The sequence below is a fragment of the Xanthobacter autotrophicus ATCC 700552 genome (genome assembly GCF_043194565.1).
Classification (GTDB): Bacteria; Pseudomonadota; Alphaproteobacteria; order Rhizobiales; family Xanthobacteraceae; genus Xanthobacter; species Xanthobacter autotrophicus_F.
Map to the genome: position 1 here is coordinate 107,789 of NZ_JBAFVS010000004.1, position 56,096 is coordinate 163,884.

The window sequence follows — 56,096 nt, forward strand, 5'->3', positions numbered from 1 at the left end:
CGGTGCAGGACAAGGAGGTGGCGGAGAAGACCATCGAGAAGGGCCTGCTCATCGTCCATACCGGACCGGGCAAGGGCAAGAGCACGGCCGCCTTCGGCCTTGCCCTGCGCATGCTCGGGCGCGGCGGGCGGGTGGGCGTGGTGCAGTTCATCAAGGGGGCGTGGCAGACCGGGGAACAGGACGCCTTCGCCGCGTTCGGCGACCGTGTGGTCTGGCACACCATGGGCGAGGGCTTCACCTGGGAGACGCAGGACCTCGCCCGCGACCGCGCCGCCGCCGCCCGCGCCTTCGCCAAGGTGCGCGAGCTGATGGCGGACGAGACCATCAACCTCCTCGTCCTCGACGAGCTGAACATCGCCCTGCGCTACGATTATCTCGACCTTGGCGAGGTGGTCGCCACCCTCGCCGCCCGCCGTCCCGGCCTGCACGTGGTGGTAACCGGCCGCAACGCCAAGCCGGAGCTGGTCGCGGCGGCGGATCTCGTCACCGAGATGGGGCTGGTGAAGCACCATTTCGCGGCCGGGGTGAAGGCCCAGGCCGGGATCGAGTTCTGAGCCCATGGCACGCACGCTGATGTTCCAGGGCACCGGGTCGGACGTGGGCAAGTCGCTGCTCGTCGCCGGTCTTGCCCGCGCCTTCACCCTGCGCGGGCTCAAGGTGCGCCCCTTCAAGCCGCAGAACATGTCCAACAATGCCGCCGTCACCGCCGATGGCGGCGAGATCGGCCGGGCGCAGGCGCTGCAGGCGCGGGCGGCGCGGGTGCCCCTCAGCGTCCACATGAACCCGGTGCTGCTGAAGCCCCAGGGCGAGACCGGCGCCCAGGTGGTGGTGCAGGGCCACGTCCACGGCACCGCCAAGGCGGCGGCCTACCAGGGCATGAAGCCGTCGCTGCTGCCGTTCGTGCTGGAGAGCTTCGGCCGCCTCAAGGCGGAGGCCGACCTGGTGCTGGTGGAGGGCGCGGGCAGCGCCTCCGAGGTCAATTTGCGCGCCGGCGACATCGCCAACATGGGCTTTGCCCGCGCGGCGGATGTGCCGGTGGTGGTCATCGGCGACATCGACCGGGGCGGCGTCATCGCCTCCCTCGTGGGGACCAAGACGGTGATCGATGCCGCCGATGCCGTCCTCATCTGCGGCTTCATCGTCAACCGCTTCCGGGGTGACCCGAGCCTGTTTTCCGCCGGCATGGACCTGATCGCGCGCCAGACAGGATGGGCGGCGCTGGGGCTGGTGCCCCATTTCTCCGACGCCATCCGCCTCCCGGCGGAGGATGCGCTGGCGCTTGCCGCCCCGCCCGTGCCCAAGCCGGGCGCGCGGATCAAGATCTGCGTGCCCATCCTGCCCCACGTTTCCAATTTCGACGATCTCGACCCGCTGGACGCCGAGCCTGCCGTGGAGGTGCGCCGCATCCGCCCGCACGAAACCCTGCCGGTGGATACGGACCTGGTGCTGCTCATCGGCTCGAAGGCCACCATCGCGGACCTCGCGGCGCTCAGGGCGCAGGGGCTCAACCACGACATCCTCGCCTTCGCCCGGCGCGGCGGCCATGTGATGGGCCTGTGCGGCGGCTATCAGATGCTGGGCGAGACCATCGCCGATCCCGACGGCATCGAGGGCGAGGCGAGGATCGCCCGCGGCCTCGGCCTGCTCAAGGTCCACACCGTGCTGTCGCCGGACAAGCGCCTGGTGGAGGTGGCGGGCATGGCGCAGGAGCCTGCCGTCGCCGCCCCCTTCTCCGGCTACGAGATGCATATGGGCGTCACCGCCGGCGCCGATGCGGAGCGGCCCTTCGCCGTGCTCGCCGATGGCCGGCCCGATGGCGCCCGATCCGTGTCAGGCCGGGTGGCCGGCACCTATGTGCACGGGCTGTTCGCGTCCGACGCCTTCCGCGCGGGCCTGCTCGGCGCGCTCGGTGGGGTGCCGTCGCAGGCGGCCTATGAGCAGGGGGTGGAGGAGACGCTGGACCGCCTCGCCGCCCACCTCGCCGCCCATCTGGACCTCGACCTTTTGCTTAGCCTCGCCAGATGAAGGGGGCCGCCGCGCCCGCGAGCACCAGCAGCACCATTAGGGCATCGGCCCGACGATAGAGCCGCAGCGCCGCGCGCACGTCTTCGGCGGTGGCCTCCCGCCGGCCGTCGCCCATGTGGGCGTCCTCGGTGAAGACGCCGGCATAGACCTTGGGTCCGTTCAGCTTCAGCCCCAGCGCGCCGGCCATGGCGGCCTCCGACCAGCCGGCGTTGGGGGAGCGGTGGCGCGGCGCGTCCCGCAGCATGGCCCGGTGGGCGGCGCGGGCATCCGCGCCCGGCGTGATGACGGCAGCCGCGATCAGCAGCATGCCGGCGAGGCGGGAGGCGGGTAGGTTCACGTAGTCGTCGGCCCGCGCCGCGGCCCAGCCGAAGGCGGCGTGGCGATCGGTGAGGTGGCCGATCATGCTGTCGGCGGTGTTGAGCGCCTTGTAGGCGGCGCCCCCCGCCAGTCCGCCCACGCACATCCACAGGGTGGGTGCCACCACGCCGTCGGAGAAATTCTCGGCGAGGCTCTCGATGGCAGCGCGGGCGACCCCGGCCTCGTCCAGAGTCTTGGGATCGCGGCCGACAATGTGGCTCACCGCCGTCCGGGCGGCCTCCAGGCTGCCGCCTTCCAGCGCCTCGGCCACCCGCGCCACATGCCAGTGCAGCGAGCGCTGGGCGATCAGCGTCGAGCCGATCAGGCCGAGCACCAGCAGCCCGAAGGGCAGGGGCCGCAGCAGGGCCTCCAGGGTCGCGGCCGGCACGGCGGCCGCCGCGACGATCACCCCCACCGCAACGACGCCGAGGCCCTTGCGGGTGGTGGCGGTGAGGCCCGGACGGTTCATGGCATGGTCAAGGACGACGATCAGCCGGCCGATCCAGATCACCGGATGGCCGACGCGGCGCACCATGGTCGCCGGATAGCCGAGCAGGGCCTCCAGGAGCACGGCCAGCGCCGTCAGATCGAATGCCATCACCGCTTTCCCCCGAAGCGAAAGAAGCCTCGTGCCGGCCCGTGCAACCGGTCCCGGCCTTCGCCCCCGTTCCCCATGCCGCTGTAGCCGAACGGGCGGAGCATGCGCCAGCTTATACCGTCGGCCCTGGTCTTCGACCGACGCCAGGGGGATGACGTTCCACCACGGCGTGGGTTGGGCCAATGGCCCATGAGTCACACTGAACGGCCATTGGTATTGGAGCCGGATTCACCTGTCCGGTCGAGGGGCCCCGTTGCCGCCTGCCAGCCGCCGGGGGACGCTACCCCTACGGAATTACTGTTTGAATCTGCGCTGTTACCGCATCGCAACAAAGAGTCTTCGCAGTGCGTGAGAGAGTGTGCTAGACTTTCGTCGTGATCATGCCCCATGGGGGTGTTGCAGGGCAGAGGTCAAGCTGCGCCATGGTAATGCTGAAGCTCCGCCCCAAGACCTTGCTCAAGACCTTGCCCGAGGCCTCGCCCAAAACCATGACCAAGGGTTCGTTCGGCCCGCCGATGCCACGCATTCCACCGCACAAGCGGGTTTATGCCGTCGGTGACATCCACGGTCACCTCGATCTGCTGCAGCGGCTGCAGGCGGCCATCGACGAGGACATGCGCACCCATCCGGGAGCCGATTGCATCGAGATCTATCTGGGCGACTACGTGGATCGCGGCCCGCAGTCGGCGGCGGTCATCGATGCGCTGATCGCGCGCCAGGCCAGCCACAAGGCGGTATGCATCAGCGGTAACCACGAAGCGGTGATGGTCGATGCCCTCGTATCGCGGGAGGCGTTTTTCCGCTGGCTGAAGATCGGCGGGCGCGAGACGGTTTTCTCCTATGTGGGCCAGCATCGTAGCCTGGACGAGGGCACGCTCTGGAGTCACTGGCGCGCGTCCATGACGCCGGCACACGTCGGGTTCCTGCGCGGGCTGTCCAGCTATTTTGTCTGCGGCGACTATCTGTTCGTTCATGCGGGTTTGCGCCCCGGCGTGGCGCTGGAGGACCAGAGCCGCGAGGACATGATGTGGATCCGCGGCGAGTTCCTCGACTGCCCCGACTGGCTGGGCCACTGCGTGGTGCACGGGCATACCCCGACCAAGGAGCCGGAGGTATTGCCGAACCGGATCAACATCGATACGGGCGCCTATGCCTCGGGGCACCTGACGTGTCTGGTGCTCGAAGGAACCGACTGCTTCCAGATCACCACCTGAGCCCGCCGGCCACCGTGCGGTGCGGGAACGACAGGCATCAGATACCTCTCTGAAGACGGTATCATATTACTTATTTCGTGAGGAAAGCGGCAATTACCCTTGTTGCTGCGATGCCACATGAGACTCGGAAACGCCTTGGTCGGAGACGATTCAACCGGTCGGAGATAGTCCGCTCCCGAACCATCATGGTAGGGATCAATCGCGACGTTGTATGGGGGTAATGGCCAGTGTTCCTCGTCCGAAAGAGTTGGTTCGACCGCCTTCGCTTCGCAGGCTGCGTCGCCATCGCTGCAGTCCTTGGCGGCTGCAATTTTCTTCCGGCTTCCGGCCCTTACAGCGTAGAGGTGCGCAATCCGCAGACGCAGGACACGGATGGCGTCGGCTACAAGCTGGTGCCCATGACCCTTGACGTGGTGCGGGTGCTGTCCACCACCGACGGCGAAGGTCTGGTCGGGACCTTCCGCAATGATCGCAGGCCCATCCCCAACGTGAAGATCGGCATTGGCGACCAGGTCGGCGTGTCCATCTTCGAGGCCTCCTCGGGCGGCCTGTTCATCCCCGCGGAAGCCGCCTCGCGCGCCGGCAATTTCGTCGATATCCCCGAGCAGACCGTGGATCCCAACGGCTTCATCTCGGTGCCCTACGCGGGCCAGGTGAGGGCGGCGGGGCTGATGCCGTCGCAGGTGGAGAAGGAAATCGTCGAGCGGCTGCGCAACCGGGCCATCGAGCCCCAGGCGGTGGTCACGGTGAAGACCCAGCGCTCCAACGCGGTGACGGTGATCGGCGAGGTGCAGACCCCGCTGCGCTTCCCGCTGACCTCCGCCGGCGAGCGCATTCTGGACGCCGTGAGCCGCGGTGGCCTGGCGCAGGCCAAGGGTTACGACCTGCTGGTCACGCTGCAGCGCGGCAACCGCGAGGCGACCATCAGCTTCAACCGCCTGGTCCGCGAGCCGGCCAACAACATCTATCTGCAGCCGGACGACACCATCTATGTGTTCAGCCGTCCGCGCACCTTCCTGGCCTTCGGCGCCAGCGGCAGGCAGGGCCAGTTCAACTTCGGCAACGACTCCATCAGCCTGAGCGAGGCCGCAGCCAAGGCCGATGGCCTGCTGGACGGGCAGGCGGACCCGCAATCCGTGTTCCTGTTCCGCGTCGAGAACCGCTCGACGCTGGAACGGATGGGCGTGGACGTGTCCAATGTGTCCGACAAGCGGATCCCGACCATCTACACGGTCAATTTCCGCGAGCCGACCGGCTACCTCATGGCCACCAGGGTGCCCATGCGGGACAAGGACATCATCTATGTCGGCAATGCCGCGTCCGTGGAGCTGACCAAGTTCCTGAACCTGGTGCTGCTCGGCGCCACCGCGGTCCGCGAGATCACGGAAGCCAACGCCAACGTCTATGGCGTGAACTGAGGCGTGAACTGAGCACCGCCCGTCGGGGCAGCCTCCTTCAGGCAAAGGCCGCGCCTTCCGGGGCGCGGCCTTTCGCGTTCTCGCGGGTCCGCGCGCTCCACCAGAGCGGAGAGACCGGCTTTGCGCGCGGGCACGGCTCTCCGCTATGGTGCAGCGTGCTGCGCACGCCACGCCCGGGTGCGCCCGCTTGGGTGCGGGGAGGTGGGCGCCCCAGTGGACGCCCCTAAGCCGCGAGGGGCGGGCACAGGGCGCGGAGCGGGGAGAAGCCTGAATGTTCATCGCCTTCTTCGAGGCGCTCAAGGCCTCTGGCGTGCCGGTCTCCGTGCGTGAATACCTCACGCTGATGGAGGCCATGGATCGCGACGTGGCCGGGCGGCAGGTGGATGCCTTCTATTATCTGGCCCGCGCCAGCCTGGTGAAGGACGAGCGCCACCTGGACCGCTTCGACCAGGTCTTCGGCCGCTGCTTCAAGGGCCTGGAAAGCGCGCTGGGCGAGGAAGGCCACTCCATCCCCGAGGACTGGCTGAGGAAGCTCACCGAGAAGCACCTCACCGAGGAAGAGAAGGCCCAGATCGAGGCGCTAGGCGGGCTCGACAAGCTGCTGGAAACGCTGAAGCAGCGTCTGGAGGAGCAGAAGGGGCGCCACCAGGGCGGCTCGAAATGGATCGGCACCGGCGGCACCTCGCCCTTCGGCGCCTATGGCTACAATCCCGAGGGCGTGCGCATCGGCCAGGACGGCAATCGCAATTTCCGCGCGGTGAAGGTCTGGGACAAGCGCGAGTTCAAGGACCTCGACGACACCGTCGAGCTGGGCACCCGCAACATCAAGGTGGCGCTGCGCCGCCTGCGCAAGTTCGCCCGCATCGGCGCGGCGGAGGAACTGGACCTCGACGGCACCATCCGCGAGACCGCCCGGCAGGGCTGGCTTGACGTGCGGCTGCGGCCGGAGCGGCGCAATGCGGTGAAGGTGCTGCTATTTCTGGACGTGGGCGGCTCCATGGACTGGCACGTGGCCCAGGTGGAGGAGCTGTTCTCCGCTGCCCGCGCCGAGTTCAAGCACCTGGAGCACTTCTATTTCCACAATTGCGTCTATGAGGGCGTCTGGAAATCCAACGTCCGGCGCGCCACCGAGCGCATGCCCCTGTTCGACGTGCTGCACACCTACCCCCACGACTACAAGCTGATCTTCGTGGGTGATGCCTCCATGAGTCCGTATGAAATTACCTATGCCAATGGCTCGGTGGAGCACAACAACGCCGAGCCGGGCAAGGTCTGGCTGGAGCGGCTCACCACCACCTATCCCAAGGCGGCGTGGCTCAATCCGGTCCCGGAACCCCATTGGGGCTACACCGATTCCATCCGCCTGGTCCGCCACCTCATGGAGGGGCGCATGTTCCCGCTCACCGTCGAGGGCATCGACGCCGCCATGCGGGAATTGACGTGAGCGCGGATGCCACCGCCGCCTATGCCTGCTTTCCCCGCCTCGGCGGCACCGGCGTGCGGCTTGAGCTTGCCCCGCCGGTGCTGGAATACGCGGTCGGCCCCAAGGAGGGGCGCCTTGCGCTGGCCGATGTCACCGCCGTCACCCTGCGCTTCCTGCCGGCCAAGTTCGCGCACCACAGCTTCGAGATCGAGCTGTCCGGCCGTGACGGCACAAGGCTGAAGACCGGCTCCGCGTCACGTATTTCGCTCACCGGCGTGCGCGACCAGGGGGCGGATTATGCCGCCTTCGTCCGGGCGCTGCATGGGGCGCTCGCGGCGGCGGGCAGTGGCGCGTGCTTCAGCGGCGGCTATGGGCCGTGGCGGTTTGGCTTGATGGTGGCGGTGGGGGTGCTTGCCCTCGCGGGGCTCGGCACGGTGCTGGGCTTCGCGCTCAGGGAACAGCAATGGAGCGTCGCGCTGTTCCTCGGCGCCATGGGGGCGTTCGTGGTCTGGCCCACGGCGCAGATGATCTGGCGCAACCGCCCCGTGCGCTATACGCCGGACGCGATACCGACGCACCTATTGCCGGCGTGAGGCGGCCTCGTCTTCCTCGGCCTTGCGCAGCAGGCCGCCGGCCACGTCCGCGAGGCGCGGCGCGGGCAGGGCGGTGAAGGGCAGGGGGCGGGTGACGGCGATGGCCGCCAGTCCCAGCCGTGCGGTCAGCAGCCCGTTCACCACCCCCTCGCCGAGGCGGGCGGAGAGCCGCGCGGCCAGCCCCTGGCCGACGATCTGCTGCACCAGCGTGTCGCCGGCCGCCATGCCGCCGGTGATGGCGAGGTGGCCGAGCACGTGCTTCACCAGCTTGAGCGTGCCCAGCGTGCCGGGTCGCCCGCCATAGAGCTGGGCGAGGCGGCGCATGAGGGTAACCGCGCTGTAGAGCACGAAGGCGAGATCCACCGCCGCCCGCGGCGACACGGCGGTAACCACGGAGACGTTGCGCGCCGCATCCGACACCATCTGTCGGGCGCGGGAATCGAGGCCCGCGAGCAGCGTGCGCTCGGACAGGCGCACCAGATCCGCCCCGTCGATGATGCCGGACATGTGTCCTTCGAGGTCCGTGCGTGCCCGGGTGAGGCTGGGCGTTTCCTCGGACAGGCGCAGCACGTCCCGTACCACGGCTTCGGCGAGGGTTCGGTCGTCCTCGGCCAGGGCTTTCTCGGCGCGGGCGCGGATATCGTCGAGCTTGGTGAGCCGCGCCATGCCCGCCACTTCCCGCACCGCGATGGCGAGGGCGGCGGCCAGCAGCGCTCCCGTGAAGGCAATGCCCACATAACCGAGCCATTCGGCGCGGGCGAACAGGTCGCCGATGAGCTGGCTCAGGCCCACATAGGCCATCAGGCTCAGCACGCCACCAAGCGCGGACCAGAACAGGCCGGCCAGGGACAGGCCCCAGCTGCGGCGCGGTTTCGGGGCCGGCACGGGCAGGGAGAAGGCGGGCTCCACCGGCTCCGGCGGCGCCATGGTGATGGCCGCTTCGTCGAGGCGGAAGACCTGCGGCCGGCGGGGGGGCGTGCGCTCGTCGCTCATGCTCTTCAGATGTCCTCGAAGCGGGTCGCGCGCAAGCCCCGTCCGGCGCCGGCTTGTGAAGCCGGCTGTGCTCACAAGGCGGCGAGCGCGGCGAAGTGTGTCTTGCCCGAACGTGTCCGGCGGCTCATGAGGCAACGGCTATACGGGACGGTGCGTCGAGGGGACGCCCGTCCGACCGTCCCCGGACGCGCCACACAGGAGCTGCGACGAAGACCCATGGCCGACGTGACCCTGCCCGCCGCCTTCCTCGCCGGCCTCGTGAGCTTCGTTTCCCCTTGCGTGCTCCCCTTGGTGCCGCCCTATCTGTGCTTCCTCGGCGGCAGCACGCTGGACGACCTCGCCGGCGACGAGCCGGTGAAGGCGGTGGGGCGCCGTGCCATGGTGGGGGCGGTGCTGTTTGTCGCCGGCTTCAGCGTGGTATTCGTGGCGCTGGGGGCGGGGGCCTCGGCTATCGGCGACCTTTTGCGGGCGCATCTTGAGGTGCTCTCCATCATCGCCGGCCTCGCCATCATCGTGATGGGGCTGAACTTCCTCGGCGTGTTCCGCATCCATCTGCTGCACCGCACCGCGCGGGCGCATGTGCATGAGCCCACCGGAATCTGGGGCGCCTTCGTGATGGGGCTGGCCTTCGCCTTCGGCTGGACGCCCTGCCTCGGCCCGGTGCTGGGCGCCATCCTCGCGGTGGCGGGCTCGGAGGCGACGGTCTCCAAGGGGGCGGGCCTTCTCGCCATCTATTCGCTGGGGCTCGGCGTGCCGTTCCTGCTGGCGGCGTTTGCGGTGCGCCCGTTCCTGAAAGGCCTCGTCCACATGCGCAAGGTGCTGCCGGTGGTGGAGAAGGCCATGGGCGCGCTGCTGGTGCTCACCGGCATCGCCTTCATGTCCGGCTGGATCGCCCATGCGAGCTACTGGCTCATCGAGACCTTCCCGGCGCTTTCCACGCTGGGCTAGGTGGCCCATGCCCTTTCCACTGGTGGGCGTGGCTAAAGGCCACCTCGCCGTTGCGCCATGCCGGACCTTCCGGGATACTCCGCGCCCGATCGCATCCAGAGCCGGATCCGGCTCTGGGCTTCAAGACGGAGGAATGTGCTCCGGCCCGCCTGCCCTGCAGGTGGACCGGCGCGTGCTCCGCGCAGCCAAAGGGGCGTCCTATCCCATGAAGATCACCTGGTTCGGCCACGCCGCGTTCCGCCTCGATTTCGCGGACAAGGCGGTGCTCATCGACCCCTTCTTCACCGGCAATCCCAGCTTTAACTCCACGGTGGAGGACGCCGCCCGCGGGGTGACGCACATCCTGCTCACCCACGGCCATTCGGACCATGTGGGTGATACCGTCTCGCTGGTGGAGGACGCCGCCGACGCCAGCCGGACCCTGCCGGTGGTGGCCAATCCCGAGCTGTGCGCCTACCTCGCCAGCAAGGGCGCGGGCAATGCCGGGCAGATGATGAACACCGGCGGCACGCTGGATTGCGGCGGCTTCACCGTGACCATGGTGCGCGCCGACCATTCCTCGGGCGGCGACGGCAAGCCCTCCGAATATCTCGGCAACCCCACCGGCCTGATCATCCGCGCACCGGGCGAGCCCACCGTCTGGCACATGGGCGACACCGATATCTACTCGGACATGGCGCTGATGTGCGAGATCCACCGGCCGAAGGTGGTCTTCATCCCCATCGGCGACCGCTTCACCATGGGTCCCGCCGTGGCGGCGCTGGCGGTGAAGCGCTTCCTGCCGGGGGTGGAAGTGGTGGTGCCGTGCCATTACGGCACCTTCCCCGTCCTGGTGCAGGACGCCTCCTATTTCGTGCAGGCCTTGGCCGACCACCCGGTGAAGGTGGTGGTGCCCGGCCCCGGCGGGTCGTTCGACGCCACCATCACCCCGGCATAGGGCAGGCCCCCGGTCCGCCCGGCCGCATCGCCTTTGGCGGTTGCGCCGGGCGGTGCGGACGGCTACGGCTTCCGCCCCAAGAGGGGACTCCCCGAATGGGGCGCCTTACGGAGCAACACCCGCCATGACGAGCGCAGCATGAGCGCGCACACGCCCCGCACCGCCATCTATGGCGGCTCGTTCGATCCGTTGACCAACGGCCACCTGGACGTGGTGCGCTCCGCCTGCCGCCTCGCCGACCGGCTGGTGCTGGCGGTGGGCATCCATCCCGGCAAGGCGCCGCTGTTCTCGCCCGAGGAGCGGCTGGAAATGCTCACGGCCGTCTGCAGGCCCATCGCGGCGCAGGAGAATGCGACGCTGGAGGCCATCACTTTCGGCGATCTCATCACCTCTACCGCCCAGCGGCTCGGCGCCACGCTGCTCATCCGCGGGCTGAGGGACGGCACCGACCTCGACTATGAGATGCAGATGGCGGGCATGAACGGCGTCCTCGCCCCCGATATCCAGACCGTGTTCCTGCCCGCCTCGCCGCGGGTGCGCCCCATCACCGCCACGCTGGTGCGGCAGATCGCGGCCATGGGCGGGGACGTTTCCGCCTTCGTGCCGGCCGAAGTGCTGGCGCGCCTCAAGGACAAGTTCCCGCGCTGAGGGCGAGTCCAACGCCCACCCATCCGCCCCGAAACGGGGCCGTTCGCAGGAGATCTTCATGACGCGTCTTTTGGGTCGCTTCCTCGCCGCAGCCCTGCTCGCCTTCGCCGTCGCACTGCCGGCCCAGGCGCAGACGAAGCCCGACCCGCAGAACACTCTCTTTCTCGAGACGCCCTATGGCCGCGTGGTCATCCAGCTGCGGCCGGACCTTGCGCCCAAGCACGTGGAGCGCATGAAGACGCTGACCCGCGAGGGCTACTACAACAACGTGCCGTTCCATCGCGTCATCGGCGGCTTCATGGCCCAGACCGGCGACGGCCAGCGCGGCGACGGCACCGGCGGCTCCAAGTATCCCAACCTGCCGGCGGAATTTTCTTCCGTGCCGTTCAAGCGCGGCGTGGTGGGCATGGCGCGGGCCTCCAACCCCGACAGCGCCAACTCGCAGTTCTTCATCATGTTCGACGAAACCCCGAGCCTGAACAACCAGTACACCGTGGTGGGCCAGGTGGTCTCGGGCATGGAATTCGTGGACAAGATCAAGAAGGGCTCGGGCTCGGGCGGCGTGGTGTCCAACCCCGACCGCATCGTGAAGATGCAGGTGGCGGCCGACGCCAAGTAGTTCAGCCGAGGTGATTTGCGCTGCGCCGGGCGGCTCAGCCGGTCGCCGCAGCTTTCTCAAGCCCGGCAGAGCCGGGCGGACGCGGCGGCCGGACCCTCCGGCGCCGCCTCGAAAGGATGAGACCCATGAGTGACGACGTTCTGGTTCTGGAGACCACCAAGGGGGCGGTGACCATCGCGTTCCGTCCGGACCTTGCTCCCGGCCACGTGGCCCGCATCAAGGAGCTGGCGTCCACCGGCTTTTATGACGGCGTGCCGTTCCACCGCGTCATCGACGGCTTCATGGCCCAGACCGGCGATCCCACCGGCACCGGCATGGGCGGCTCGGGCCAGAAGCTGAAGGCCGAGTTCAGCCGCGAGCCCCACGTGCGCGGCACCTGCTCCATGGCGCGGGCGCAGAACCCCGATTCCGGCGACAGCCAGTTCTTCATCTGCTTCGGCGATGCCCGCTTCCTCGACGGCCAGTACACCGTGTGGGGCGCGGTGGTTTCGGGCATGGAGATTGTGGACCTGATCAAGCGCGGCGAGCCGGTGAAGGACCCCGACAAGATCGTTTCCGCCAAGCTTGCCCCCAAAGCGGCGTGAGCCGCCAGAAGCAACAATGGCCGGCGTGAGCCGCCAGACGCACCAATGGCCGGTGTGAGCAGGCCGGCGTGAGCGGCTCCTGCGGAAAAAAGAAGGGCGCCTCTCAGGGCGCCCTTCTTCGTTCCAAGGTCATGCGCGCGCGGATGCTTGCAGCGTCCCGTCACACCTCGGTGAGGCGGCGGCTGCGCATGTCCTTCAGGTAGGGCGGGCGCGGGATGGAGGCGTGGGCGGAGCGCAGCGCCGCCGACCAGCGCTCGCGCAGGTCGTGGAAATAGGGCTCGCCGGGTTCGACGCGGTAGAGCAGCTCGGAGCGCAGCGTGTCCGGCGACACCACCATCACGTCGATGGGCAGGCCCACGCCGAGGTTGGAGCGCATGGTGGAATCCATGGAGATGAGGCTGGATTTCAGCGCGTCGGAGATTTCCATCTCGTAGCTCACCGCGCGGTCCAGCACCGGCTTGCCGTATTTGTGCTCGCCGATCTGCAGGAAGGGCGTGTCCGGCGTGCATTCGATGAAATTGCCCGCCGAGTAGATCATGTAGAGGCGCAGGCAGTCGCCGAGGATTTGGCCGCCGAGCAAAAACGACACCTCGAAGCTGATGCCGCTCTGCTCCATGAGCTCGCCATTGACCTTGTGCACCTGCCGGATGGCGGTGCCCACCAGCTGGGCGGCCTGGAACATAGTGCGGCAATCGCGCAATTGATGGCGCTCGCCCGCTTCGTGGTCCTCGATGCCCTCCCGCAGCAGGCTCACCACCGATTGGGACACCGACAGGTTGCCGGCGGTGGTGAGGCCGAGCACATGGTGGCCCGGCTCCTCGAAGATATGGAGCTTGCGGAAGGTGGAAATATTGTCGAGGCCGGCATTGGTCCGGGTATCGGCAATCAGAACAAGGCCGTCCCGCACCAGGACCCCACAGCAATAGGTCATCGCAAACCCCCGGTTTCGCGGGCGGACTATAGCGACCGGGTATGGTGCCGGGCAACGTCGGGATCATACGCTGGCAAAAGGGACGCAAGGTGTGTCCCATTGCCCTCAGTCGTGCTCGTCCTCCTGGCCGCGGCGGAAGGGGCCAAGCTCGGTGAGCACGGCGGCATCCTCCTCCACATAGGCGCGCTCGCGGTCGAGATACTGCGCCACCGCCGCCTTGAGGCCGGGATTGACGATGTAGTGGGCGGAATAGGTGGTGACCGGCAAATAGCCGCGCGCCAGCTTGTGCTCGCCCTGGGCCCCGGCCTCCACCACCTTGAGCCCGCGGGCGATGGCGAAGTCGATGGCCTGGTGGTAGCAGACCTCGAAATGCAGGAAGGGGTGTTGCTCCACGGCGCCCCAATAGCGCCCGTACAGGGTCTCGGCGCCGATGAAGTTGAGCGCGCCGGCGATATAGCGGCCTTCGCGCCGCGCCATCACCAGCAGGATGTCCTGGGGGATGCGCTGGGCCAGAAGCGAGAACAGCTCGCGGTTGAGATAGGGCGTGCCCCATTTGCGGTCGCCGGTGTCCAGATAGAACATGAAGAAGGCGTCGAGCGCCTCGTCGGTCAGGTCCGTGCCGGTCAGCCATTCGATGGTGATGCCGCCGGCCAGCGCCTCGCGCCGCTCCTTCTTCAGCGCCTTGCGCTTGCGCGAGGCCAGCTCGGCGAGGAAATCGTCGTAGGTGGCATAGCCGCTGTTGGTCCAGTGGAACTGCCGGTCGGTGCGCGGCAGGAAGCCGAGCTGCGACAGCCCCTCCCACTCCGCCTGGGTGGCGAAGGTGACATGGGCCGAGGAGGCCCCGCGCAGACGCACCAGCTCCTTCAGGCCGGCAGTCAGGGCGGGCCGGCCCACCGGGTCCGCGGGATCCCTCAGGAGCAGGCGGCGGCCGGTCGCGGGGGTGAACGGAACCGCCACCTGCACCTTGGGGTAGTATTCGCCGCCGACCCGGCTGTAGGCATCGGCCCACCCCTGGTCGAAGACATATTCGCCGCGCGAATGGGACTTCAGGTAAGCCGGCATCACCGCCGCGGGGGTGCCGTCCGGCCCGTCGAGCACGAGATGCTGCGGCAGCCAGCCGGTGCGGGGGGCGGCGCAGCCCGTGCTTTCCAGTGCCGACAGGAAAGCGTGGGACACGAACGGCTCCGGCCGCGCCGCGCCGCCGGCGGCACAGGCGTCCCAGTCGGTTGGCTTGATCTCGGTGAGGGCTGGGAGGATGCGGATACGGGCGTCGGGCATCCCGCTAATTTGTGCGTTGCATCACGCCCTGCCCACCGCGACAGGACGCCGCAGGGGTCAGGGCCGGAAGCCCTCGAACACGATCTGGTCGGCGTATCGGGCGGCGCGGGCGCGCTGGTCCTGCGTCCGCACGGTCCAGGTCAGCACCGGCATCCCCAGGGCGCGCGCGAGGCGCACGGCCGGCTTTTCGAGGTCGGCGACGCGATAATTCACGAACCGGAAACGCGAGCGCGGCCAGTGCAGCAGGTTGGCGAGGACGAAGCCGCGGGCAGGGCCGATGCGCGCCCAGTCCGCACCATAGTGACCTTCCGCGACGATGCCCCGCACCACGCCGGGGGCGCGGGCGCGCACCGCCTCCAGCATCTGCGGGTCGAACGACATCAGCGCCGCCGGGCCGGCATAGGCCGCCGCCAGGTCCGCCGCGCGGGCGGCGAGGCGGGTGTCGCCGGCAAAGGCGCTCTTGATCTCGATGACAAGCGGCACCCGCCCCGCCACCCGTTCCAGAAGCTGGGGCAGGGTGAGGATGCGGTCGCCGGTGCCGCGGAAGGCGATGGCGCCCAGTTCTGCCGCCGTGCGGTCGGCGAGCGGGCCTTGCGCGTCGGTGAGGCGATCGAGGGTGAAGTCGTGGAACACCATGGCCTCGCCGTCGGCGCTGGCCTGCAGGTCCAGCTCGATGGCGTAACCGGCGGCGATGGCGGCATCCATCGCCGCGCCGGCATTCTCGATGATGCCGCGGGCCGCGTCATGCAGTCCGCGATGGGCGACCGGACGCGCCGTCAGCCAGCTCAGGTCGCCCATGTCTGCGTCCTGCCGTTCGGCCTCAGGCCACTTCCACGATGGCGTCCACTTCCACCGCCGCGTCCAGCGGCAAGGCGGCGACGCCCACGGCGGAGCGGGCGTGGCGGCCCTTGTCGCCAAGCACTTCCACGAAGAAATCGGAGCAGCCGTTCACCACCTTGGGCTGGTCCACGAAATCGGGGGTGGAGTTCACGAAGGCGACGAGCTTCACCACCCGCACCACCTTTTCGAGGTCGCCGATGGCGGCCTTCACCTGGGCCAGGATGTTGATGGCGCAGAGCTTCGCGGCCTCGCGTCCGGCCTCGATCTCGACGCCGGCGCCGAGCTTTCCGGTCATGATCTTGCCGGCGGCGTCGATGGAAACCTGGCCGGAGACGAACAGCAGGTTGCCGGTGCGCACCACTGGGACATAATTGGCAAGCGGAGGCGTCGGCGTCGGCAGGGTGATTCCAAGTTCCGCCAGTTTGGCGTCAATGGGCGAGGTCATGAAAGGGCTCCTGTCCCGTGCGGGGCTCTGCCACACGGTGTGCGCAATTGGGCCTTCCTCTTCGCCGAACCGCAGCGCCCGTGCAAGCCGGCGCAGCGGCGCAGGTTTTTCGCAAGGGGCGGCGCAGCAGGAGTTTTGGACCATGCAGTTTCGTTCGCGCCTCGCCTTCGTTGCGGTGTTCGCGGTCGTCGGCCTCGGCGCGGCCTCGGCGGGGGCGGTTCCGCTGCTGCCCCACAAGGCCAGCTACCGCCTCTCCCTCGACGGCTCCAAGCCCTCGGGCCAGCTTGAGGAGATGAACGGGGTCATCCAGTACGAGATCACCGGCGATGCCTGCGCCGGTTATTCCACCGTGACCCGCCAGGAGAGTCTGGCCTCCACGGGGGAGGGCAGCCCGCTGCGCCAGGCGGTGACCTCCACGGCCTGGGAAGATGGGGCGGCGAAGGCCTACCGCTTCCTCTCCACCTCCACCGGCGACGATGGCGCCGACAAGATCGAGGCCAGCGTGGAGCGGCAGGGGCGCGATGCCCTGAAGGTCACCGTCACCCAGCCCGCGGCGCGCACCCTGGACCTGAAGGGCGACATCCTGCTGCCCACCGAGCATGTGAAGCGGGTGCTCGCCGCCGCGGCTGCAGGGGAGAGCGTGGTCGAGGCGAAGGTCTATGACGGCGCCAACGATCCGGCCAAGGTCTACGAGACCCTCGCCGTGGTGGGCCGCCCGAGCACCGATGAGAGCCGCATCGCCGCCCCTGCGAAGGCGAGCCTGACCGGCCGCACCTTCTATCCGGTCACCATCAGCTATTTCGAGACCGGCGGGGTGGATCGCGCGCCGGCCTATGTGATGAACATGCAGCTCTACGACAACGGCGTCGTGGGCAGCCTGAAGATCGACTACGGCAAGTTCGCCCTGGTCGGCGCCATGTCCACCTTCGAGGCGCTGAAGGCACCCGGCGGCTGCGCCAACTGATATCAGGGGGAGGCCCTTGGTTCAGCCGGCGCGGCGCTTGAGCGAGGCACGCCCGGCGCCGGTTGGAGACCGGGGCCGTCGGCGGGAGAGAATGTCATGCGGTACGTGCATGTGATGCTGCGCGGGCGGGTGCAGGGCGTGGGCTATCGCGCCTGGTGCGCCCGCGACGCCGAGGCGCGGGGCCTCAAGGGCTTCGTGCGCAACCGCCACAACGGCGCGGTGGAGGCGGTCTTCGCCGGCCCGGACGCGGGGGTGGAGGCCATGCTGGACGCCTGCCGCTCGGGACCTGCCGGGGCGCGGGTGGACGACATGCTGGTGCATGAGGTCTCCGACACCGCGCTCGCCGCCGGCGGGCGGGAGCGCTTCGCGGTGCTGGAAACGCTGTAGGACGCTCCGGGGCAGGGCGCCGCCCTGTGAATCTCGCCCCAGCGGCACCCGATCCCATTCCCGCGGGCTTGCCCCCGAGCTTGGGCGCAATCCCCGTCCCACATGTCCCCAAGGTGGCGCCGGCTGGCGGGCGCGGCTATAGAGGCCCGCGCAAAGGAGTGTCCCGTGACTGCCACCATTCTTCATCGGGAGACCGAGGCCTCAGCGCCCCGCGACGTTCCGTTCTGGGCGCGGCAGGAAGGCGTCGCGGTTATCCTCGGCGCCTACATGGTGCTGCACGCCCTCATCGCCACCGTGTTCGAGATCGCCGTCAATCCGGACGACGCCATCGAGAGCTATCTCGTCCAGTCGCTGGAATTGTCCTACGTCCCGCGCAACCCGCCGTTCTTCGACTGGCTGTTGTGGGGCCTCCAGCAGGTGCTGGGCACCGACCGGCCGTCGTTCGCGGTGCTGCGCTACACCTTGCTGTTCGCCTGCGCCATGCTGGTCTATCGCGTCGCCCGGCGGGTGATCGCGGAGCCGCGCCTGCAGGCGCTGGCCACCTTCTCGCTCTCCACCATCTGGGTGATCGGCTATCACAGCCACCGCATCCTCACCCATTCCAACGTGATGATCGTGGCCATCGCCGGCGCCTTCCTCACGGTCATCGCGCTCGCCCGCAAGCCGTCCGCCGGCCTTTATGCCGGGCTCGGCGCGTGGATCGCGGTGGGCATGCTCGGCAAGTTCGGCTTCGCCGCCTTCCTCGGCGTGCTGGTGGTCGCCTGCCTGATCGAGCCCACCTACCGGCGCGTGATCCTCGATCCACGCATCCTCATCAGCCTTCTGGTCGCGGCGGTGCCGCTCGGCATCTATGGCTGGGCGCTCTGGCACTTCGGGCACAACGTGGCCAGCGCCACCGCCCAGACCATCGGCGCCACCGGTGCCGGCTGGGACGCGGTGCTTGCCACCGTCATCGCAGCGCTCGCCGGCTATGTGCTGCCCCTGGCCGGGCTGATGGCGCTGGTGTTCCTGCCCTACAACCGGGGCGAAGGGGCCCTGCCGGACGACGCAACGCGGGGCGCCGCGCGGCGGGTGCTGCGCACGGTCATCGTGCTCGGCATCGTGGTCACGCTCATCGCCACCTTCGCGGTGGGGACCACCAACCTGCGCGACCGCTATTTCCACGTCTTCCTGCTGCTGCTGCCGGTCTATCTGTTCGCCGAACTGGAGCGCCTGGGCGGCTGGCGGCCGCGGGTGAAGCTCTATCTCGGCCTCATCGCCGCCATGGCCCTGGGCGTGATGGCCGTGCGCGTCGCCATCCCCTTGTGGCCCGATCCGCGCCTGTGCGGGCGCTGCGTCTCGGCCGAGCCGCTGTACAAGATGCAGCTCGGCGTGACCATGAAGCTCGGTGCGTCGCCGACCCTCGTCGCCGACGACCGATTCTCCGCCGGGCGCCTGCGCGCCGCCATTCCCGGCGCGCGCGTGGTGGTTTGGTACCAGGATCAGTATCGTCCGCCGCCGCGGCCGACCACCGGCTGCGCCCGTATCACCGGCATCGCCAACGGCCTGCCCCAGCTGCTCTTGCCGCCGCCGGACCAGAACACCATCGAGATGGCGGTGAAGTGGTGGTCGCCCGCCATGAACCCCCACCGCTGGAGCGACTGGCAGATGACGGTCCTCTCGCCGGATGATCCCCTGTGTCGCTGACCGCCCCCGTTGCCGGCCTCAAGATCCGCCCGGCCCGGCCCGAAGACCTGCCCGCGCTGGTGGCCCTGTTCGCCGCCGATGCCCTCGGCGGCCACGGCGATACCAGCGAGGCGGCGGCCCTCGGCGACTACCGTGCCGCCTTCGACGCCATCGCCGCCGATCCGCGGGCACGCCTCTATGCGGCCGAGCTTGACGGGCGGGTGGTCGGCACGTTCCAGCTCCTTTTCGTGCACAGCCTGCCGGGGCGCGGCGCCCTGCGCGCCTTTCTGGAAGCCGTGCAGGTGGATGGGGCGGTGCGCGGCCGCCGCATCGGCGAGGCCATGGTGCGCTTCGCCATGGCCGAAGCCGGCCGTGCCGGCGCGCAAAGCCTGGCCCTGACCTCCAACAAGGTCCGCGCCGACGCGCACCGATTCTATCGCCGGCTGGGCTTCGCCAACTCGCACGAGGGCTTCAAGATCGCGCTTTAGCCCATGGCTGCCGGTTTTGCGCGGGCTCTTGCCCTCGGGCCGGCTCCTGTCTACCTCTACGCTGCGGCCGCGGGACCGGCCTCTGACACGAAGATGAGAGTCCGCTTGACCTGGAGGATCGCCAGACGATCCAACGGGCCCGGTCTCTGGGAGCGCATCATGGCCGCAGTCCAGTCTTTGCCCATCGAGCTTTTCTACTGGCCGACCCCCAACGGATGGAAAATCACCATCATGCTGGAGGAATGCGGGCTGCCCTACACGGTGAAGCTCGTGAACATCGGCAAGGGCGACCAGTTCAAGCCGGACTTCCTCGCCATCTCCCCCAACAACAAGATGCCGGCCATCATCGATCCGGAGGGGCCGGACGGGCAGCCCATCTCGGTGTTCGAATCCGGCGCCATCCTCCAGTATCTCGGCCGCAAGACCGGCCTGTTCTATCCCGCCGACGCGCGCGGCCGGGTGGAGGTGGACCAATGGCTGTTCTGGCAGATGGGTGGCCTTGGCCCCATGGCGGGACAGGCGCACCATTTCCGCATCTATGCGCCGGAGAAGATCTCCTATGCGGTGGAGCGCTACACCAATGAGGTGCACCGGCTCTACGGCGTGATGAACACCCGCCTGAAAGACCGGGAATACCTCGCCGGCGACTATTCCATCGCCGACATCGCCTGCGTGGGCTGGGCCAAGCTGTGGGAGCGGCAGGGCCAGCACATCGAGGAGTTCCCCCATCTCAAGGGGTGGCTGGAGCGTGTCCTGGCCCGGCCCGCCGTGCAGCGGGGCCTCGCCGTGAACGTCGAGGAGCGGGCTAGGGTGGACCTCTCCAAGGACAAGGATGCCCAGAGCGTGCTGTTCGGCCAGCGCGCCCGCTGAAGCCGGGCCTGAGATCAGATCACCGCATGAGCCGGCAATGCTGTATGGGTGAGGCCGTCTGATTCCGCGGCAAGGAGCGCCCATGGTCGAGGAAGAGCGCGCCGCCATTTCCCGCGCCACCGCATTGCATCGGGAGGGGCGCCTCGACGAGGCACTCGAGATCTACCTCCGCCTCCTGAAGGCGCGACCGGGCGTGTTCGAGGTGGAGCGCCTGGTGGTCTTCGCCCAGCTGCAGGCCGGGCGGATCAAGGAGGCCCACGTGGCGGCCCGCCGGGCGAAGCAGGGCCATTCCAGCAATCCCCACGCCCATGTGCTGCTCGGTGCCACGCTCCAGGCCGAACACAAATGGGAGCGTGCGCTCAAGGCCTTCGAGGCGGCGGCGCGGCTCGATCCGGGCCTCGTGGAGGCGCGCTATCTCGCAGGCAACATGCTCGCCAATCTCGGGCGCCACGCGGAGGCGCTGGCGCATTTCGACACCGCTCTCGTCCTTGATCCCCGTGCCGTGGAAGCCCTCGCCAACCGGGCGCAGGTGCGGGTGCGCCTGGGCCAGAACGCCGAGGCGCTGGCCGATTTCGCCCGGCTGGCCGAGCTGCAGCCCTGGGAGCCCGCCCATTTGCTCGCCAAGGGCGCGCTGTTGCACGGGTTTGGCCGCAGCGCCGAGGCGGGGGAGGCGGCTTTCGCCGCCCTGCAGCTCAAGCCGGATCTGGCGGATGCCCATTTTCTCATCGGCCAGACCTTAAGGTCGGCCGGGGATCTTCCTGCCGCACGGGAGGCCTTCCGCCTGGCGCTGGCCGCCGCGCCCGACCGGCCCGCCTTCCAGCTCGCACTGGCGCGTCTCGAGCGTGAGCTGGGCGAGGCCGAAATGTCCCCGGCCCCGAGTGATCCTGCGCCCGATGCGGATGCCGCCCAGGCCGGGCTGGAGCCGGCGGACGTACCGCACACGCCCGGCGATCTCGGCGATCTCGAAGGGATCCACGCCGCCACGCCAGCCGCCGAAGCGGCCGAAGTGGCCGAGCCTGCGCCCTCGATCCCGTCGGCCATCCCTCCCGTCCCTCTTCCCGCCACGGAGCCGCCGGCGGTCGATCCCGGCCTGCCGGCCACGGTCGAAGCCGAGGCAGTGTGGGATCTTGCGCCGGATGTGGCCCAGCCTGATGCCGGGAGCCTCCCGGTGGAGGACTATGCCCGGCCCGAGCCGCCGGCGCGCCTTCCGCCGGACGAGTTCGGGGATGAAAGTCCGTCGCCGGAGACCGTTCGCCTGCGCGCGCTCGACGCCCTGGCCGAGGGGCGCTGGCAGGACGGCTGGGTGGGCCTGGAGGCTGGCGCAACCGGCGATTCGTCGGCACAAGAGCCGTTGCCCCTGCCGCATTGGGACGGGGTGGAGATGCCCTCCGTCCTGATCGTGACGGCGGAGGGGAACCTTGCAGACCTGATCCTGTTCGGCCGCCTGCTGCGGCTGCTGGCCGACCGGAAAATTCCGGCGCGGCTGCTGGCGCAGGCCGGCGACGTGCCGCTGCTGTCGCGCATCGACGCGCGCATCCCCGTGGCCAGCGACCTTGCCGGTGTGGACGTGCGCGATGCCGGCCTGCGCTGGACGCCCATCGCCAGCCTGCCGCGCCTTATGGCGCCGGACCCGCAGGGCTGGCCGCATCCGCCGTATCTTCTGGCCGATCCCGCGCGCATTGCCCGCTGGCGAGCGATGCGGCCCGACGGTTTCTCGGTAGGGATCGCCTGGAACGGCGATCTTCCCCTGCTGTCGGCTTTCGCCGCCCTGGCCGCGCTTGAGGGCATCGCGCTGGTGAGCCTCGAAACGCGGCCGGAGGCGGAAGCTGAACTGGCTGCCATGCCGTTCGGCGGGCAGGTGAGCCGCCTTGGGCCCGGCTGGGACGGCGACGGCAGCTTCAGCGATACGGCCGCCTTCATCCAGCATCTCGACGTGTTGGTGACGGGGGAGGGGCCGGTGGCCCATCTCGCCGGGGCCCGGGGCCGTACAGGCCTCGTCGCCGTGGGCCCTGCGGCGCACTGGTGCTGGGGGAGGGAAGCCGGCACCACGGCCTTCTACCCCTCGCTCGCCCTTGTCCGCGCCGCCCGCCCCGGCGATTGGTCCGGCGTCGCCGAAATCCTTGCCGCCCGCGTGGCCGCATGGCGCGACGCCGCGCCCTGATCGCGGCCGGTCCAGTCTCCGCGCTTGCCACAACTCTCTGATCTGGTTGATCCGTTTTTCAGAACGGATGGGGATCATCCGTTTCGGCTGATCCATGAGCATCGCACCCTCAGGCTCCCGATCGTTCGCGTCGGCGTCACATTTCCGGAGGGATACGATGTCGGATGCCTTGCAAAGGCCGCGGCGGTTCGGCATAGGGAGACGTGCTGGAGACGTGGCCGAGAGGCTGAAGGCACTCGTTTGCTAAATGAGCAGACCCCCAAAAGGGTCTCGAGGGTTCGAATCCCTCCGTCTCCGCCATTTTTGTCCGCCATCTCTTGCCGCCATCTTTGTTCGCGCGCCGCCGCCAATCCTGCTCGCACGGCGTCGAGTTCGAGCGTCGGTCTTCACTTCCCGCCAGTCATTGCCGCCAGTCATTGCCGCCACGTCTCTGATAGCGCAGCCAATTTCTCCGGACGCGAGGGGCGGCGCCGGCTCCAGGCGAAGCCCCCAGAGGGGCGGTATCTGCGGGCGAAAGGCCGAAGTGTCGCAGGGACGGGGGCACCAGCCTGCGGCAAAAAACGGTAAATATTGACCAACACTGAGGTTCGCTGCCGAAATTGCCGGCAGCATTGAGCCGCGCCGCGGGTCCTGTTACGCGGTCTTCGGCCCAGGCCTCATCCCTTGTTGAAGGACGCCGCGATCGTGCACGACAGCCCATCCCCCATGCCGCACCTCTCCCTGTCCAAGGACAAGATCAAGGTGCTGCTCCTCGAAGGCGTGAACGACAGCGCGGTGGAGCTGCTGACCGTCGCCGGCTACACCAACCTTGTCCGCCTGCCCAAGGCGCTCGACGGCGATGCGCTGAAGGAGGCCATCAAGGGTGTCCACATCCTCGGCATCCGCTCGCGCACCCAGATCACGCCCGAGGTGCTGGAGGCGGCGGACCGGCTGATCGCCATCGGCTGCTTCAGCGTCGGCACCAACCAGGTGGACCTCGACGCCTCCCGCGTGCACGGCGTTCCGGTGTTCAACGCGCCCTTCTCCAACACCCGCAGCGTGGCCGAGCTGGTGATTGGCGAGATCGTGATGCTGCTGCGCCGTATCCCCACCCGCTCCCAGGCGGCGCACGAGGGCCGCTGGGACAAGTCCGCCACCGACAGCCTGGAGGTGCGCGGCAAGACGCTCGGCATCGTCGGTTACGGCAATATCGGCTCGCAGCTCTCCATCCTCGCCGAGGCCATGGGCCTCAAGGTGATCTTCTACGATCACACCGACAAGCTGCGCCACGGCCAGGCCGAGCCGGTGGCCACCCTCACCGCCCTGCTTGCCCAGAGCGATATCGTGAGCCTGCACGTGCCCGAGACGGCGGCGACCCACGGCATGATGGGCCGCGCCGAGATCGCCGCCATGAAGCCGGGCGCCTACCTCATCAACAACAGCCGCGGTACCGTGGTGGACCTCGACGCCCTCGCCGAGGCGCTGAAGGAGGGCCGCTTGCGCGGCGCGGCGGTGGACGTGTTCCCGGTGGAGCCGGGTTCCAACAACGAGCGCTTCGTCTCCCCGCTCCAGGGCCACGACAACGTGATCCTGACGCCGCACATCGGTGGTTCCACCGAGGAGGCGCAGGAGCGCATCGGCGCCGAAGTGGCGCGCAAGCTGGTGGATTATTCGGACGCCGGCTCCACCATGGGCGCGGTGAATTTCCCGCAGGTGCAGCTGCCGGCCCGCCCGACGGGGACCCGCTTCATCCAGATTCACCGCAACCTGCCGGGCATGCTGGGGCGACTCAACGAAGTGCTGGCGCGCCACTCCGTCAACATTGCCGCGCAGTATCTGGAGACCTACGCGGACGTGGGCTACGTGGTTCTGGATGCCGATGCCTCCACCGCCGACAGCCAGGGCGTGCTCGCCGATATCCGGGCGATCGAAGGGACGATCCGCGCTCGCCTGCTTTACGAGCACAAGATCTAGAGCATTTTCAAGCGAAGCGGATCCCGGTTCGCATGAAGAAAATGCGTAAACTCAATGCTCTAGAGGCATGCGCCGATCAGCTTGCACCGCAAGCTGATCGGCGCATGCGTTCTCGTTTCTCGGAGTGAGAGCACGCGCCTGCCACCCCAGCCGTCGCGGCGCCTGCGTAGCCACTTGCGAGCCGCCACTTGCGAGCCGCCACTTCCAAGCCGCCACTTCCAAGCCCCACCTGCGAGCCTGCGGCCGGCAAGCGGGCATTCCTCCGGGACCTGCCATTCCCGGTGCCTCGGCGCACTCGCGTGGAAACGGGGGAATCCGGAAATGGGCGAATCGACCGCCTCGCCGGGGTGCCGAACGGCGGCTTTCGCTCCCGCCGGCGGCAGGGGGAGCATCCGCTTACCTGAGAGTCCGACGGTAAAAAGATGCTGATTCTTCGGCTGCACGCCTGTTTCAGGTCGCATCTGACCTGAGGTGAGAGTCATGCCCTGCAGCGCTTCGCGGCGAAAATGGCACACTTTTCCCAGGTCCAGATTCCGCCACAGGCGAGACATGAAGGCCCCGTCCGTGCGGGGGCGCCTCATGAGCCGGCTACCACCCGAAAGGTCCGGCTTGAAATCCGTGCTGCGGTGCGGCTCCCAAAACCGAAAATAGATAAGGATCATAACGTTAAATGGGTTAGGGCGGGGTCTGGGCTCAGCGCCATACAGGTATCTTGGTAGGTTGTTTGCAGAGTGCCATTCCTGCAACACCCAGCGGAAAAGCGGCCGTTGGGTGACGTGAACGGTACCGTTCTGATTGATCACCGTTTCGCCTTTTGTATGTTGGCACTGCGACGAAGGGGGGCAGTCCCCGGTCGCCCACTGCGTGTTCGGGGGGTCTGAGGACGCAGTGGGAAATCGGGGCAAGAACCCTCTCGGGGTGCAGCCGCACCGGCGAAGCGGAACTCGCTCCCTCGATCAAACTTGGAGGTCTAAAATGAAGATGGTGAAGAGCCTTCTCCTCGGTAGCGCGGCAGGTCTCGTCGCAGTCGTTGGAGCCCAGGCCGCCGATCTGCCTGTCAAGGCGAAGGCAGTCGAATACGTGAAGATCTGCTCCGCCTACGGCGCGGGCTACTACTACATCCCCGGCACCGACACCTGCATCAAGATCGGCGGCTACGCCCGCTTCGATACGTATGTGAACGCTGTCGGCACCTTCAACCCGGCGATTTCGTCGACCACCGGCACCATCTTCAGCGGTCCGGGCGTGGGCAACTTTGCCTACCCCTTCAAGGACGCCGACGACAGCGACTACCTGACCCGCGTCCGCGGTGTCTTCGACATGGATGCCCGCACCCAGACCGACTACGGCACCCTGCGCTCCTACGTGCGCTTCGGCGCCGAGTGGAACTCGCAGACGGGCGCCAACGCCGGCTCCGGCTCTGGCGTGTATTTCGAGCGCGCCTTCATCCAGTTCTCCGGCTTCACGTTCGGTTATACCCAGTCGTTCTTCGACACGGGTCTGAACTACATGCTGACCACCCCGTATGCGGGCTCCAACACCTGGACCACGCTTGCGGCCTACACCGCCCAGTTCGGCAACGGCTTCTCCGCGACCCTGTCGCTGGAAGACGCCGCCAACCGCACCACCGGCGTGCAGATGGCTGGCGCCAGCACCGTGGCTTCCATCAGCAGCACGACCATCGGCACCGGCCTCGGCTACACCAACTACCAGGCTGGCCAGCAGGCGCCTGACATCGTTGCCAACCTGCGCATCGACCAGGCTTGGGGTTCGGCCCAGCTCTCCGGTGCTCTGCATCAGGTTCAGGTCACGGCTCCGCTTTATGCGGGCTTCTATCCTGGCCTCACCTCCAGCGACTCCTGGGGCTGGGCTGTCGGCGGCGCGGTGGAGTTCAAGCTCCCCTTCATCGCCGCGGGTGACAGCATCTTCTTCCAGGCTGGCTATGAAGAAGGCGCGGCCAACTACCTCGGCCTCTCCGGTACTGCCCAGGGCCGTGCGGTGGGCGTCGGCTCCATCGACCTGACCCAGGTCGGCAGCTTCATTTCCGCGACGGGCGCTTTCTACACCGTGGCTGACGCGGTGGCGATCAACTCCTGGGGCGAAACCAGCCTGACCAAGGGCTGGAGCCTCCAGGGCCAGTTCCGCCACTACTGGACCCCCGGCCTGCGCTCGGCGCTCTACGCCGGTTACATCTCCTACGAAGTTCCGGACAACGTTGTTGCCGCCCTGGACTTCAATCTGTGGCAGGTCGGTGTGAACACCGTCTGGTCGCCGGTGAAGAACCTCGATATCGGTGCGGAAGTGATCTACAGCAAGGTCGATGGCTCGGCCCCGCTCGGCTACTACCCGGCCTACACCGGCGGTGTTTCCAACGGCTACCCGGCCACTGGCTACACGATCGCTGGCGGCTCCACCGACATCTGGTCGGGCGGCGTGCGCGTGCAGCGCAACTTCTGATCCTCGCGCCAAGCGAAGATTTCAAAACGAGGCCCCGGTGGGAAACCACCGGGGCTTTTTCTTTGTCTTGACGCTTTTCTTTGTCTCGACTTTAAATTACGCTAGGTAAGTAATGGCAATATCTAGAATTATAATAATCCAATAGTGCATCCGCGGTATTTCAATTCGGATCGCATTTTGCCATTGTTCTCCACGGAAAGGTGCGGCGCGCAACGCGGGCCAGAATCACGCCGCTGGATCACAGATATCAAATGCACTTGGGAGGCATCGCGGCTCGTTGCTGCGGGGTGAGCTCCGGTGACGGTCTGTTGATTTCACATCATCTTGGCTCGCGCTGTTTGGGACGGCGTACCCCGCGACAAAATCGATCAGGCCGCTTCTCACCCTTGCAAGGGCATGGCGGTGACGATAAAGATACTTTGTATCGTTATGGGGGACTCAATGGCGCGTTCCATGGCTTTTGCTCGGTTCTGCCCCACGGTCGGCGGCGCTCGGGCACCGCTCGCGGCCGCAGCGCTGCTCGGGCTGGCGTCGATGGTCGGGACCGCGCGGGATGCACGGGCGGCCGACCTGCTCTCCGTCAAGGCCAAGGACGCGTACATGCGCGCCTGCACGGCGCAGGGTGAGGGCTTCTATTACATTCCGGGCACCGACACCTGCATTCGCGTCGGCGGCTATGCCTGGGCGGAAGGCTATTACAACACCTATACCCAATATCCGGCCGAGAACGACAAGAGCTATTCGGTGGCCACCGGCGGCCTCATCCTCGATGCCCGCACCGAGACCGACTACGGCACCCTGCGCTCCTATTTCGAGACAAGGTTCCGCTGGCGCTCGTCGGACCCGTGGTCCGAGGGACCCAATGGCGCCGAGCTTGAGGTCTGGAACATCTATGTCCAGTTCGCCGGCTTCACCTTCGGCCACGCGCAGTCCTTCTTCGACTTCTACGCCAACGCCAATGTGCTCGGCACCGACCCGGCCACCATCGGCGACGACGTCCGCATCAACCTCATGGCCTACACCTACGAATTCACCAAGGGCCTGAGCGCCACCCTGTCGTTCGAGGACGCGGCCGACCGGCAGAGCGGAACCCTCGCGGCCGATCCCGCCACATTCTCCGACGAAGATTACCTCGCCGGCCAGACGGTGCCCGAGGTGGTCGCGAACCTGAAGTATGAGGGCGAGTGGGGCTCGGCGCAGCTCTCCGGCGCGCTCCATCAGGTCAAGGCGGTGTCGCTGCTGAACACCATCTCGTCCACCGACTCGGACTGGGGCTACGCGCTTCAGGGCGGTGTCATGTTCAACCTGCCCATGCTGGGTGAGGAAGACACCCTCTACCTTCAGTCGGCCTATGCGGATGGCGCCACGGCCTATCTCGGCCTCCAGGACCCCTCCGGCAGCTATTCGCCGCCGGACGCCTTCATGAGCCTTGGCGGCCTCTCCCGGGTGTCGGGCTGGAACTTCACCGCTTCGCTCCTGCACAATTGGAACGAAAAGTGGAGCACCGCTTTGTTCGGCGGTTATGCGGCCTACGACTTCAACGACCTGGAAGCGCAGTCCTTCTACGGCGCGTCGGGCGGGAAGAATTACAATCTCGGCGGCTATCTCGCCTTCGCGCCGGTGAAGCACTTCACCATCGCGCTGCAGTACGACTACACCTACAATTCGGCGTCGAACTATCTGGCCACAGATTTCTCGCCGGCGCTGTCGTCGGTGGCGGCCAATCGCGTGCTGCTCTTCGTCTCGCGCGATTTCTGAGCCCCGGCAGCCTGGGTTTTCCGCCGCTTTTGCGCGTCTCCACCGCTTTTGCGCTTCGCCACCTTGACGCGCCATCCTCCTGCCGGAGGGTGGCGCGTCTTGCGTTGCGGCCGGATGCCGCTTGAGCGCTCGGCCCTTCTCCGGGGGGAGGCTTCCGGTTCGTCGCAGAAGTGTGCTGAAGTCCCCTCCGGTGCCGGGTGGGCGAGCCTGCGGGCTCCACCCGGGGGCGCATAGGCCGGCGAGAGGGAGAAACGAGCGGATGGCTTCGGCGGATGGGCGCGAACGCGAGCCTGAGCAAGGGCACGGCACGGGGTGGCCGGGCCTGTGGCCGCTGGTCGTCGGCCTCGTTGCCTTCGTGGTGCTGAGCGCCTTCACCCTCGCCGCCGCCCGCGGCCCCATCGAGGCCGACCTCGATTCGGCCGCGGCGGACATCCTCGCCCGCACCGGGGAGGGATGGGCCTTTGCCCATTTCGAAGGGCGCGACGCCACGCTGGAAGGGGAAGCTCTGGCGGAGGAGGCCCGGGCCAAGGTGCGCGCCTCCCTCACCGACCTGTTCGGCGTGCGGGTCGTGCATGATGCAACAACCATCCTGCCGGAACGCCGCCCCTTCACCTTCAGCGCGGTGAAGGATGGCCGCGTCATCGGCCTCGAAGGCCATGTGCCGTCGGCGGATGCGCTGGCCCGCATCGTCGCGGCCGCCCGTTCTGGCGGTGATCAGGTCGTGGGCCAGGAGCGCCTGGTGCGGGCGCGCGGCGCGCCCCCGGGTGATTTCGCGGCCCTGGTCGCGTTCGGCCTCGCGCAGCTCAAGAAGCTGCCGTCCGGCCGCATCACCCTTGCCGACGGGGCCATCGGCATCGAGGGTCGTGCCCGCGACCTTGCGAGCTACGACGCCCTCGCCCAGACCATGCTCGGCCCCCTGCCGGATGGCATGGTGCTGGCCCGCTTCGCCGTGCGCCCGCCGGTGGCTTCGCCCTTCTTCTGGTCGGCGGTGCGCGACGGCACGGTGCTGCGGCTCAGCGGCTTCGTGCCGTCTTCGGAAGCGCGCAGCGAGGTGGCGGTGGCCCTGTCCGCCGCGGTGCCGGGCATCGGCATCAAGGACGACACCCGGCTGGCCGATGGCGCGCCGGCCACCGCGCTCTGGCTGAAGGCCGTGCGCTTCGCCGGGCAGGTGCTGGCCCAGTTGCCCGAAGGCCGGGTGACGCTCTCCGACAGCACCATCGCGGTGGAGGGGGCGGCGCCGAGTTTCCCCGCCTTCGACCAGTTGCTGGCCGAGCGCCGCGCGCCGCCCGATGGCTTCCAGATCACCCGCTTCGCGGTGGAACCGCCGCGCGCCGCACCCTTCACCTGGCGCATCGAACGGTTCGCCGAAGCGGTGCGCCTGTCGGGCTACGCGCCGTCGGATGAGGCGCGGCGGCTGCTGGTGGATGCCACGCGCGCGGCTTTCCCCGGTGTGCAGGTCGCCGACGACATGCAGCTCGCCTCCGGCGGGCCGGCGCCGGAAGTGTGGGCCAGTGCGGCAAGCTTCGCCGTGGCCCAGCTCGTCAAGCTCCGCACCGGGGCGGCCGATGTGGCGGGCACGCAGGTGACGCTCTCCGGCGAGGCTGCCGATTCTGTCGCCTTCCTCAATGTGATGCAGGCGGTGAAGGCGCCGCCGGCGGGGGTGAGCGTGGTGGCGGACGATTTCGAGCCGCCCACCATCTCGCCTTATGTCTTCTCGGTCCGCCGGGAGGGGGACGAACTGACCGTCTCCGGCTTCTATCCGGACGCGGCCGCCCACGCCGCCATCCGCGCCGCGCTGGACCGCGACTTCCTGCGCGAAAAGGTGAATGATGTGTCGGCCGTGGGCGGCGGCGCACCGGATGGTTTCCTGCCCGCCGCGCTGGCGGCATTGACCCAGCTGTCCCGCATGGGAACGGGGGAGATCAGCATCGTCGACGGACAATTGCGCCTCACCGGCACCGCCCTGACGCCGGCCGCCGCGAGCGAGACGGCCGCCGAGCTGAAGCGGGCCGTGCGCCCGCCCTTCATGGTGGAGACGGCCATCGATCCGGCGGTTGCCCCGGGGCCGGTGGATACGGACGCCTGCGGCCGGCAGGTGGGCGAGCTTCTGGCGCGCGGCACCATCCGCTTCGCCAGCGGCAGCGCCGAGATCGACCGGCACAGCCGGGGCCTCATCGATCGCCTGGCGGTGACGCTCACGCGATGTCCCGCCGCGGCGGTGCGCATCCTGGGCCACACCGATGGGGTGGGCGACGCCGAGTTCAACAAGCGCCTGTCGGAGGCGCGGGCCAACGCCGTGCTTGCCTATCTGGTGACCGCGGGCATCGCGGCCGATCGGCTGAGCGCGGCGGGCTTTGGCTCCGGCCAGCCGCTCGCGCCCAATGATACCGAGGCGGGCAAGGCGCTGAACCGCCGCATCGAGTTCGAGGTGAAGGAGCGCGCACCGTGATCTATCTCACCATCGCCTTGTGGCCTTATCTTATGGGGGCGGTGGGAATCGGTCTCGCCACCGGCTATGCGCTCGGCCGGCTGAACCCGGGGAGGCGTGCATGACGGCCTTCACCATCGAAGTCCTGCTGCTCCTGGCCCTGGCCTTCCTGCTGGGGCTCGTCCTGGGCTTCAAGCTCGGCCGCCGCCACGCTGCAGCTCTTGCCGAAAGCGGGGCGCCGCCCGTGGTCGCATTCACCGGCCGCCTGCCGGTGCACGAGGCGGGCGAGCGCGAGGCGCGCTTGCCGCCATCCGCGCATTCCGTTTCGGCCCCGCCCTCCGAACCGGCCCCTCATGACCGCGCTCCGAACCCTGTGGTTCCGAGTTCACCGGGCGAGGGAGAGCCGCTCCACCTGCCGCCGCGTCCGGTGCCGGCGCCGCGCGAGCCGGACCTGTTCTCTCGCCTTGGGTTGAGCCCGAACCTTGCGTCCCTGCCGCCCGAGCCGGAGGACGAGCCCCTGCCATTGCCGCTGCCCCCCGCGCCGGTGCGGGAGAAGGGGCCGGACGGCCATCCCGGCGTGCGCCCGCCCACCCTCGATGCCCCGGAAGGGGAGGAGCCGGACGACCTCAAGCTGCTGAAGGGCATCGGCCCGCAGAACGAACGCCGGCTCAACGCGCTCGGCATCTACCATGTCCGCCAGATTGCGGCCTGGACGCCGGACGAGGCGGCCTGGGTGGGCAGCTATCTGGCCTTTCCCGGCCGTATCGAGCGGGAAAACTGGATCGGCCAGGCCCGCGCGCTGGTCGCGGGAGAGCCGCCGCCGAACGGGCGCCGACTGCGCTGAGGGGAGGCATCGCATCCCGGGAGAGAGGGCTGCCGTCATCCCGCGCTTCGGGTGAACCCTCTCCCGCTTGCGGGGGAGGGCAGGGTGGGGGCAGGGCTCTTACCGCTGGCACACCGAACGGTGGTGACGCGGTGGCTCCCGCCCGCCCCACTGTTGCCAATTCCCACCGGCCTTTCCCCCTCCCCAACCCTCCCCCGCAAGCGGGAGAGGGGGTGCATCGGGTTGAGGGGAGAGGGCTGCCGTCCTCCCGCGCTTCGGGTGAACCCTCTCCCGCTTGCGGGGGAGGGCAGGGTGGGGGCAGGGCTCTTGCCGCTGGCACATCCAACGGTGGTGACGCGGTGACTCCCGCCCGCCCCACTGTTGCCAATTCCCACCGGCCTTTCCCCCTCCCCCGCAAGCGGGAGAGGGGGTGCATCGGTTGAGGAAAGAGGGCTGCCGTCATCCCGCGCTTCGGGCGAACCCTCTCCCGCTTGCGGGGGAGGGCAGGCATCGCGACTTGTGGAGAGCGGCCCCCTGCCTCAGCGGCCGCCGCGCAGGTCGGCTTCCATCTGCAGCTTGGAGGGGATGTTGAAGCGCACCTTGTAGACTTGGTAGTTCTCCATCACCCGCTGCACATAGTTGCGGGTCTCGGAGAAGGGGATGGATTCCACCCAGTCCACCACGTCCACGTCCGGGTCGCGCGGGTCGCCGTAGCGCTGGATCCACTTGGCCACGCTGCCGCGCCCGGCATTGTAGGCGGCGAACACCAGCACGTAGTTGCCGCCGTAATTCTGCACCAGCTCGCCCAGTTCGGCGGCGCCGAACTGCACGTTGTAGGACTGGTCGCTCATGAGCCGGGATTCGCTGTAGGGCACCCCGGTCTTCTTGGTGACCTCGCGGCCGGCCTCGGGCGTCACCTGCATCAGGCCCATGGCCTTGGCGCTGGAGAGGGTGCGCGCGTTGAACTGGCTTTCCTGCCGCGCCACCGCATAGATCGCCGCCTTGTCCACCGGATTGCCGATGGGGGTGTAGCTGGGCAGGCCGAAGGTGGGGAAGGCTTCCGCCTCCAGCGGATGGCCTTCCGCGAGGCCCTCCTTGCCCACCACCAGGGCGCCGCGGGCGTCGCCGTTGGCCTCGGCCAGATCGGCCAGCATGACGAGCTGGGCCGGGTCCTCCATGCGCCAGGCGAGGTCGTAATAGATGGTGAGGGGAATGTCGCGCTCGCCCACGGCGTAGAGCATGCGGATGGCCTTCACCGGCTCCAGCCGCGCGAAGGTGGTGCGGCTGTCGAAGGAGGGCGAGGGCGAACGCAGCACCACCGGCGCCATGCCGAGCTTGGTGCGCGAGAGCTGGCCGTAATAGGTGGCCGGGAAGCGCGCCGCCGCCTGGAACCGCTCGCGGGCACGGCCGCCGTCGCCCATGGCCTCCGCCGCCTGCCCCTGCCAGTAATAAGCCCGCGACAGGGTGATGGGGTGCTTCTGGTCGTCGTCGATCTTGGCGAAATGCTGGGCGGCGGTGCGCGGGTCCTTCAGGAAGCGCAGGGCGATCCAGCCGGCGGTGAAATGCTGCTCGGCGCGGTAATTGTCGGCCTTGGGCGGCACGCCGGTGGCGGCCACCTTGTAGGCGGTCTGGAAATCACCGGCTTCCAGCAGTTCGCGGGCGACGAGGCGCCGCTCGATCCACCATTCGTCGGGATCGGCCCGGACCTGGTCGGAGGTGGCGCCGGCCAAAAGCGCGCGCGCGGCGTCCTGCGGCTTGTCGGCCCGGCGGGCGAGCTGCGACTTGGCGAACAGATAGGCCGGATCGCTCGACAAATTGAACGGCACCAGGGCGAGCAGCTTTTCGCCGTTGGCGTCCTTCTTGGCGATGGCCATGCGCGCCTTGGTGAGGGCGACGATGTCGGAGCCCGCCCGCGCCGCGGCGCGCAGGGCGCGGTCCGGGTCCGGCTTGTAGCTGAAGCGGTCGGCCCGCAGCTTGTGGTCGGTGCGGGTGAGGAAGCCGGAGAATTCGTTGATGATCTTCGATTCGAACAGCTCGTTCAGTTCGTCCTCGCGCCACGCCTCGCGCACCCAGTCGGCGGCGTCGGAGCGGTTGCCGGCGGCGACGAGGTAGCGGGCGAGCGCGATCTTGCCCTCGCCGGAGAGCGGCGGCTGTTCGGCGAAGAAGTCGCGCGCCTTCGCCGGGTCGCGGTTCTCCTGGAACAGCACCCGTTCGGCGCGGCGGCGCAGGGTGTTCTGGGTCGGCCAGCCGGGCTTGTCCTTCAGGAACTGGTTGATGGCGTCGAAGCCGAGGTCGTTGGGGGCGTGGCGGATGACGAGCCAGGTCACAAGGCTGTGCGCCGCCGGGTCGTCGAGCTGCTGGGCGGCGCCCATGGCTTCCGCAGCCCGCCCGTTCTTGGCGGCGGTCACCGCTACCTTCAGCGCGGCAAGGTCGCCGCCGGGGATGGCGGACGAGGCGCCCAGCGTCGGCGCGACCTGGGGCGCCGCGGCCGGGGCGCGGGCGGTGGCCGGCTTGCCCGAGGGCTTGGACGCGGTCGGCTTCGGTGCGGTGGGCTTGGCCGTGACGGGCTTGGCCGCATCCTTTTGGGCCTTGCCGGACTTGATGTCCGCCGACGCCTTGGCATTGCTGGCCGGCTTGGCGCTGGTGGCCTTGGTGTCCTTGGTGGGCTTGGTGTCCTGGGGGGACTTCGCGTCCTTGGTGGACTTCGCATCCTTGGCCGCGGGCTTGCCGGCGTCCTTCGCCTTGCTGTCCTTCGCGGTGTCCTTGGCGGCAGCCGGCTTGGCCGTCGGCGTGGTCTCCGCGAGAGCCGGCATCGCCCCGCTCCACGCGAGGGCGAGCGCAAGCGCGCTCACGGAAATCAGGCTCGAAACAGGCGACATGCAATGTCCTCGCGGCGGGTTCGGTCGTGTGGCGTGATCTTGCGGCTTCCCCCTCGGCCATGTTCCGCCAGCCGTGTTGACGAAACCCTAACCAGATTGATCGCGCAAACAGGGCGAAAACGCGGCTCATGACCCAGCGTCGGTTGTAAGGGCCGCAATCCCTCACCGGGGTGCCGCCCCATCCCCATGAATGGCGCGGCGCCGCCCGGGCAAGGCGCCCGCGCCGGTCTCCGGTCGCTGATCCGCATCCGTGGGATGTTGTCGATGCTTGCCCTCTTTCCGGCCGGCCGGCAAAAGGCTAAGGGTCAAGGCCCGCACCCGCCGCTCACCCGAGCCGGCGTAGCGCCGGGATGTTCGTGCGCGAGCTGACTGTTCGCGCGCACGTCCTCGGCCAATCACAAGCCCCGCGAGGCTGGCTTTCACCGGCCGGCCGATAAGCCCCAGGAACCCAAGGCGTTCGCCATGTCGCCCATTTCGTCTGCGTCGCGCTTCCGCGGCTCGTTTACCGCTCTCGTCACCCCGTTCCGCGACGGCGCGCTGGATGAAAAGGCGTTCCGCGCCTTCGTGGACTGGCAGATCGCCGAAGGCACCCACGGCCTCGTGCCGGTCGGCACCACCGGCGAGAGCCCGACCCTCTCCCATGAAGAGCACAATCGCGTGGTGGAATGGGCGATCCAGCAGTCCGCCGGCCGGGTGCCGGTGATGGCGGGCGCCGGCTCCAACAACACGGCGGAGGCGGTGGCCCTCGCCCGGCACGCCGAGAAGGTGGGCGCGGATGCCCTGCTGGTGGTGACGCCCTACTACAACAAGCCGACCCAGGAAGGCCTCTACCAGCACTTCAAGGCCATCGCCAACGCGGTGGAAGTGCCGATCTTCATCTACAACATCCCGAGCCGCTCGGTGATCGACATGTCGGTGGAGACCATGGCGCGGCTGTTCGAGATCAGGAACATCGCCGGCGTGAAGGATGCCACCGCGAACCTCGCCCGCGTCTCGCTGCAGCGGCAGGTGCTGGGGCCGGACTTCATCCAGCTCTCGGGCGAGGATGCCACCGCGCTGGGCTTCAACGCCCACGGCGGGCAGGGCTGCATCTCGGTGGCGTCCAACGTCGCCCCGCGCCTGTGCTCGGACTTCCAGCTTGCCTGCCTTGCCGGCGACTTCAAGGCGGCGCTGGCCATCCAGGACATCCTGATGCCGCTGCATACGGCGCTGTTCGTGGAGACCAATCCGGCGCCCACCAAGTATGCCCTCTCGCTGCTCGGCAAGATGAGCGAGGAGGCGCGGCTTCCCATGGTGCCGGTCTCCGAGACCACCCGCGCCGTGGTGCGCAGCGCCATGGTGCATGCCGGCCTCATCAACTGAGCGCGGGTCTGCTATCCTTCGTCCATGACCAAGCTGCTGGACCAGGCCATCGCCGAGATCCGCAAGCTCTCCGACGCGGAACAGGACCGCGCCGCAGAGCTGCTGCTCAGCCTCGTCCGCCGGGGCGGGGCGGGTGAGGGCGGTGAGGCAGATGAGGGCGGGGAGGCGGATTACCGGCTGACGCCGGAGCAGATCGAGCGGGTCCGGCTCGGTCTTGCCCAGGCGCGGCGGGGCGAGTTCGCAGATCCGCAGGAGATTGAGGAGCTGTGGCGGCAGTTCGGGCTGTGAAGGTCCACTTCACGCCGGTGGCGCAGCAGGACCTTGCGGCGATCCTCGCCTATCTCAGGCAGCATTCGCCTGTCGGCATGCGTCATGTGGGGTCCGCGATCCGCCAGACCATCCGCCTGCTTGCGGCTGAACCTTTCATGGGGCGGCCGGGGGTCCTGCCGGGCACCCGCGAGTTCATCGTGCGCGGTTATCCCTATCTCATTGCGTATGAAGTTGATGAGACGCGCCGGGAACTGTCCATCGTTGCCGTCGTCCACACCGCCCGCCTGCGCCCCTGACCCATACCGCTTGCCTGAGCGGTGCGCCGAGACCACATTCCCACCATGAGCAGCAAGAAGACTGAAGCTCCGCGCAAGATCGCCGCCGACAACCGGCGCGCGCGGTTCGATTTCGAGATTGGCGAGACCTTCGAGGCCGGTGTCATGCTCACCGGCACCGAGGTAAAGAGCCTGCGTACCGGCAAGGCCACCATCGGCGAGAGCTATGCCGCCCAGAAGGCCGGGGAGATGTGGCTCTACAACGCCTATATTCCCGAATATCTGGAGGCCAACCGCTTCAACCACGAGACCCGACGGCCCCGCAAGCTGCTGCTGCACAAGCGGCAGATCGCCAAGCTCGGCCACGCGGTGGAGCGCGAGGGCATGACCGTGGTGGCGCTGAAGATCTATTTCAACGATCGCGGCCGCGCCAAGGTGGAGCTGGCCCTTGCCAAGGGCAAGAAAGCCCACGACAAGCGCGAGGCCTCCAAGGAACGCGACTGGGCCCGCGACAAGGCGCGCCTCATGCGCGACCGCGGCTGATGACGGGGCGCGGCTGACGGGACGGGGAGGGAGCATGGCCGGCAGGATCGCGTTTGACCACTGCGTCGTCCATGTGAGCGATTTCGCGCGCTCCAACGCCTTCTATGCGGCCGTGCTGGGCGCGCAGGTGGTGCCGGTGGGGGCGGGCTTCGCCTATCGCTTCGGCGACCGCCAGCTCAACCTGCACGGGCCGGGGGTGGACCCGGTGCCCGTGGCGCGACTGCCGGTTGCGCCCGGCAACAGCGACCTGTGCTTCCGCTGGGACGGACCGATTTCCGAGGCGGCGGACCATCTTGCCGCCCACGGCATTACGCCGGAGCTGGGTCCGGTGCCGCGCTTCGGCGCTTTGGGGCGGGGCACCAGCCTCTATTTCCGCGATCCCGACGGGTCGCTTCTGGAATTCATCTCCTATGACGACGCGCAAGGGGAGCAGCCATGACCACTTATAACAGCCTGCCGGACGGCCTTCCCGCTCCGGAGGACGACGGCCACGCCGCCCACCTGCCGGGGCTGGAACTGCCCATCATCGAGCTTCCGGCCACCGACGGGCGGATGATTGACCTTTCGGCCCTGTCGGGGCTTGCGGTGGTCTATGCCTATCCGCGCACCGGCGTTCCCGGGGAGCCGCTGCCCACGGGCTGGGACGAGATCCCCGGCGCGCGGGGCTGCACGCCGCAGTCCTGCGCCTTCCGCGACCATTTCGCGGATCTGAAGGCGGCGGGGGCGGAGCATGTGTTCGGCCTCTCCCTGCAGGATACGGCCTACCAGCAGGAGGTGGCGGAGCGCCTGCACCTGCCGTTCCCGCTCATCTCCGACCACCGGCACGAACTGACCCACGCCATCCGCCTGCCCACCTTCACGGTGGAGGGCGCGATGCTGCTGAAGCGCATCACCCTCATCATCGAGGACGGCGCCATCTCCCACGTCTTCTATCCGGTGTTCCCGCCGGACAAGAACGCGGCCGACGTGCTGGCGCACCTTCATGGCAAGCGGGTGCAGGAGCAGGAGTAGGGCGCTTCAGGCCGCGTCGAGATAGGCCCGCACGGAGGCGAAGACGGCGCGGAACATGTCCGGCGTCAGCACCCGCGTGTTGGTGTTGTAGCGTGAGCAATGGTAGCTCGCGAACAGCCGCACCGGACCCAAGGTCCCGTCCGCGATCGTATCCGTCGCGCCGTGGCCGAACTTGAGCCGCGAGGCCTTCTGCCCCAGCGCCGCCAGCGTCGAATCATGGGCGATCTTGCCCAGGGTCACGATGGCCGAGAGGCGCGGCATGGCGGCCATGGGCGCTGACAAAAATGGCCGGCAGGTGCGGATTTCCTCCGGCGTCGGCTTGTTCTGCGGCGGCACGCAGCGCACCGCATTCACGATGCGGGCATCGACGAGGGCGAGGCCGTCGTCCGGATGGGCGGCATAGGGGCCGGTGGCGAAGCCGTATTCGATCAGCGTCGCATAGAGCAGGTCGCCGGCATAGTCGCCGGTGAAGGGCCGCCCGGTGCGGTTCGCTCCCCGCAGGCCGGGGGCGAGGCCGACGATGAGCAGGCGCGCGTCTTCAGGCCCGAAGGCGGGCACGGGGGCGTTGTGCCAGGCGGGTTCGGCCGCCCGCCACGCGTGACGGAACTCCGCGAGGCGCGGGCACAGGGGGCAGTCGGCCCCCGGCTCGACGGGCATGGCAGCCGGGAGCCTTGCCTGCGCAGGCACCCGGGCAACGGAAACCTTGGCCATGGTCGGCGACCCGCGGGGCTCAGGTTTCGCCGGGGTCGCTGGCGGTGGCGGTGGCACCGCGGCGCTCCAGGAAGCGGGGCGTCTCCGACATGCGGCCCTGCCGCTCGGAGGGATCGCGCCCGATCTTGGGCTGCAGGTCCACGAGGTCGATGAAGACATCCGCCTGCCGGCGCAAATCGTCGGCGATCAGCGGCGGCTGGGTGGAGATGGTGGACACCACCGACACGCGCACGCCCTTGCGCTGGAGCGCCTCCACCAGCGAGCGGAAATCACCGTCGCCGGAGAACAGGACGATATGGTCCACGTGCTCCGCCAGCTCCATGGCGTCCACGGCGATCTCGATATCCATGTTGCCGCGCACGCGCCGGCGCCCCTGGGAATCGGTGAATTCGCGGGCGAGCTTCGTGACCACGGCGTAGCCGTTGTAGTCCAGCCAGTCGAGCAGCGGGCGGATCGAGGAATATTCCTGATCCTCGATCAGTGTCGTGTAATAAAACGCCCGCAACAGATACCCACGGCTCTGGAATTCCTTCAGGAGCCGCTTGTAGTCAATGTCGAAGCCGAGCGCTTTGGTAGCTGAATATAGATTGGCGCCATCTATCAGAAGAGCGATCTTTTCCAGGCCCTGCATACAAAGGTCCGCCGATGGAATGGGATGGGCGTAACGGGAACGGCTGTAAATCACGTCCTACGTTCGCCTTTCTCCGACGAAGGCCGGCCCAAAGCAAGCGAAAAAGGCAGGGCGGGCTTGCCCATCATGGTGAATTGCTGTAGTGACCCGCTCTTCCCAAGGCCGAGTGTTGCGCGCCTTATGCGCATGAGGGAGTGACGAGCCCATGGCCCGTGTCACGGTTGAAGATTGCATCGACAAGGTGGACAACCGGTTCGAGCTGGTCCTGCTCGCCGCCCACCGGGCGCGCATGATCTCGTCCGGCGCCCAGATCACCGTTGATCGCGACAACGACAAGAACCCCGTGGTCGCGCTGCGCGAGATCGCCGACGAGAATGTCAGCCCCGAGGATCTGAAGGAAGACCTCATCCACTCGCTGCAGAAATACACCGAGGTGGACGAGCCCGAGCCTGAGACCGTGCCTCTCATCGCATCCGGCGTTGGTTCAGGCGGCGACGACGGCGACGTCATGCTCGACCGCATGACCGAGGAAGAACTGCTCGCCGGCCTCCAGGGCCTCGTGCCGCCGGAGCACACCGACGACGACGAAGGTTGATTGTTCGGGCCGATCGTCTGGGCTGCTCGCCCGGCGTGCAGCTCAGGAATGTCAGCGCTATCACGGCCGGGCCAGTCCCGGCCGTTTCGTTTTGGGGCTGCCAATTGGGCCGGCGAACAGGGTTGTTGCTCGACCGGGCACGATGGAACCCTCTCCCGCCCGAGGCCGGATGTTTCCGGCCTCGGCTCGTGGGAACCGAACTCGGCAGAAGCCGGGTTCGGGCGGGAGACGGGATAGGGGTGCCCAATTCAAACCGATTTAACGGACCCGTTGACGGGTTTGCAGCTGCGCCCTATGGTCCCCGTCATGCATTGTTCCGGATACGAGATGCCGGGTTTCAGCCTGGCCCTGCGGCGAATTCCACGCCCGGTCGACACGGTCGGCCGGGTAATCTGACGCGCCATCCGGGACGCTGACTTTCAAGGCCGCCGCTGCAGAGGCAGTGGAGCCGCCGATGAAACGCCCAGATCCGGCACGGCGCGATGACCGCAAGGGCCGCATGGCCCTTCTCGCATCGCTTGCGGCCGCAAGGCCCGCCTTCGCTCCGGATCGTCCCATGTCCCGCTCCCTGTCCCTGCCCACCGTCGCCGCCGACGGCGCCAACCTCCATCGCCTGGTGGTGGAGGCCGAACCTGAAACCAACCTGCTGCTGCGCCTGCTGGAACCGTTCGTGATCCACGACGTGCTGCCGTCCCGCGTGGAGTGCGCCACCTGCGGCGAGGTCCTCGCTGTGGAGATCGTGTTCGCCGCCTCCGCCGATCTGGCGCAAAGGCTCCATGGCCGGCTGTCGGTGATCGTGGGCGTGCGCGATGCGGCGCTGGCGCCGGCCGGCGGTGCCCGGGGCGCGAATGCTCCGGACCATCGCCCATCAGACCATCGCCCATCAGACCATGGCACGGCGGCCCACCGCGCGGCCTGACGGATTACCCATGCTGAGCACCCTTTCCGACATCGCCGTCATCGTTCTGCCGGTCTTCGGCATGGTGGCGGTGGGCTATTTTGCTGCCAAGGTGAAGCTGGTCAGCGAGCGGGCCAGCGACGGGCTGGCGGAGTTCGTCTTCAGCTTGGCGGTGCCGGCGCTCATCTTCAAGACGCTGAGCGAATCCAGCCTGCCGGAGGCCCAGCCCTGGGGCTACTGGATCTCCTATTTCGCCGGCGCCTTCTTCGCCTTCGGCCTCGCCATGCTGGCGGCGCGCAAGCTGTTCGGCCGCAGCCCGCAGGAGGCGGTGATCCACGGCTTCGCGGCGGGGCAGGCCAATACGGTGTTCGTGGGCGTGCCGCTCATCCTGAAGGCCTACGGGCCGGAAGGGGCGGTGCCGTTGTTCCTGCTCATCGCCATCCACCTGCCGGTGATGCTGGTGGCCGCCACCGTGCTGATGGAGGGCAGCGCCGGCTTCTCCCGTGCCACGGCCATGAAGCTGGTGAAGGCGCTGGCGCTCAATCCCATCCTCATCGGCATCTATGCCGGTGCACTCGGGCGCGTGCTGGGCATCCAGGCCACCGGCATCCCCAAGCAGATGGTGGACCTGATCGCCGCTGCCGCTACCCCGTGCGCCCTCATCGCGCTGGGCCTGTCGCTGAAGCGCTACGGCATGTCGGGGGGCGATCTGGCGCCGTCAGCGCTCATCAGCGGGTTGAAGCTGGTGGTGCATCCGGCGGCGGTCTATGGGCTCACCTTCCTGTTCCCCATGCCGGCCGCGTGGGCCGGGGTGGCGGTGCTGTTCGCCGCCATGCCCTCGGGCATCAACGGCTATCTGCTGGCCCAGCGCTACGGCATCGGGGTGGGCGCCTCCACCAGCGCGGTGTCCATGTCCACCGGGCTGGCGGTGTTCACCGTGGCCCTCTGGCTCTACGTGCTCGGGGTCGGATAGGCCGGCTCCCCCCTGGCGCCGGAGGCCAGTTGCAACCGCCGCAAGACGTCCTGCGGCGTGGCGCCGGCGGCGCGCAGCGCATGAAGGCTGGTGGCGGAATTGCTTTTGGAGAGCTTGTAGCCGCTGTCGTCCAGGATCAGCCGGTGGTGGTGATAGGCCGGGGTCGGCAGGCCCAGCAGGCGCTGCAGCAGCACGTGCACCGAGGTGGCGTGGTAGAGGTCCATGCCGCGGATCACATGGGTGATGCCCTGCGCGGCGTCGTCCACCACCACCGAGAGATGATAGGAGGTGGGCACGTCCTTGCGCGCCAGCACCACGTCGCCCCAGCGGGCGGCATCGGCCTCCACCGTCTTGAGGGGACCTTCGGGAACGTCCTGCGCTTCCTTCCAGGAAAGCGGGCCACCCCCCAGATCCCTCACCGCCGTGATGGAAGCCGCCATGTCGAGCCGCACCACGAAGGGCGCGCCCTGGTCCCGCAGCGCGGCCCGTGCCGCATTGGTCATGGCCGAGCGGGGGAAGGGGACCAGCGGCGCCCCGTCGGGATCGCGCGGGGCGGGGCGGCCGGTGGCGCTCTCCAGCCCGATCACCGCGCCGGCGATCTGGGATCGGCTCTCGAAGGCGGGATAGACTAGCCCCATGGCTTCGAGCCGGGCGATGGCTGCGGCATAAGCGGCGAAATGCGCCGACTGCCGGCGCACCGGCGCATCGGGGAAAATGCCCAGCCAGGCGAGGTCGTCGAGGATGCCGCGCGCGTATTCCGGGCGACATCGGGTGGTGTCGATATCCTCCAGGCGCAACAGGAAGGTGCCGCCCATGCGTCGCGCCGCCTCCACATTCACCAGCGCCGAGAAGGCGTGGCCCAGATGCAGCCGGCCGTTGGGGCTGGGCGCGAAGCGGCAGGTGAAGGGCGAAGCGGGGAGGGCCATGGCACAAGGATTAGTGCAATTCCAGCAAAAGTGCGAAGCGGTTTTGCGTCCGGAATTGCGATGAAACAAGGGTTTAGAGCATGTTCGGCGAACCGGTGTTTGCCGAATATGCTCTAAAGCGTTTTCGCGCGAAGGGGATAGCGGTTCACACGAAGAAAACGGGTGGACACAGGATTCTGGAGCGCGTGCCTTCAACTGGTGGAACGCAGCGGCTCGCGCACGACGGCGGAGGAGATGATGATGGAGCCGCTGTTGACCGACCAGGCCGTCTTCGACCGGGCGCTGGACGATCTCCTTGCCCTCGACCCGCGTCTCGTGCCGCTGGTGGAACTGGCGGGCCGACCGACCCTGCGGCAACGCCCGCCGGGCTTTGCCGGGCTGGCGGCGGTGGTGGTGGCGCAGCAGCTTTCCGTGGCCTCGGCCCGCGCCATCCATGGCCGGCTGGAAGCCACCCTCGGCGGCGCGCCCAGTGTGGAGGCCATGCTGGCGGCGACCCCGCAGGCCCTGCGCGCGGTCGGCCTCTCGGCCCCCAAGATCCGCACCCTCACCGGCATCGCGCGGGCGCTGGCGGACGGGGCGGTGGACCTCGACGCGGTGGCCCGCATGACGGCGGACGCCGCGGCCGAGACCCTCACGCGCCTGCCTGGCATCGGGCTGTGGACCGCCGACATCTACCTCCTGTTCTGCCTCGGCCGGGCGGATGCCTTTCCCCACGGCGACCTTGCCTTGCAGGTGGCGCTGGGCGAGGCTTTCGACCTGCCGGGACGGGCGACGCCGCAGGGCCTGCGGGCGGTGGCGGAAGACTGGCGGCCGTTGCGCGGCGTGGCGGCGCATCTGCTGTGGGCGTATTATGGCGCCCGGCGAACCCGGCAGGGCGCGCCGGCCTGACCTTTGTTCCTATTGGTATTGCGACATGACCTTTCCCAGCGGCTCCTTCCCCCTCGACGGGGTTTCCCTCGACGATCCCGTCCTCGACGGCCCGCGCCTGCGCCCGCGCAACGGCGGCGCGCCGGACGCGCTGGTGGTGCTGCTGCACGGCTATGGCGCCGACGGCCGTGATCTCATCGACATCGGCAATGCCTGGGCGGACCTTTTGCCCGGCGCCCTCTTCGTATCGCCCCACGCGCCCGATCCGTGCGAGGGCGCGCCGGTGGGCCGCCAGTGGTTTCCTTTGACCTTCCGCGATCCCCATGAGTTGACCCGGGGAGCGGAGGGCGCTGCCCCCCTGCTGCGCGACTTTTTGGCCGAGGAACTGGCCAAATACGACCTGCCGCCCGAGCGCCTCGCTCTGGTGGGCTTCAGCCAGGGGGCGATGATGGCGCTCAAGCTCGCCACTACGGCGCAGGTGGCCCCGGCGGCGGTGGTGGCCTATTCCGGCATGTGGGTGGACGTGACCCAGGGACAAGGCGAGACCAGCCGCGGCGACGTGGAGCTACCCAGCCGTCCTCCGATCCTGCTGGTGCACGGCAGCGAGGACGAGGTGATTCCCGCCTCGGCCCTGTTCGCCTCGGCGCGGGGGCTGGCGGCGGCCGGCGTGCCGGTGGAATGGCACCTCAGCCAGGGCCTCGGCCACGGCATTGACGACGAGGGGCTGTGCCACGGCGGGCAGTTCCTCGCCGAGTTCCTGGGCAAGGCCCGCCGCTGAGCGCTGCGGGCGGCGGCTTCACAAGGATGACACGGAGCATATAGAGTATCGCCCGCGCATCGGGATCGTTAGGCGCGATTCGGATGCAGAGACGAGGAGTTCGGTCCTTGACCACTGCTTTGTCACCAGGTGCCTGGCCAGCGCTCGTGCTCAACGCGGACTATCGTCCGTTGAGCTACTATCCGCTGTCGATCTGGAGTTGGCAGGATGCCATCAAGGCGGTCTTCCTCGATCGGGTGAATATCGTCGAATATTACGACAAGGCGGTGCGAAGTCCGGGGTTCGAGATCCGGTTGCCGAGTGTGGTGTCGCTTCGCACCTTCGTGAAGCCCACGCGACAACCGGCCTTCACCCGCTTCAACGTCTTCCTGCGCGACCGCTTCTCCTGCCAGTATTGCGGCTCGCGCGACGACCTCACCTTCGATCATCTCATCCCACGTTCCCGGGGCGGGCAGACCACCTGGGAAAATGTCGTCGCCGCCTGCTCCCCCTGCAACCTGCGCAAGGGCAGCCATATGCCGGGCGACCTGGGAATGTGGCCGGCGCAGATGCCGTTCCAGCCCTCCGTGCATGACCTGCACCAGAACGGCCGCCACTTCCCGCCCAATTATCTCCACGAAAGCTGGATGGACTATCTCTACTGGGATACCGAACTGGATCCCTGAGCGCCATGTGACGCCCGTGCGTCAGGCTTTGCGACCGGTTGTCGCGGCGCCGAACGCCACCACCGCCATCGCCGCCGCGATCAGCGCATTCCATCCCGCCATGGACACCCCGAGCAGCCGCCACGCCGCCTCGTCGCAGCGGGGCACCCGTGCGCCCTTCAGGGCGGACAGCACGTTGCCCGTCATAACCGGTGCTCCGGTGCAGGCGGTGGGGCCGGTCCAGAACTGCCATTCCACGCCGGCGTGGTAAATGGCGAGGCCCATATTGCCCACCATGGCGAGGCCGATGACGCCGAGCAGCATCCGCGCCAGCTTGGTCCGGCCGCTGCGCGCGGCGGCGAAGGCCAGCAGTCCCAAGGGGATCGCGGCGTAATAGGGCAGCCGCTGGTCGAGGCAGAGCGGGCAGGGGGCAAGGCCCACCACGAGTTGGAAATACCATGCCGCCGCCAAGGCGAGGGCCGATCCGGTCACCAGCAGCAAGGCCGCCGTTTCGTCGAGACGCTGGAGCAAGGCGCGTGTCCTGAAAGGGGCCGACAGGCCCCGGCGCAAGGGCGATAGACCCGCCGCGCGCGCCTGTCCATGACCGTGGGCAGGGATGACGCGCAAGTGAGCCGGCCGCAGACCACCGCCGCTCTGACATCCCCGGAGGTTGCCCGCCACCTTGGAACTTTTCTCACTCAGGGGCACCCATATGGCGCTGCGGTGCAATATCGGGTATAAAGTTGCTAGTCGTCTTCGGAGGCATTCGCATTGCGTTTCTCCTGTGACGGCATATTTTGGTCATAGCTTCATAGATTGCAGCCGAAATGAACGAGATGATCCGCTCCCGCTCCCCGTTCGGTCCCCCGTTCGCGCAGGCCGATGCGCAGGACGAGCCGGTTCTTCCCGTCGCCCAGCTCCGCGACATCAACACCACGCGCCGGACCGGATGCCCGTTCCACGACGTGCGCGAGATGCTCAAGGACGTGGGTTTGCGCCCCACCCGGCAGCGCCTTGCCCTCGGCTGGCTGCTGTTCGCCAAGGGCGACCGGCATGTGACCGCGGAAATCCTGCACGAGGAAGCCATCAAGGCGCGCTTCCCGGTATCGCTGGCCACGGTCTACAACACCTTGCACCAGTTCACGGAATCGAGCCTCCTGCGGGAGGTGGCAGTGGACGGCTCCAAGACCTATTTCGACACCAACGCCTCGGATCACCACCATTTCTTCCTTGAGGGCCAGAACGACCTGTTGGACATCCCGGCGCAGGACGTGAAGGTCGAGCTGATTCCCGAGCCCCCCGAGGGCTACGAGGTGGCGCGGGTGGATGTGGTGGTGCGGCTGCGCCGCAAGAGCACGGCGCGCGGCTGAAACTGGTCGCGGCTGAAAGCGGTCGCCGCCGTCTCGCCTTGAGGATGCAATGCCCCGGCTGGTCCGGGGCATTTTCGTTTGCGGATGGGGATCGGGACGCGCGCCGGACGCTGAGTCGCGCGCCGCCGCTCCGGCCCGTTCATCGGCGCCTTTCCGAAACACCCCTTCCCCGAGGACGCATTCCCCGAGGGCGCATTCCCTTGGGGCATCCGAAAAGCGCGTGCCAAGAGGCGCGTGGCAAAACGTTGGCCCGCTCCAGCTCGAAATTCAAAAGCCGTTTCTGACGACGCGAGCCGCTTCACACGTTCGCCGAAGCGGCCCTACCGCCCCTGCCGCAGGGCGTTGAGAACGGTGATGGAGGCGTAGCCGTCCGCCGGAGTGATGCCGGCCTTCTGCTGGAAGCCACGCACCGCCCGCATGGTATCGGCGCCCACGCGCCCGTCGGCCCCCCCGGTATCAAAGCCGGCCGCGGTGAGGCGCTGCTGCACCTCCTGCACTTCCGCCAGGGTCAGCGCCCGCTCGCCGCCGGGCCAGGACGCCACGAACGGCCCCTCGCCCATGATTCGGTCGCCCAGATGCACCACGGCCAGGGCATAGTTGGACGAGGGGTTGTAGGACCGCACCGCATAGAAATTGTGGAGCAGCAGCAGCGCCGGCCCGCCGACGCCGCCCGGCAGCCACAGGCGCGCGGGCTCGTCATAGCCGGTGAGCGACTGGCCCTCCACCGTCACCAGCCCCAGTTCGCCCCATTGGGCGAGGGGCCGGCGGGTCTTGTTGTCGGCGAGGTCGGTGTTGAAGCCGGCCGGCAGTTTCGCCTCGAAGCCCCAGGGCTCGCCGCGGCGATACTTGCCGCGCTTCACCAGATAGTTGGCGGTGCCGGCGAGGGCATCATCCGGCTTGCCGAAGGGCGAGATGCGGCCGTCGCCGTCGAAGTCCACGCCCATGTTGAGCCAGACTTCGGGCATCCACTGGGTGTGGCCCATGGCCCCCGCCCACGATCCCTTCATCTCCTGCGGGGTGCCCCAGCCGCGCTCCACGATGACCAGGGCGTTGAGCAACTCCGCTTCCCAGTATTTGCGGCGGCGGGCGTCCCCCCAGGCCAGCGCCGCGAGGGAGGGGAAGACGGGGGTCATGTGCTTGGGATTGTCGAGCACGTCGCCGAACGCGCTCTCCATGCCCCAATAGCCGAGCATCACCCGGCGATCGACGCCGAACGCCTTCTCGATGCGCTCGAACAGGCCGGCATATTGCTGCGCCCGCTGCTTGCCGGTGGCGATGCGCCAGTCGGAGACGCGGCGGTTGAGATATTGCCAGCTCTGCTCGGTGAACTCGGCCTGGTTGCGGTCCTGCGCATAGACGGCGGTGTCGGGCTTCAGGCCGTTGAAGACGCGGTTGTAGGTGGCATCCGAGACGCCGCGCGCCTTGGCCCGCGCGCGGAAGGTCTCCACCCAGCGCGGGAAGGGCTGGGCCGCCTGCTGGGCGAGCGCGGGCGTCGCCGTGAGCAGTCCGGCGCCCGCCAGGGAACCTGCAATTGAGCCTGCAAGGCCGAAGGTGAAGGCGCGGCGGTTCAGGGCGAGGGTCATTCGGTCTCCAGACGGGAAATCAGCTGGTGCCGTGCGGCGGGCCGGACGGGTCCAGCACCTGCGGCGAGGCCACGGGACGGCCGACGATGGCTTCGATGCGCGCCGCCTCCAGCGGCCGCAGGGTCGAGACCAGCCGCACTGGCGGCGGAGTCTCTTGCGCGGTCGGCGGCGCGGCGGCGCCGATGAGCTGGGTGACGCGGCGGGCGATGGCCGGGGCGGGATCGATGAAGGTCACCGGCCACGGCGCAAGGCGGGTCAGCCGGTCGAGAATGAGCGGATAATGGGTGCAGGCGAGCACCACCGTGTCGGTGCGCCGGCCGCCAACGGACACGAAGCAGGGCGCGATCTCGGCCGCGATATCCGCGTCATCCACAAGATCGCCGGCCATGGCAGCTTCGGCAAGACCCGCGAGCCGGTCGCTGGGCACCAGCGCCACGTCGCAGCCGGAGGCAAACTCGCGCACCAGTGCGGCGGTATAATCGCGCCGCACCGTGCCGGGGGTGGCCAGCACGCTCACGCGCCTGGTGCGGGAGGCAAGACAGGCGGGCTTGATGGCCGGCACCGTGCCGACGAACGGCAGGGCGTGGCGCGCCCGCAGCGACGGCAAGGCCAGGGTGGACGCGGTGTTGCAGGCAATGACCACGAGGTCGGGCTTCACCTCGCCGATCAGCCGATCCATGACGTGGCCGACGCGGTCCACCAGGGTCTCGTCGGCGAGGGCGCCATAGGGGAAGGCGGCATCATCGGCGGCATAGATGAAGTGCGCGTCCGGCCGCACCCGGGCCACCTCGCGGAACACGGACAGGCCGCCGAGCCCCGAATCGAACACCAATATGGTGGGCGCGCGATCCGCCAGCTCCGAGGCCAGCACGCGGGGAAGCGGAGCAAGGGAGGTCACGTCGGGGCTCTCGGCGGCAGGTGGGACGATGGGCAAACGCTTATCCTCAACGGCGCAGGCGAGATTGTGACGCCGCGCCCGTAAAGGAAGCATGAGCGGGCCGCTGAAGCCGGAAACATCCGGCTTCAGTCTCTGGAGGCCGAGCTCGGCAGTAGCCGAGTTCGGGCAGCCGGAAACATCCGGCTTCAGTCTCTGGAGGCCGAGCTCGGCAGCAGCCGAGTTCGGGCAGCCGGAAACATCCGGCTTCAGTCTCTGGGAGCCGAGCTCGGCAGCCGCCGAGTTCGGGCGGCCGGAAACATCCGGCTTCGGTCCTTGAGAGCCGACCTCGGCAAACCCCATGTTCGCGCGCCGCGCTACCCCGCGCCGCGCCTTTCTGCTAAAGCGCTCGCCTGCCCAATATGACGAGCACCCGCACATGATCCCGCGTTACAGCCGGCCGGAAATGGCCGCCATCTGGTCCCCCGAAGCCCGCTTCCGCATCTGGTTCGAGATCGAGGCCCACGCCGCCGACGCCATGGCGGACCTCGGCATCGTGCCGAAGGAGGCCGCGGCCAGGATCTGGGAGCTGGGCGGCAAGGCCGAGTTCGACGTGGCGCGCATCGACGCCATCGAGCGGGACGTGAAGCACGACGTCATCGCCTTCCTCACCCACCTCGCCGAGTTCGTGGGGCCGGAGGCGCGCTTCGTGCACCAGGGCATGACCTCGTCCGACGTGCTCGACACCTGCTTTGCGGTGCAGCTGGCCCGCGCCAGCGACCTGCTCATCGCCGATGTGGACGCGCTGCTGAAGGTGCTGGAGCGCCGGGCGTTCGAGTTCAAGCTGACCCCCACCGTGGGCCGCTCCCACGGCATCCATGCCGAGCCCACCACCTTCGGCGTGAAGCTCGCCATCGCGGCGGCCGAGTTCCAGCGCGCCCGCGCCCGGCTGGTGGCCGCCCGCGCCGAGATCGCCACCTGCGCCATTTCCGGGGCGGTGGGCACGTTCGCCCATATCGACCCGGCGGTGGAAGCCCATGTGGCGGCAAAGCTCGGCCTCACCGTGGAGACCGTCTCCACCCAGGTGATCCCGCGCGATCGGCACGCCATGTTCTTCGCGGTGCTGGGGGTGGTGGCCTCCTCGGTGGAACGGCTCGCCACCGAGGTGCGCCATCTCCAGCGCACTGAGGTGCTGGAGGCGGAGGAGTATTTCTCCCCCGAGCAGAAGGGCTCCTCGGCCATGCCCCACAAGCGCAACCCGGTGCTCACCGAGAACCTCACCGGCCTTGCCCGCATGGTGCGTGCCTATGCCCTGCCGGCCATGGAGAATGTGGCCCTGTGGCATGAGCGGGATATTTCCCATTCGTCCGTGGAGCGTATGATCGGCCCCGACTCCACGGTGACGCTGGACTTCGCCCTGGCGCGCCTCACCGGCGTCATGGACAAGCTGGTGGTCCACACCGACAACATGCAGAAGAACATGGACAAGCTGGGGGGCCTCATCCACTCCCAGCGGGTGCTGCTGGCCCTGACCCAGAAGGGCGCAAGCCGCGAGGACAGCTATCGCCTGGTCCAGCGCAACGCCATGCGGGTATGGCGCGGGGAGGGCGATTTCCGCACCTTCCTCCTCGCCGACGAGGACGTGCGCAAGTATCTCTCGGAAGACGACATCAACGAGAAGTTCGATCTCGGCTACCACCTGAAGAATGTGGATACCATCTTCACGCGGGTGTTCGGCCGGGCGTGAGGCGGGGCCGGCACTTCTCCACCTCGTCGCCGTCCGGCTTGACCGGAGGGCAGGGCAGGGTGGGGGCTGGTGCCTCTCCACCCGTGCGGATCTCTGCGGAGAGGGCTCTGCCCCCTCCCCAACCCTCCCCCGCACGCGGGAGAGGGGGGCCGGCACTTCTCCACCCGTTTCGCACCATCGTCGCCCTCCGGCTCGACCGGGGGGTCCATCTCACCGCTGTCCGAGCCTCGCCGCCGGGAACGGTGTGAACCCTCTCCCGCTTGCGGGGGAGGGCAGGGTGGGGGCTGGTGCCTCTCCACCCGTGCGGATCTCTGCGGAGGGGGCAGAGCTGCGGGGACCCTGAAAAGACAGCCGCCCCCTCAGATCGCCTTCAGCGGCTTTTCCAGCACGGCGAGGACGCGCGGCAGTTCGTGGCCGCGCTTTAGGATGTGGCCGGTCTGGGAAATCACCGCATACATGCCCTGGCGCCGGGCGAGGCGCGGGTCCTTCTCGATGCGGTAGAGGGGCATGTCCATGGCGCGGCGGTAGACGGCGAACACCGCCTTGTCGCGGGTGAAGTCGATGGCGTAGTCGCGCCATTCGCCCTGCGCCACCATGCGCCCGTAAAGGTCGAGGATGCGGTCGAGTTCCCGCCGGTCGAAGGTGATCTTCAACGGGACCGGGGATGAGGCCGCGGGCTGGACCGAAATGGCGCCGCGGCGCGACAGGATTATGGGTTCAGCGTCTCCCATCGGGCCTCCTGTGTCGCGGCCTCTGCCGGATGCCGGATCCGCCGGTGCGCGCTCCACAAGACGCACCAGCGGCGGGCGGGACGGTGCAGGCCCGTGTTCCCGACCATGATCACCCCCGGCGGGACGCCTTTCAAGGCCAATTGGTAGCCGACTGTCGCTTTTGACGAAGAGGTAATTTAGTACAGATCACGGCAACGTCACTGAAATCACAGTCTCGCCGAAATTCGGTCAATCGCGCGCCGCGCCCCGGCGCGATCTTCCATCGCGTAGCAGGGCCGGTTCGCGAAGCGCTCCGGTATCCCAGCCCCCCAGCCCCCCGGGGTGCGCGCGGACCGGCCACTGCTACGCACCGACATCAGACCCCCAATAGGCCGCCTTTCCAGGCGGCCTTCTTTTTTGCGTGCCAACAGGCCGCCTTTCGGGCGGACTTCCTTTGCGTGGCTGCGATGAGGATTCGGGTTTCTACCCGCGGCTAACGGGACGGGATCAGTCGCCCAGGGGCAGGAAGGCGGCGCCGATGATGGGGCCGGGCATGTTCGGGCTGCCGGTCTGCACCAGCACCGCCACGGAATCCACGCCCTCCCGGCTGACGTCCTTGAGCGCCACGCGATAGCGCCGGGCATCGCCCTGCCAGATGGCGACCCGCACCCAACCGCGCACCACGTTGGCATAGGTCACGTTGCGCCCGCCATTCTCGCCGCGGCCGATGGCCACCGTCTGATTGCGGATCACCGGGCACAGCCACAGGTCCGCGCCGCTGGCGGCGGCCGGGCTCTCGGGCAGGCTGATCTCGATGGCATCGCCGTCGCGCCTCACCGTCACCGGCACGGTGAGGCCACCGGCACCGCGCGCGGTGATCAGGGCGCGCTGTACCGCGGCGCGGTCGCTGCCCTTGGCGGACAGGGTGCCATCCACCACCATCTGAGGGGTGAACACCTTCCGGTCCGGGCGCTGATCGGCGTAGGCCTTCTGGCGCAGGGAATGGCCGTGCAGCGCCAGCGTGTCCTTCCAGCCCACATAGTCCCAATAGTCCACCGCCAGCGTGAGGGCGAGCACCTGCGGGTCCTTGGCGATCTCGGTGAGGAGGGCGTCGGCGGGCGGGCAGGAGGCGCAGCCCTGACTGGTGAACAGCTCCACCACGGTCTTCGGCTGGCTCTGTCCCAGGGCCGGACTGGCGGCCAGGGCGAGCAGAAGCGCGAGGGTGGTGCGAGCGAAGGTCATGGTGCGCAATAGGAGCTTTCGGCAAGGGGAACGGCTTCGGGAATAACCGAGGCGGGGGAGCGGCACCAGTCACAATGGGGTGCACGGCTGGCCGGAGAAATGTCCGGGATCGGTCCCGCAAGGGCAGCAAAAACGCAGGGCAGCAAAAACGGCAGGGCAGCAAAAACGGCAGGGCAGCAAAAACGCCATGGCAGCAAAAACGGCACGGGTGTGGGCCCGCACTGTGGGCTCCCCATGAAAAGGCCGGCCCGGAGGTGTCCGGGCCGGCCGTCGCGTGTCACCGGCACAGGCCGGCGCAGATCAGGCCGCGAGCGAGCGCAGCACGTAGGGCAGGATGCCGCCGTTGCGGAAGTAGTCGAGCTCGTCCAGCGTATCGATACGGCAGATGAGGTCCACGTTCTTCACCGAGCCGTCGGCGAACTTGACCTCGGCGGTCAGAGTCTGGCGCGGCTTGAGGTCGCCCTCGATGCCCTTGAGGGTGACGATCTCGTCGCCCTTGATGCCGAGGGTCTGCCAGCTCTCGCCGTCCTTGAACACCAGCGGCACGATGCCCATGCCCACCAGGTTCGAGCGATGGATGCGCTCGAAGGACTGGGCCACCACGGCGCGCACGCCGAGCAGCTTGGTGCCCTTCGCCGCCCAGTCGCGCGACGAGCCGGTGCCGTATTCCTTGCCGGCGAACACCACCAGGGGCACGCCCTCGGAGCGGTACAGCATGGCCGCGTCGTAGATGGGCAGCTGGGCGCCGTCCGGATAATGGATGGTCACGCCGCCTTCCACGCCCGGCACCATCTGGTTCTTGATGCGGATGTTGGCAAACGTGCCGCGCATCATCACTTCATGGTTGCCGCGGCGGGTGCCGTACTGGTTGAAGTCCACCGGGCGCACCTGATGCTCGATCAGGTACTGGCCCGCCGGGGAGGCCTGCTTGATGGAGCCGGCCGGCGAGATGTGGTCGGTGGTGATGGAGTCGAGGAACAGGCCCATGACCCGGGCATCGATGATGTCGGTGACCGGCACCGGGTCCTTCGTCATGCCGACGAAGTAGGGCGGGTTCTGCACATAGGTGGAGGCATCCTGCCAGGCATAGGTCTGGCCGGTGGGAATGGCGATCTTCTGCCAGTTCTCGTCGCCCTTGAAGACGTCGGAATACTTTTCCTTGAACATCTTCTTGGTGACGTTCTCGCGGATATACTGGGCCACTTCCTTGTTGGAGGGCCAGATATCCTTGAGATAGACGGGATCGCCGCTCTTGTCGGTGCCGAGCGGCTCGGTGGTGAGGTCGATCTGCAGCGAGCCGGCCAGCGCATAGGCCACCACCAGCGGCGGGGAGGCGAGATAGTTCGCCTTCACGTCCGGGTTCACGCGGCCTTCGAAGTTGCGGTTGCCGGAGATGACGGCGCCGGCCACGAGGTCGTTCTTGTTGATCGCCTCGGAGATGGCCTCCGGCAGCGGGCCGGAATTGCCGATGCAGGTGGTGCAGCCGAAGCCCACCAGGTTGAAGCCGAGCTTGTCGAGGTCGTCCTGCAGGTCGGCGGCCTTCAGGTAGCCTTCGACCACCTGCGAGCCGGGCGCCAGCGAGGTCTTCACCCACGGCTTGGACTTCAGCCCCTTCTTCACCGCGGCCTTGGCGAGCAGGCCGGCGGCGATGAGCACGGAGGGGTTGGAGGTGTTGGTGCAGGAGGTGATGGCGGCGATCACCACGTCGCCATGGCCCACCGAATAGTCGGTGCCGGCGACGGGAACGCGCTTGGACGCCTCACCGGGCTTCTTGAACTCGCCTTCCAGGGCGGCGAGGAAGCCGGTCTTGCTCTCGGAGAGCAGCACGCGGTCCTGCGGGCGCTTGGGGCCGGCCATGGACGGCAGCACGGTGTCGAGGTCGAGTTCCAGGGTGTCGGTGAACACCGGATCGGGGGTGTCCTTCTTGCGCCACATGCCCTGGGCCTTGGAGTATTTCTCCACCAGGTCGTAGCGGCTTTCCTTGCGGCCGGTCTCTTCCAGATAGTCGATGGTCTCGCGGTCCACCGGGAAGAAGCCGCAGGTGGCGCCGTATTCCGGGGCCATGTTGGCGATGGTGGCGCGGTCGGCGAGCGACAGGTGTTCCAGGCCCGAGCCGTAGAACTCCACGAACTTGCCCACCACGCCCTTCTTGCGCAGCATCTGGGTGACGGTGAGCACGAGGTCGGTGGCGGTGATACCTTCCTTCAGCTTGCCGGACAGCTTGAAGCCGATCACCTCGGGGATGAGCATGGAAATGGGCTGGCCGAGCATGGCCGCCTCGGCCTCGATGCCGCCCACGCCCCAGCCCAGCACGCCCAGGCCGTTGACCATGGTGGTGTGCGAATCGGTGCCCACCAGGGTGTCGGGATAGGCGACGGTGACCGTCTTGCCGTCCAGCTCTTCTTTGCGGGTCCACACGGTCTGCGCCAGGTATTCGAGGTTCACCTGGTGGCAGATGCCGGTGCCCGGGGGCACGACGCGGAAATTGTCGAACGCGCTCTGGCCCCACTTCAGGAAGCGGTAGCGCTCCTGGTTCTGCTTGTATTCCTCGTCCACGTTCTTCTTCAGCGCGCTGTCGGTGCCGAAGAAGTTCACGATCACCGAGTGGTCGATGACGAGGTCGACCGGGACCAGCGGGTTGATCTTGGCCGGGTCGCCGCCGAGGGCCACCATGGCGTCGCGCATGGCGGCAAGGTCCACCACCGCCGGGACGCCGGTGAAGTCCTGCATCAGCACGCGCGCGGGGCGGTAGGCGATTTCCTTTTCCGCCTTGCCGCGATTGTTCAGCCAGTCGGCGACGGAGAGCACGTCTTCCTTCGTGACGGAACGGCCATCCTCGAAGCGCAGCATGTTCTCCAGCAGCACCTTCATGGAGAAGGGCAGGGCGGAGACGCCCGGGAGCCCGTTCTTCTCCGCCAGCTCAAGGCTGTAATAGACGTATTCCTTGTCGTCTACCGTCAGGGTTGTACGACACTTGAAGCTGTCGAGAGAAGTCACGTGCGATAACTCCGGTTCGATGATCGACCGAGGTAGCGTCGCCGAAGATGGGGAAGCGGGCTTTCCCATCTTGGACGGCGCGGTTCGGGGGCTTTATAGAGCCATTTCAAAGCGCGGTCATGCGATAACAGCATTCAATGTGCAATGCACCATAAGCAGGGGGCGCGGGGCAATGGCGGTGTCGGCTCTGGTGGGTGAAAGGCTGGCCTGCCGCAGAGGCTTCAAACTCCTGTTCGAGCATCTGGACGTGACCGCGCGGGCCGGGCGGGCCCTGCTGGTGGTGGGGCCGAACGGGGCGGGCAAATCTTCCCTGCTGCGCATCCTCTCGGGCCTGCTCGGGGCGAGCGAAGGCAAGGTGCGCCTTGACGGTCCGGGCCTTGAGGCCGCCGACGCGGCGGTGGGCGA

The 56,096-nt window shown here is 68.2% G+C and carries 53 protein-coding genes and 1 tRNA gene (2 of these 54 running past the window's edge); 38 read left to right on the plus strand and 16 right to left on the minus strand.

The annotated features are described in order from the left end of the window. A protein-coding gene (gene cobO, locus V5F48_RS05690; protein ID WP_394257916.1) for a cob(I)yrinic acid a,c-diamide adenosyltransferase crosses the window boundary here: on the plus strand, positions 1–554 show its 3' portion. Its footprint begins 79 nt before the window's first position; the window shows 554 of its 633 coding nt (coding positions 80–633); the start codon falls outside the window, past its left edge; its stop codon occupies positions 552–554. A gap of 4 nt (positions 555–558) precedes the next feature. Continuing rightward, on the plus strand, positions 559–2,025 hold the full coding sequence (locus V5F48_RS05695; protein ID WP_394257917.1) for a cobyric acid synthase: 1,467 nt from the start codon (positions 559–561) through the stop codon (positions 2,023–2,025). Here the strand turns inward: V5F48_RS05695 and cbiB are convergent. Then, the gene (cbiB, locus tag V5F48_RS05700; RefSeq protein ID WP_394257918.1) at positions 2,009–2,980 is read right to left on the minus strand and encodes an adenosylcobinamide-phosphate synthase CbiB; all 972 of its coding nucleotides are present in this window, start codon (positions 2,978–2,980) and stop codon (positions 2,009–2,011) included. The two genes, V5F48_RS05695 and cbiB, sit on opposite strands and share 17 nt — an antisense overlap. 428 nt (positions 2,981–3,408) lie before the next feature. On the opposite strand from cbiB, the gene V5F48_RS05705 reads away from it, so the two are divergent. The 4 genes from V5F48_RS05705 to V5F48_RS05720 all read left to right on the plus strand — a co-directional run bounded on the left by V5F48_RS05705 (position 3,409) and on the right by V5F48_RS05720 (position 7,628). Next, complete coding sequence (locus V5F48_RS05705; RefSeq protein WP_394107592.1) at positions 3,409–4,194, plus strand: metallophosphoesterase family protein; 786 nt, start codon at positions 3,409–3,411, stop codon at positions 4,192–4,194. A gap of 344 nt (positions 4,195–4,538) precedes the next feature. Next, the gene (locus V5F48_RS05710) at positions 4,539–5,612 is read left to right on the plus strand and encodes a polysaccharide biosynthesis/export family protein (RefSeq protein ID WP_394111145.1); all 1,074 of its coding nucleotides are present in this window, start codon (positions 4,539–4,541) and stop codon (positions 5,610–5,612) included. A gap of 271 nt (positions 5,613–5,883) precedes the next feature. Next, positions 5,884–7,056, plus strand: coding sequence for a vWA domain-containing protein (locus tag V5F48_RS05715; RefSeq protein WP_394111146.1), 1,173 nt, complete (start codon positions 5,884–5,886; stop codon positions 7,054–7,056). Further along, positions 7,053–7,628, plus strand: coding sequence for a hypothetical protein (locus V5F48_RS05720; protein ID WP_394257919.1), 576 nt, complete (start codon positions 7,053–7,055; stop codon positions 7,626–7,628). Before V5F48_RS05715 ends, V5F48_RS05720 begins: the two co-directional genes overlap by 4 nt. Here the strand turns inward: V5F48_RS05720 and V5F48_RS05725 are convergent. Next, complete coding sequence (locus V5F48_RS05725; protein WP_394257920.1) at positions 7,614–8,621, minus strand: YcjF family protein; 1,008 nt, start codon at positions 8,619–8,621, stop codon at positions 7,614–7,616. The genes V5F48_RS05720 and V5F48_RS05725 overlap by 15 nt on opposite strands. 216 nt (positions 8,622–8,837) lie before the next feature. Here V5F48_RS05725 and V5F48_RS05730 point away from each other — a divergent pair, with 216 nt between their 5' ends. The 5 genes from V5F48_RS05730 to V5F48_RS05750 all read left to right on the plus strand — a co-directional run bounded on the left by V5F48_RS05730 (position 8,838) and on the right by V5F48_RS05750 (position 12,357). Further along, on the plus strand, positions 8,838–9,569 hold the full coding sequence (locus tag V5F48_RS05730) for a cytochrome c biogenesis CcdA family protein (protein WP_394111149.1): 732 nt from the start codon (positions 8,838–8,840) through the stop codon (positions 9,567–9,569). A gap of 205 nt (positions 9,570–9,774) precedes the next feature. Then, complete coding sequence (locus V5F48_RS05735) at positions 9,775–10,506, plus strand: metal-dependent hydrolase (RefSeq protein WP_394111166.1); 732 nt, start codon at positions 9,775–9,777, stop codon at positions 10,504–10,506. Between the two features lie 138 nt (positions 10,507–10,644). Continuing rightward, a complete protein-coding gene (coaD, locus tag V5F48_RS05740) occupies positions 10,645–11,154 on the plus strand; it encodes a pantetheine-phosphate adenylyltransferase (protein WP_394257921.1) in 510 nt (169 codons plus the stop codon). A gap of 58 nt (positions 11,155–11,212) precedes the next feature. Beyond that, complete coding sequence (locus tag V5F48_RS05745; RefSeq protein WP_394257922.1) at positions 11,213–11,773, plus strand: peptidylprolyl isomerase; 561 nt, start codon at positions 11,213–11,215, stop codon at positions 11,771–11,773. Between the two features lie 125 nt (positions 11,774–11,898). Beyond that, positions 11,899–12,357 (plus strand): peptidylprolyl isomerase, encoded by a 459-nt coding sequence (locus V5F48_RS05750; protein WP_394111152.1) that lies wholly within the window; start codon positions 11,899–11,901, stop codon positions 12,355–12,357. 160 nt (positions 12,358–12,517) lie between these two features. Here the strand turns inward: V5F48_RS05750 and V5F48_RS05755 are convergent, their stop codons facing one another. The 4 genes from V5F48_RS05755 to V5F48_RS05770 form a co-directional block, all read right to left on the minus strand. Next, entirely contained in the window at positions 12,518–13,288 is a 771-nt protein-coding gene (locus tag V5F48_RS05755) for a proteasome-type protease (protein WP_394111153.1), read from the minus strand. Positions 13,289–13,393: 105 nt separating this feature from the next. Further along, on the minus strand, positions 13,394–14,566 hold the full coding sequence (locus V5F48_RS05760; protein WP_394111154.1) for a GNAT family N-acetyltransferase: 1,173 nt from the start codon (positions 14,564–14,566) through the stop codon (positions 13,394–13,396). Positions 14,567–14,623: 57 nt separating this feature from the next. Next, positions 14,624–15,364, minus strand: a complete 741-nt coding sequence (locus V5F48_RS05765) for a glycerophosphodiester phosphodiesterase family protein (RefSeq protein WP_394257923.1) — start codon at positions 15,362–15,364, stop codon at positions 14,624–14,626. 22 nt (positions 15,365–15,386) lie between these two features. After that, the gene (locus tag V5F48_RS05770) at positions 15,387–15,851 is read right to left on the minus strand and encodes a RidA family protein (protein WP_394257924.1); all 465 of its coding nucleotides are present in this window, start codon (positions 15,849–15,851) and stop codon (positions 15,387–15,389) included. Between the two features lie 142 nt (positions 15,852–15,993). Between V5F48_RS05770 and V5F48_RS05775 the strand changes: the two genes are divergently transcribed. The 12 genes from V5F48_RS05775 (at position 15,994) to V5F48_RS05830 (ending at position 31,826) form a co-directional block, all read left to right on the plus strand. After that, positions 15,994–16,815 carry a cell envelope integrity EipB family protein gene (locus V5F48_RS05775; RefSeq protein ID WP_394257925.1) on the plus strand — a complete coding sequence of 274 codons (822 nt, stop codon included), beginning with the start codon at positions 15,994–15,996 and terminating at the stop codon, positions 16,813–16,815. A 96-nt stretch (positions 16,816–16,911) separates the two neighbouring features. Beyond that, the gene (locus tag V5F48_RS05780) at positions 16,912–17,202 is read left to right on the plus strand and encodes an acylphosphatase (RefSeq protein WP_394257926.1); all 291 of its coding nucleotides are present in this window, start codon (positions 16,912–16,914) and stop codon (positions 17,200–17,202) included. A 165-nt stretch (positions 17,203–17,367) separates the two neighbouring features. Continuing rightward, positions 17,368–18,888, plus strand: a complete 1,521-nt coding sequence (locus V5F48_RS05785; protein WP_394257927.1) for an ArnT family glycosyltransferase — start codon at positions 17,368–17,370, stop codon at positions 18,886–18,888. Further along, positions 18,879–19,355 (plus strand): GNAT family N-acetyltransferase, encoded by a 477-nt coding sequence (locus tag V5F48_RS05790; RefSeq protein ID WP_394257928.1) that lies wholly within the window; start codon positions 18,879–18,881, stop codon positions 19,353–19,355. Before V5F48_RS05785 ends, V5F48_RS05790 begins: the two co-directional genes overlap by 10 nt. A gap of 159 nt (positions 19,356–19,514) precedes the next feature. After that, on the plus strand, positions 19,515–20,225 hold the full coding sequence (locus V5F48_RS05795; protein ID WP_394257929.1) for a glutathione binding-like protein: 711 nt from the start codon (positions 19,515–19,517) through the stop codon (positions 20,223–20,225). Between the two features lie 82 nt (positions 20,226–20,307). Beyond that, positions 20,308–22,386, plus strand: coding sequence for a tetratricopeptide repeat protein (locus V5F48_RS05800; RefSeq protein ID WP_394257930.1), 2,079 nt, complete (start codon positions 20,308–20,310; stop codon positions 22,384–22,386). 208 nt (positions 22,387–22,594) lie between these two features. Continuing rightward, positions 22,595–22,686, plus strand: a tRNA-Ser gene (locus V5F48_RS05805). A gap of 405 nt (positions 22,687–23,091) precedes the next feature. Next, positions 23,092–24,339 carry a phosphoglycerate dehydrogenase gene (gene serA, locus V5F48_RS05810; RefSeq protein ID WP_394258064.1) on the plus strand — a complete coding sequence of 416 codons (1,248 nt, stop codon included), beginning with the start codon at positions 23,092–23,094 and terminating at the stop codon, positions 24,337–24,339. 975 nt (positions 24,340–25,314) lie between these two features. Next, positions 25,315–26,796: a porin gene (locus V5F48_RS05815; RefSeq protein ID WP_394257931.1), complete on the plus strand. Its 1,482-nt coding sequence runs from the start codon at positions 25,315–25,317 to the stop codon at positions 26,794–26,796. 453 nt (positions 26,797–27,249) lie between these two features. Continuing rightward, positions 27,250–28,554 carry a porin gene (locus V5F48_RS05820; protein WP_394257932.1) on the plus strand — a complete coding sequence of 435 codons (1,305 nt, stop codon included), beginning with the start codon at positions 27,250–27,252 and terminating at the stop codon, positions 28,552–28,554. Positions 28,555–28,813: 259 nt separating this feature from the next. Beyond that, positions 28,814–31,003 (plus strand): OmpA family protein, encoded by a 2,190-nt coding sequence (locus V5F48_RS05825; RefSeq protein WP_394257933.1) that lies wholly within the window; start codon positions 28,814–28,816, stop codon positions 31,001–31,003. 100 nt (positions 31,004–31,103) lie between these two features. Further along, positions 31,104–31,826, plus strand: a complete 723-nt coding sequence (locus V5F48_RS05830; protein ID WP_394257934.1) for a hypothetical protein — start codon at positions 31,104–31,106, stop codon at positions 31,824–31,826. Between the two features lie 518 nt (positions 31,827–32,344). Here V5F48_RS05830 and V5F48_RS05835 read toward each other — a convergent pair. After that, entirely contained in the window at positions 32,345–34,684 is a 2,340-nt protein-coding gene (locus V5F48_RS05835; RefSeq protein WP_394257935.1) for a transglycosylase SLT domain-containing protein, read from the minus strand. A gap of 462 nt (positions 34,685–35,146) precedes the next feature. Between V5F48_RS05835 and dapA the strand changes: the two genes are divergently transcribed. From dapA to V5F48_RS05865, 6 genes are read left to right on the plus strand one after another with little or no spacing between them, the layout of a single operon-like run. After that, entirely contained in the window at positions 35,147–36,046 is a 900-nt protein-coding gene (gene dapA, locus V5F48_RS05840) for a 4-hydroxy-tetrahydrodipicolinate synthase (protein ID WP_394257936.1), read from the plus strand. Positions 36,047–36,070: 24 nt separating this feature from the next. Continuing rightward, the gene (locus tag V5F48_RS05845; RefSeq protein WP_394257937.1) at positions 36,071–36,334 is read left to right on the plus strand and encodes a hypothetical protein; all 264 of its coding nucleotides are present in this window, start codon (positions 36,071–36,073) and stop codon (positions 36,332–36,334) included. After that, positions 36,313–36,612 (plus strand): type II toxin-antitoxin system RelE/ParE family toxin, encoded by a 300-nt coding sequence (locus V5F48_RS05850; RefSeq protein WP_394109856.1) that lies wholly within the window; start codon positions 36,313–36,315, stop codon positions 36,610–36,612. The genes V5F48_RS05845 and V5F48_RS05850 overlap by 22 nt, the downstream gene beginning before the upstream one ends. Positions 36,613–36,657: 45 nt before the next feature. Further along, on the plus strand, positions 36,658–37,134 hold the full coding sequence (gene smpB / locus V5F48_RS05855; RefSeq protein WP_138397647.1) for an SsrA-binding protein SmpB: 477 nt from the start codon (positions 36,658–36,660) through the stop codon (positions 37,132–37,134). Positions 37,135–37,168: 34 nt separating this feature from the next. After that, positions 37,169–37,573, plus strand: coding sequence for a VOC family protein (locus tag V5F48_RS05860; RefSeq protein WP_394257938.1), 405 nt, complete (start codon positions 37,169–37,171; stop codon positions 37,571–37,573). After that, positions 37,570–38,145 (plus strand): peroxiredoxin, encoded by a 576-nt coding sequence (locus tag V5F48_RS05865; RefSeq protein WP_394257939.1) that lies wholly within the window; start codon positions 37,570–37,572, stop codon positions 38,143–38,145. Before V5F48_RS05860 ends, V5F48_RS05865 begins: the two co-directional genes overlap by 4 nt. Before the next feature lie 6 nt (positions 38,146–38,151). Here V5F48_RS05865 and V5F48_RS05870 read toward each other — a convergent pair whose 3' ends face one another. Next, positions 38,152–38,802, minus strand: coding sequence for a uracil-DNA glycosylase (locus V5F48_RS05870; protein WP_394257940.1), 651 nt, complete (start codon positions 38,800–38,802; stop codon positions 38,152–38,154). Between the two features lie 73 nt (positions 38,803–38,875). Beyond that, positions 38,876–39,487: a LabA-like NYN domain-containing protein gene (locus V5F48_RS05875; RefSeq protein ID WP_394109860.1), complete on the minus strand. Its 612-nt coding sequence runs from the start codon at positions 39,485–39,487 to the stop codon at positions 38,876–38,878. A gap of 205 nt (positions 39,488–39,692) precedes the next feature. Between V5F48_RS05875 and rpoZ the strand changes: the two genes are divergently transcribed. From rpoZ to V5F48_RS05890, 3 genes are all read left to right on the plus strand, one after another. Beyond that, the gene (gene rpoZ, locus V5F48_RS05880; protein WP_282641297.1) at positions 39,693–40,082 is read left to right on the plus strand and encodes a DNA-directed RNA polymerase subunit omega; all 390 of its coding nucleotides are present in this window, start codon (positions 39,693–39,695) and stop codon (positions 40,080–40,082) included. 556 nt (positions 40,083–40,638) lie between these two features. Next, a complete protein-coding gene (locus V5F48_RS05885; RefSeq protein ID WP_394257941.1) occupies positions 40,639–41,001 on the plus strand; it encodes a hypothetical protein in 363 nt (120 codons plus the stop codon). Positions 41,002–41,011: 10 nt separating this feature from the next. Next, positions 41,012–41,953: an AEC family transporter gene (locus V5F48_RS05890; protein ID WP_394257942.1), complete on the plus strand. Its 942-nt coding sequence runs from the start codon at positions 41,012–41,014 to the stop codon at positions 41,951–41,953. Here the strand turns inward: V5F48_RS05890 and gluQRS are convergent. Continuing rightward, the gene (gene gluQRS, locus V5F48_RS05895; RefSeq protein ID WP_394257943.1) at positions 41,932–42,879 is read right to left on the minus strand and encodes a tRNA glutamyl-Q(34) synthetase GluQRS; all 948 of its coding nucleotides are present in this window, start codon (positions 42,877–42,879) and stop codon (positions 41,932–41,934) included. The two genes, V5F48_RS05890 and gluQRS, sit on opposite strands and share 22 nt — an antisense overlap. Before the next feature lie 162 nt (positions 42,880–43,041). Between gluQRS and V5F48_RS05900 the strand changes: the two genes are divergently transcribed. The 3 genes from V5F48_RS05900 (at position 43,042) to V5F48_RS05910 (ending at position 45,189) form a co-directional block, all read left to right on the plus strand. Then, positions 43,042–43,767: a DNA-3-methyladenine glycosylase family protein gene (locus tag V5F48_RS05900; RefSeq protein ID WP_394257944.1), complete on the plus strand. Its 726-nt coding sequence runs from the start codon at positions 43,042–43,044 to the stop codon at positions 43,765–43,767. A gap of 25 nt (positions 43,768–43,792) precedes the next feature. Beyond that, positions 43,793–44,524 carry an alpha/beta hydrolase gene (locus V5F48_RS05905; protein ID WP_394257945.1) on the plus strand — a complete coding sequence of 244 codons (732 nt, stop codon included), beginning with the start codon at positions 43,793–43,795 and terminating at the stop codon, positions 44,522–44,524. A gap of 83 nt (positions 44,525–44,607) precedes the next feature. Beyond that, positions 44,608–45,189 (plus strand): HNH endonuclease, encoded by a 582-nt coding sequence (locus tag V5F48_RS05910; RefSeq protein ID WP_394109866.1) that lies wholly within the window; start codon positions 44,608–44,610, stop codon positions 45,187–45,189. Between the two features lie 21 nt (positions 45,190–45,210). Here the strand turns inward: V5F48_RS05910 and V5F48_RS05915 are convergent, their stop codons facing one another. Continuing rightward, the gene (locus tag V5F48_RS05915; RefSeq protein WP_394257946.1) at positions 45,211–45,699 is read right to left on the minus strand and encodes a disulfide bond formation protein B; all 489 of its coding nucleotides are present in this window, start codon (positions 45,697–45,699) and stop codon (positions 45,211–45,213) included. A gap of 305 nt (positions 45,700–46,004) precedes the next feature. Between V5F48_RS05915 and irrA the strand changes: the two genes are divergently transcribed. Further along, positions 46,005–46,538: an iron response transcriptional regulator IrrA gene (irrA, locus tag V5F48_RS05920; RefSeq protein WP_394258065.1), complete on the plus strand. Its 534-nt coding sequence runs from the start codon at positions 46,005–46,007 to the stop codon at positions 46,536–46,538. 320 nt (positions 46,539–46,858) lie between these two features. Here the strand turns inward: irrA and V5F48_RS05925 are convergent, their stop codons facing one another. After that, the gene (locus tag V5F48_RS05925) at positions 46,859–48,121 is read right to left on the minus strand and encodes a lytic murein transglycosylase (RefSeq protein WP_394257947.1); all 1,263 of its coding nucleotides are present in this window, start codon (positions 48,119–48,121) and stop codon (positions 46,859–46,861) included. Between the two features lie 19 nt (positions 48,122–48,140). Further along, the gene (murI, locus tag V5F48_RS05930) at positions 48,141–48,977 is read right to left on the minus strand and encodes a glutamate racemase (protein ID WP_394258066.1); all 837 of its coding nucleotides are present in this window, start codon (positions 48,975–48,977) and stop codon (positions 48,141–48,143) included. Positions 48,978–49,434: 457 nt separating this feature from the next. Between murI and purB the strand changes: the two genes are divergently transcribed. Continuing rightward, a complete protein-coding gene (gene purB, locus V5F48_RS05935; RefSeq protein ID WP_394258067.1) occupies positions 49,435–50,742 on the plus strand; it encodes an adenylosuccinate lyase in 1,308 nt (435 codons plus the stop codon). 359 nt (positions 50,743–51,101) lie between these two features. Here the strand turns inward: purB and V5F48_RS05940 are convergent, their stop codons facing one another. From V5F48_RS05940 to acnA, 3 genes are all read right to left on the minus strand, one after another. Beyond that, on the minus strand, positions 51,102–51,473 hold the full coding sequence (locus tag V5F48_RS05940; protein ID WP_394257948.1) for a DUF2794 domain-containing protein: 372 nt from the start codon (positions 51,471–51,473) through the stop codon (positions 51,102–51,104). Positions 51,474–51,959: 486 nt separating this feature from the next. Then, positions 51,960–52,694, minus strand: a complete 735-nt coding sequence (locus V5F48_RS05945; RefSeq protein ID WP_394257949.1) for a DUF1223 domain-containing protein — start codon at positions 52,692–52,694, stop codon at positions 51,960–51,962. A gap of 300 nt (positions 52,695–52,994) precedes the next feature. Further along, positions 52,995–55,691, minus strand: a complete 2,697-nt coding sequence (gene acnA / locus V5F48_RS05950; RefSeq protein ID WP_394257950.1) for an aconitate hydratase AcnA — start codon at positions 55,689–55,691, stop codon at positions 52,995–52,997. A gap of 172 nt (positions 55,692–55,863) precedes the next feature. Between acnA and ccmA the strand changes: the two genes are divergently transcribed. After that, positions 55,864–56,096: the beginning of a heme ABC exporter ATP-binding protein CcmA gene (ccmA, locus tag V5F48_RS05955; protein ID WP_394257951.1), read on the plus strand. 391 nt of this gene lie beyond the right edge of the window; 233 of the gene's 624 nt are visible here — the first part of the coding sequence; the start codon lies at positions 55,864–55,866; the stop codon falls past the right edge of the window.

Coding starts and splice junctions, on each gene's coding strand:
- serA (WP_394258064.1), top strand. CDS start 23,092: ATGCCGCACCTCTCCCTGTCCAAGGACAAGATCAAGGTGCTGCTCCTC.
- cbiB (WP_394257918.1), bottom strand. CDS start 2,980: ATGGCATTCGATCTGACGGCGCTGGCCGTGCTCCTGGAGGCCCTGCTC.
- coaD (WP_394257921.1), top strand. CDS start 10,645: ATGAGCGCGCACACGCCCCGCACCGCCATCTATGGCGGCTCGTTCGAT.
- V5F48_RS05695 (WP_394257917.1), top strand. CDS start 559: ATGGCACGCACGCTGATGTTCCAGGGCACCGGGTCGGACGTGGGCAAG.
- V5F48_RS05905 (WP_394257945.1), top strand. CDS start 43,793: ATGACCTTTCCCAGCGGCTCCTTCCCCCTCGACGGGGTTTCCCTCGAC.
- V5F48_RS05945 (WP_394257949.1), bottom strand. CDS start 52,694: ATGACCTTCGCTCGCACCACCCTCGCGCTTCTGCTCGCCCTGGCCGCC.
- V5F48_RS05745 (WP_394257922.1), top strand. CDS start 11,213: ATGACGCGTCTTTTGGGTCGCTTCCTCGCCGCAGCCCTGCTCGCCTTC.
- V5F48_RS05940 (WP_394257948.1), bottom strand. CDS start 51,473: ATGGGAGACGCTGAACCCATAATCCTGTCGCGCCGCGGCGCCATTTCG.
- V5F48_RS05865 (WP_394257939.1), top strand. CDS start 37,570: ATGACCACTTATAACAGCCTGCCGGACGGCCTTCCCGCTCCGGAGGAC.
- V5F48_RS05775 (WP_394257925.1), top strand. CDS start 15,994: ATGCAGTTTCGTTCGCGCCTCGCCTTCGTTGCGGTGTTCGCGGTCGTC.
- V5F48_RS05715 (WP_394111146.1), top strand. CDS start 5,884: ATGTTCATCGCCTTCTTCGAGGCGCTCAAGGCCTCTGGCGTGCCGGTC.
- V5F48_RS05885 (WP_394257941.1), top strand. CDS start 40,639: ATGTCCCGCTCCCTGTCCCTGCCCACCGTCGCCGCCGACGGCGCCAAC.
- V5F48_RS05820 (WP_394257932.1), top strand. CDS start 27,250: ATGGCTTTTGCTCGGTTCTGCCCCACGGTCGGCGGCGCTCGGGCACCG.
- irrA (WP_394258065.1), top strand. CDS start 46,005: ATGATCCGCTCCCGCTCCCCGTTCGGTCCCCCGTTCGCGCAGGCCGAT.
- V5F48_RS05800 (WP_394257930.1), top strand. CDS start 20,308: ATGGTCGAGGAAGAGCGCGCCGCCATTTCCCGCGCCACCGCATTGCAT.
- V5F48_RS05755 (WP_394111153.1), bottom strand. CDS start 13,288: ATGACCTATTGCTGTGGGGTCCTGGTGCGGGACGGCCTTGTTCTGATT.
- V5F48_RS05835 (WP_394257935.1), bottom strand. CDS start 34,684: ATGTCGCCTGTTTCGAGCCTGATTTCCGTGAGCGCGCTTGCGCTCGCC.
- purB (WP_394258067.1), top strand. CDS start 49,435: ATGATCCCGCGTTACAGCCGGCCGGAAATGGCCGCCATCTGGTCCCCC.
- smpB (WP_138397647.1), top strand. CDS start 36,658: ATGAGCAGCAAGAAGACTGAAGCTCCGCGCAAGATCGCCGCCGACAAC.
- dapA (WP_394257936.1), top strand. CDS start 35,147: ATGTCGCCCATTTCGTCTGCGTCGCGCTTCCGCGGCTCGTTTACCGCT.
- V5F48_RS05735 (WP_394111166.1), top strand. CDS start 9,775: ATGAAGATCACCTGGTTCGGCCACGCCGCGTTCCGCCTCGATTTCGCG.
- V5F48_RS05730 (WP_394111149.1), top strand. CDS start 8,838: ATGGCCGACGTGACCCTGCCCGCCGCCTTCCTCGCCGGCCTCGTGAGC.
- V5F48_RS05825 (WP_394257933.1), top strand. CDS start 28,814: ATGGCTTCGGCGGATGGGCGCGAACGCGAGCCTGAGCAAGGGCACGGC.
- V5F48_RS05870 (WP_394257940.1), bottom strand. CDS start 38,802: ATGCCCGTCGAGCCGGGGGCCGACTGCCCCCTGTGCCCGCGCCTCGCG.
- V5F48_RS05875 (WP_394109860.1), bottom strand. CDS start 39,487: ATGCAGGGCCTGGAAAAGATCGCTCTTCTGATAGATGGCGCCAATCTA.
- V5F48_RS05770 (WP_394257924.1), bottom strand. CDS start 15,851: ATGACCTCGCCCATTGACGCCAAACTGGCGGAACTTGGAATCACCCTG.
- V5F48_RS05765 (WP_394257923.1), bottom strand. CDS start 15,364: ATGGGCGACCTGAGCTGGCTGACGGCGCGTCCGGTCGCCCATCGCGGA.
- V5F48_RS05795 (WP_394257929.1), top strand. CDS start 19,515: ATGGCCGCAGTCCAGTCTTTGCCCATCGAGCTTTTCTACTGGCCGACC.
- V5F48_RS05890 (WP_394257942.1), top strand. CDS start 41,012: ATGCTGAGCACCCTTTCCGACATCGCCGTCATCGTTCTGCCGGTCTTC.
- V5F48_RS05845 (WP_394257937.1), top strand. CDS start 36,071: ATGACCAAGCTGCTGGACCAGGCCATCGCCGAGATCCGCAAGCTCTCC.
- V5F48_RS05860 (WP_394257938.1), top strand. CDS start 37,169: ATGGCCGGCAGGATCGCGTTTGACCACTGCGTCGTCCATGTGAGCGAT.
- V5F48_RS05780 (WP_394257926.1), top strand. CDS start 16,912: ATGCGGTACGTGCATGTGATGCTGCGCGGGCGGGTGCAGGGCGTGGGC.
- V5F48_RS05910 (WP_394109866.1), top strand. CDS start 44,608: ATGCAGAGACGAGGAGTTCGGTCCTTGACCACTGCTTTGTCACCAGGT.
- rpoZ (WP_282641297.1), top strand. CDS start 39,693: ATGGCCCGTGTCACGGTTGAAGATTGCATCGACAAGGTGGACAACCGG.
- gluQRS (WP_394257943.1), bottom strand. CDS start 42,879: ATGGCCCTCCCCGCTTCGCCCTTCACCTGCCGCTTCGCGCCCAGCCCC.
- V5F48_RS05705 (WP_394107592.1), top strand. CDS start 3,409: ATGCTGAAGCTCCGCCCCAAGACCTTGCTCAAGACCTTGCCCGAGGCC.
- V5F48_RS05760 (WP_394111154.1), bottom strand. CDS start 14,566: ATGCCCGACGCCCGTATCCGCATCCTCCCAGCCCTCACCGAGATCAAG.
- V5F48_RS05725 (WP_394257920.1), bottom strand. CDS start 8,621: ATGAGCGACGAGCGCACGCCCCCCCGCCGGCCGCAGGTCTTCCGCCTC.
- V5F48_RS05830 (WP_394257934.1), top strand. CDS start 31,104: ATGACGGCCTTCACCATCGAAGTCCTGCTGCTCCTGGCCCTGGCCTTC.
- V5F48_RS05925 (WP_394257947.1), bottom strand. CDS start 48,121: ATGACCCTCGCCCTGAACCGCCGCGCCTTCACCTTCGGCCTTGCAGGC.
- V5F48_RS05750 (WP_394111152.1), top strand. CDS start 11,899: ATGAGTGACGACGTTCTGGTTCTGGAGACCACCAAGGGGGCGGTGACC.
- V5F48_RS05815 (WP_394257931.1), top strand. CDS start 25,315: ATGAAGATGGTGAAGAGCCTTCTCCTCGGTAGCGCGGCAGGTCTCGTC.